Source organism: Streptomyces sp. NPDC059788 (assembly GCF_042732265.1).
Lineage (GTDB): Bacteria > Actinomycetota > Actinomycetes > Streptomycetales > Streptomycetaceae > Streptomyces.
The window spans coordinates 56,494-103,160 of record NZ_JBHWHY010000038.1; the positions used below are offsets into that span (position 1 = coordinate 56,494).

At 72.0% G+C, this 46,667-nt stretch carries 40 protein-coding genes; 22 read left to right on the forward strand and 18 right to left on the reverse strand.

Features of this window, described 5'->3' with window-relative positions; translation table 11 throughout:
- Positions 1 to 35 precede the first annotated feature (35 nt).
- Genes ACFV57_RS29600 through coxB form a run of 3 tightly spaced genes read right to left on the reverse strand, consistent with a single transcriptional unit; the run spans position 36 to position 3,120 of the window.
- On the reverse strand, positions 36 to 434 hold the full coding sequence (locus tag ACFV57_RS29600; protein ID WP_030593216.1) for a cytochrome c oxidase subunit 4: 399 nt from the start codon (positions 432 to 434) through the stop codon (positions 36 to 38).
- Positions 431 to 2,161, reverse strand: coding sequence for a cytochrome c oxidase subunit I (gene ctaD / locus ACFV57_RS29605; protein ID WP_385238469.1), 1,731 nt, complete (start codon positions 2,159 to 2,161; stop codon positions 431 to 433). Before ctaD ends, ACFV57_RS29600 begins: the two co-directional genes overlap by 4 nt.
- The gene (gene coxB, locus ACFV57_RS29610) at positions 2,158 to 3,120 is read right to left on the reverse strand and encodes a cytochrome c oxidase subunit II (protein WP_385238471.1); all 963 of its coding nucleotides are present in this window, start codon (positions 3,118 to 3,120) and stop codon (positions 2,158 to 2,160) included. Before coxB ends, ctaD begins: the two co-directional genes overlap by 4 nt.
- A gap of 280 nt (positions 3,121 to 3,400) precedes the next feature.
- On the opposite strand from coxB, the gene ACFV57_RS29615 reads away from it, so the two are divergent.
- The gene (locus ACFV57_RS29615) at positions 3,401 to 4,789 is read left to right on the forward strand and encodes a cysteine desulfurase/sulfurtransferase TusA family protein (RefSeq protein ID WP_385238473.1); all 1,389 of its coding nucleotides are present in this window, start codon (positions 3,401 to 3,403) and stop codon (positions 4,787 to 4,789) included.
- Positions 4,790 to 4,847: 58 nt separating this feature from the next.
- Here the strand turns inward: ACFV57_RS29615 and ACFV57_RS29620 are convergent, their stop codons facing one another.
- Positions 4,848 to 5,822 carry a carbohydrate kinase family protein gene (locus tag ACFV57_RS29620; RefSeq protein ID WP_385238475.1) on the reverse strand — a complete coding sequence of 325 codons (975 nt, stop codon included), beginning with the start codon at positions 5,820 to 5,822 and terminating at the stop codon, positions 4,848 to 4,850.
- A 141-nt stretch (positions 5,823 to 5,963) separates the two neighbouring features.
- On the opposite strand from ACFV57_RS29620, the gene ACFV57_RS29625 reads away from it, so the two are divergent.
- On the forward strand, positions 5,964 to 6,212 hold the full coding sequence (locus ACFV57_RS29625) for a hypothetical protein (protein ID WP_385238477.1): 249 nt from the start codon (positions 5,964 to 5,966) through the stop codon (positions 6,210 to 6,212).
- A 99-nt stretch (positions 6,213 to 6,311) separates the two neighbouring features.
- Positions 6,312 to 7,850, forward strand: coding sequence for a hypothetical protein (locus ACFV57_RS29630; RefSeq protein WP_385238478.1), 1,539 nt, complete (start codon positions 6,312 to 6,314; stop codon positions 7,848 to 7,850).
- A 157-nt stretch (positions 7,851 to 8,007) separates the two neighbouring features.
- Here ACFV57_RS29630 and ACFV57_RS29635 read toward each other — a convergent pair whose 3' ends face one another.
- Positions 8,008 to 8,361 carry a HesB/IscA family protein gene (locus tag ACFV57_RS29635; protein WP_385238480.1) on the reverse strand — a complete coding sequence of 118 codons (354 nt, stop codon included), beginning with the start codon at positions 8,359 to 8,361 and terminating at the stop codon, positions 8,008 to 8,010.
- A 289-nt stretch (positions 8,362 to 8,650) separates the two neighbouring features.
- On the opposite strand from ACFV57_RS29635, the gene nadA reads away from it, so the two are divergent.
- The 3 genes from nadA to ACFV57_RS29650 all read left to right on the forward strand — a co-directional run bounded on the left by nadA (position 8,651) and on the right by ACFV57_RS29650 (position 10,506).
- Entirely contained in the window at positions 8,651 to 9,838 is a 1,188-nt protein-coding gene (nadA, locus tag ACFV57_RS29640) for a quinolinate synthase NadA (protein ID WP_385238482.1), read from the forward strand.
- Positions 9,839 to 10,003: 165 nt separating this feature from the next.
- Positions 10,004 to 10,258 carry a type II toxin-antitoxin system Phd/YefM family antitoxin gene (locus ACFV57_RS29645; RefSeq protein WP_385238484.1) on the forward strand — a complete coding sequence of 85 codons (255 nt, stop codon included), beginning with the start codon at positions 10,004 to 10,006 and terminating at the stop codon, positions 10,256 to 10,258.
- Positions 10,255 to 10,506, forward strand: coding sequence for a type II toxin-antitoxin system RelE/ParE family toxin (locus ACFV57_RS29650; protein WP_385238486.1), 252 nt, complete (start codon positions 10,255 to 10,257; stop codon positions 10,504 to 10,506). Before ACFV57_RS29645 ends, ACFV57_RS29650 begins: the two co-directional genes overlap by 4 nt.
- A 125-nt stretch (positions 10,507 to 10,631) precedes the next feature.
- Here the strand turns inward: ACFV57_RS29650 and ACFV57_RS29655 are convergent, their stop codons facing one another.
- The gene (locus tag ACFV57_RS29655) at positions 10,632 to 11,042 is read right to left on the reverse strand and encodes a hypothetical protein (protein WP_385238488.1); all 411 of its coding nucleotides are present in this window, start codon (positions 11,040 to 11,042) and stop codon (positions 10,632 to 10,634) included.
- 72 nt (positions 11,043 to 11,114) lie between these two features.
- Here ACFV57_RS29655 and ACFV57_RS29660 point away from each other — a divergent pair, with 72 nt between their 5' ends.
- Together ACFV57_RS29660 and ACFV57_RS29665 are read left to right on the forward strand one after the other, a co-directional pair.
- A complete protein-coding gene (locus ACFV57_RS29660; protein WP_385238490.1) occupies positions 11,115 to 11,936 on the forward strand; it encodes a Scr1 family TA system antitoxin-like transcriptional regulator in 822 nt (273 codons plus the stop codon).
- Between the two features lies 1 nt (position 11,937).
- Positions 11,938 to 12,138 (forward strand): DUF397 domain-containing protein, encoded by a 201-nt coding sequence (locus ACFV57_RS29665; RefSeq protein ID WP_385238492.1) that lies wholly within the window; start codon positions 11,938 to 11,940, stop codon positions 12,136 to 12,138.
- A gap of 53 nt (positions 12,139 to 12,191) precedes the next feature.
- Here the strand turns inward: ACFV57_RS29665 and ACFV57_RS29670 are convergent, their stop codons facing one another.
- From ACFV57_RS29670 to ACFV57_RS29690, 5 genes are all read right to left on the reverse strand, one after another.
- Positions 12,192 to 15,353, reverse strand: coding sequence for an efflux RND transporter permease subunit (locus ACFV57_RS29670; protein ID WP_385238494.1), 3,162 nt, complete (start codon positions 15,351 to 15,353; stop codon positions 12,192 to 12,194).
- Between the two features lie 251 nt (positions 15,354 to 15,604).
- Positions 15,605 to 16,291 (reverse strand): response regulator, encoded by a 687-nt coding sequence (locus ACFV57_RS29675; protein ID WP_385238496.1) that lies wholly within the window; start codon positions 16,289 to 16,291, stop codon positions 15,605 to 15,607.
- The gene (locus tag ACFV57_RS29680; RefSeq protein ID WP_385238498.1) at positions 16,288 to 17,616 is read right to left on the reverse strand and encodes a sensor histidine kinase; all 1,329 of its coding nucleotides are present in this window, start codon (positions 17,614 to 17,616) and stop codon (positions 16,288 to 16,290) included. Before ACFV57_RS29680 ends, ACFV57_RS29675 begins: the two co-directional genes overlap by 4 nt.
- Positions 17,617 to 17,707: 91 nt before the next feature.
- Positions 17,708 to 17,986, reverse strand: a complete 279-nt coding sequence (locus ACFV57_RS29685; RefSeq protein WP_385238500.1) for a hypothetical protein — start codon at positions 17,984 to 17,986, stop codon at positions 17,708 to 17,710.
- A 75-nt stretch (positions 17,987 to 18,061) separates the two neighbouring features.
- Entirely contained in the window at positions 18,062 to 18,862 is an 801-nt protein-coding gene (locus tag ACFV57_RS29690; protein ID WP_078624462.1) for a PspA/IM30 family protein, read from the reverse strand.
- Between the two features lie 305 nt (positions 18,863 to 19,167).
- On the opposite strand from ACFV57_RS29690, the gene ACFV57_RS29695 reads away from it, so the two are divergent.
- From ACFV57_RS29695 to ACFV57_RS29705, 3 genes are all read left to right on the forward strand, one after another.
- On the forward strand, positions 19,168 to 19,764 hold the full coding sequence (locus tag ACFV57_RS29695) for a DUF3043 domain-containing protein (RefSeq protein WP_385238502.1): 597 nt from the start codon (positions 19,168 to 19,170) through the stop codon (positions 19,762 to 19,764).
- An 86-nt stretch (positions 19,765 to 19,850) separates the two neighbouring features.
- Positions 19,851 to 20,579, forward strand: coding sequence for a class I SAM-dependent methyltransferase (locus ACFV57_RS29700; RefSeq protein ID WP_385238503.1), 729 nt, complete (start codon positions 19,851 to 19,853; stop codon positions 20,577 to 20,579).
- Positions 20,580 to 20,735: 156 nt separating this feature from the next.
- Positions 20,736 to 21,830 (forward strand): S1C family serine protease, encoded by a 1,095-nt coding sequence (locus ACFV57_RS29705; RefSeq protein ID WP_385238505.1) that lies wholly within the window; start codon positions 20,736 to 20,738, stop codon positions 21,828 to 21,830.
- Between the two features lie 117 nt (positions 21,831 to 21,947).
- Here the strand turns inward: ACFV57_RS29705 and ACFV57_RS29710 are convergent, their stop codons facing one another.
- Complete coding sequence (locus tag ACFV57_RS29710) at positions 21,948 to 22,154, reverse strand: hypothetical protein (protein ID WP_385238507.1); 207 nt, start codon at positions 22,152 to 22,154, stop codon at positions 21,948 to 21,950.
- A gap of 230 nt (positions 22,155 to 22,384) precedes the next feature.
- Here ACFV57_RS29710 and ACFV57_RS29715 point away from each other — a divergent pair, with 230 nt between their 5' ends.
- The 5 genes from ACFV57_RS29715 to ACFV57_RS29735 all read left to right on the forward strand — a co-directional run bounded on the left by ACFV57_RS29715 (position 22,385) and on the right by ACFV57_RS29735 (position 28,185).
- Entirely contained in the window at positions 22,385 to 23,653 is a 1,269-nt protein-coding gene (locus tag ACFV57_RS29715) for a bifunctional adenosylcobinamide kinase/adenosylcobinamide-phosphate guanylyltransferase (protein ID WP_385238509.1), read from the forward strand.
- Positions 23,654 to 23,802: 149 nt separating this feature from the next.
- Entirely contained in the window at positions 23,803 to 24,579 is a 777-nt protein-coding gene (locus ACFV57_RS29720) for a class I SAM-dependent methyltransferase (protein ID WP_385238511.1), read from the forward strand.
- Between the two features lie 10 nt (positions 24,580 to 24,589).
- Positions 24,590 to 25,636 carry a nicotinate-nucleotide--dimethylbenzimidazole phosphoribosyltransferase gene (gene cobT, locus ACFV57_RS29725; protein ID WP_385238513.1) on the forward strand — a complete coding sequence of 349 codons (1,047 nt, stop codon included), beginning with the start codon at positions 24,590 to 24,592 and terminating at the stop codon, positions 25,634 to 25,636.
- Between the two features lie 90 nt (positions 25,637 to 25,726).
- Entirely contained in the window at positions 25,727 to 27,493 is a 1,767-nt protein-coding gene (locus ACFV57_RS29730; protein WP_385238515.1) for a phosphatidylglycerol lysyltransferase domain-containing protein, read from the forward strand.
- A complete protein-coding gene (locus ACFV57_RS29735) occupies positions 27,490 to 28,185 on the forward strand; it encodes a hypothetical protein (RefSeq protein ID WP_385238517.1) in 696 nt (231 codons plus the stop codon). The genes ACFV57_RS29730 and ACFV57_RS29735 overlap by 4 nt, the downstream gene beginning before the upstream one ends.
- Positions 28,186 to 28,222: 37 nt before the next feature.
- On the opposite strand, the gene ACFV57_RS29740 is transcribed toward ACFV57_RS29735, so the two are convergent.
- The gene (locus tag ACFV57_RS29740; protein WP_385238519.1) at positions 28,223 to 28,960 is read right to left on the reverse strand and encodes a hypothetical protein; all 738 of its coding nucleotides are present in this window, start codon (positions 28,958 to 28,960) and stop codon (positions 28,223 to 28,225) included.
- 78 nt (positions 28,961 to 29,038) lie between these two features.
- Between ACFV57_RS29740 and ACFV57_RS29745 the strand changes: the two genes are divergently transcribed.
- The gene (locus ACFV57_RS29745; RefSeq protein WP_385238521.1) at positions 29,039 to 29,851 is read left to right on the forward strand and encodes an adenosylcobinamide-GDP ribazoletransferase; all 813 of its coding nucleotides are present in this window, start codon (positions 29,039 to 29,041) and stop codon (positions 29,849 to 29,851) included.
- A gap of 49 nt (positions 29,852 to 29,900) precedes the next feature.
- Here the strand turns inward: ACFV57_RS29745 and ACFV57_RS29750 are convergent, their stop codons facing one another.
- The 5 genes from ACFV57_RS29750 to ACFV57_RS29770 all read right to left on the reverse strand — a co-directional run bounded on the left by ACFV57_RS29750 (position 29,901) and on the right by ACFV57_RS29770 (position 37,393).
- Entirely contained in the window at positions 29,901 to 30,806 is a 906-nt protein-coding gene (locus tag ACFV57_RS29750; RefSeq protein ID WP_385238523.1) for an endo alpha-1,4 polygalactosaminidase, read from the reverse strand.
- Positions 30,803 to 31,498 (reverse strand): spherulation-specific family 4 protein, encoded by a 696-nt coding sequence (locus tag ACFV57_RS29755; protein WP_385238525.1) that lies wholly within the window; start codon positions 31,496 to 31,498, stop codon positions 30,803 to 30,805. The genes ACFV57_RS29750 and ACFV57_RS29755 overlap by 4 nt, the downstream gene beginning before the upstream one ends.
- A 225-nt stretch (positions 31,499 to 31,723) precedes the next feature.
- On the reverse strand, positions 31,724 to 33,184 hold the full coding sequence (locus ACFV57_RS29760) for a hypothetical protein (protein ID WP_385238527.1): 1,461 nt from the start codon (positions 33,182 to 33,184) through the stop codon (positions 31,724 to 31,726).
- Positions 33,181 to 34,680 (reverse strand): GT4 family glycosyltransferase PelF, encoded by a 1,500-nt coding sequence (pelF, locus tag ACFV57_RS29765; RefSeq protein WP_385238554.1) that lies wholly within the window; start codon positions 34,678 to 34,680, stop codon positions 33,181 to 33,183. The genes ACFV57_RS29760 and pelF overlap by 4 nt, the downstream gene beginning before the upstream one ends.
- Before the next feature lie 634 nt (positions 34,681 to 35,314).
- Positions 35,315 to 37,393 carry a hypothetical protein gene (locus ACFV57_RS29770; protein ID WP_385238529.1) on the reverse strand — a complete coding sequence of 693 codons (2,079 nt, stop codon included), beginning with the start codon at positions 37,391 to 37,393 and terminating at the stop codon, positions 35,315 to 35,317.
- Positions 37,394 to 37,760: 367 nt separating this feature from the next.
- Between ACFV57_RS29770 and ACFV57_RS29775 the strand changes: the two genes are divergently transcribed.
- From ACFV57_RS29775 to aceE, 5 genes are all read left to right on the forward strand, one after another.
- Complete coding sequence (locus ACFV57_RS29775; protein WP_385238531.1) at positions 37,761 to 39,305, forward strand: leucyl aminopeptidase; 1,545 nt, start codon at positions 37,761 to 37,763, stop codon at positions 39,303 to 39,305.
- Positions 39,306 to 39,618: 313 nt separating this feature from the next.
- Positions 39,619 to 41,007 carry a dihydrolipoyl dehydrogenase gene (lpdA, locus tag ACFV57_RS29780; protein ID WP_385238533.1) on the forward strand — a complete coding sequence of 463 codons (1,389 nt, stop codon included), beginning with the start codon at positions 39,619 to 39,621 and terminating at the stop codon, positions 41,005 to 41,007.
- 52 nt (positions 41,008 to 41,059) lie between these two features.
- Positions 41,060 to 42,838, forward strand: a complete 1,779-nt coding sequence (gene sucB / locus ACFV57_RS29785) for a 2-oxoglutarate dehydrogenase, E2 component, dihydrolipoamide succinyltransferase (RefSeq protein WP_385238535.1) — start codon at positions 41,060 to 41,062, stop codon at positions 42,836 to 42,838.
- Positions 42,839 to 43,009: 171 nt separating this feature from the next.
- A complete protein-coding gene (locus ACFV57_RS29790; RefSeq protein ID WP_385238537.1) occupies positions 43,010 to 43,633 on the forward strand; it encodes a GntR family transcriptional regulator in 624 nt (207 codons plus the stop codon).
- Between the two features lie 218 nt (positions 43,634 to 43,851).
- Positions 43,852 to 46,512, forward strand: coding sequence for a pyruvate dehydrogenase (acetyl-transferring), homodimeric type (gene aceE / locus ACFV57_RS29795; RefSeq protein ID WP_385238539.1), 2,661 nt, complete (start codon positions 43,852 to 43,854; stop codon positions 46,510 to 46,512).
- Positions 46,513 to 46,667: the final 155 nt, after the last annotated feature.

Genomic DNA, 46,667 nt, shown 5'->3' on the forward strand with positions numbered 1-46,667 from the left:
AGGTGTCCGGGCCCGCCCGGTCGTACGGGGCCGCGTTACTGCGTGCGGTTCTCGCCGCGGTAGTACTCGAAGACCCAGCCGAACAGACCGATCAGGATGACCGGGGCCGAGAAGTAGAGCAGCCACCAGCCGAAGACGACGCCCAGGAAGGCGAGCGCGCCACCGACGCCCAGGGAGAGCGGCTGCCAGCTGTGCGGGCTGAAGAAGCCCAGCTCACCGGCGTCGTCGGAGACCTCGGCCTCGTCGTTGTCCTGCGCTCCGGCGTCCACCCGGCGAGCCGTGAAGGCCAGGTAGTAGCCGATCATGATGCACAGGCCGAAGGCCAGGAACAGCGCGGTGGTGCCCGCCGGCTCCTTCGACCAGACGCCATAGACGATCGCCATGGCGAGGACGAAGACGGAGAGCCAGATGAACATCTTGCCCTGGATCTTCACTTGCCGACCTCCTTGCCACCGGCCAGCGCGGTGTCCTTGTGGCCCTCGTTCTCCAGGGCCTCCAGCGCCGCGATCTCCGGGTGGTGCAGATCGAACGCCGGGGATTCGCTGCGGATGCGCGGCAGCGTGAGGAAGTTGTGCCGCGGCGGCGGGCAGGAGGTCGCCCACTCCAGCGAGCGGCCGTAACCCCACGGGTCGTCGACCTCGACCTTCTTGCCGTACTTGGCCGTCTTCCAGACGTTGTACATGAACGGCAGCATCGACAGGCCGAGCAGGAACGAGGCGATCGTCGAGATCGTGTTCAGCGTCGTGAAGCCGTCGGCGGCCAGGTAGTCGGCGTAGCGCCGCGGCATGCCCTCGGCGCCCAGCCAGTGCTGGACGAGGAAGGTGCCGTGGAAGCCGACGAACAGCGTCCAGAACGTGATCTTGCCGAGCCGCTCGTCCAGCATCTTGCCGGTGAACTTGGGCCACCAGAAGTGGAAGCCCGCGAACATCGCGAAGACGACCGTGCCGAAGATGACGTAGTGGAAGTGCGCCACGACGAAGTACGAGTCCGAGACGTGGAAGTCCATCGGCGGGGACGCCAGGATGACGCCGGTCAGACCACCGAAGGTGAAGGTGATCAGGAAGCCGACCGCCCACAGCATCGGCGTCTCGAAGGACAGACTGCCCTTCCACATCGTGCCGATCCAGTTGAAGAACTTCACACCGGTCGGTACCGCGATCAGGAACGTCATGAACGAGAAGAACGGTAGGAGTACCCCGCCCGTCACGTACATGTGGTGCGCCCAGACCGTGACCGAAAGGCCCGCGATCGAAATCGTCGCCGCGATCAGACCGATGTAACCGAACATCGGCTTCCGGGAGAAGACCGGAATGACCTCGGAAATGATGCCGAAGAACGGCAGCGCGATGATGTACACCTCGGGGTGGCCGAAGAACCAGAAGAGGTGCTGCCACAGCAATGCGCCGCCATTGGCCGCATCGAATACATGTGCCCCGAATTTACGGTCCGCCTCCAGGGCGAACAGCGCGGCGGCCAGGACCGGGAAGGCCAGCAGGACCAGCACACCGGTCAGCAGGACGTTCCAGGTGAAGATCGGCATCCGGAACATCGTCATGCCGGGGGCACGCATGCAGATGATCGTGGTGATGAAGTTGACCGAGCCGAGGATCGTACCGAAGCCGGAGAAGGCCAGGCCCATGATCCACATGTCGGCGCCGACGCCCGGCGAGCGGACCGCGTCCGACAGCGGCGAGTAGGCGAACCAGCCGAAGTCGGCCGCGCCCTGCGGGGTCAGGAAGCCGGCCACCGCGATCAGCGAGCCGAAGAGGTACAGCCAGTACGCGAACATGTTCAGCCGCGGGAACGCCACGTCGGGCGCGCCGATCTGCAGCGGCATGATCCAGTTCGCGAAACCGGAGAACAGCGGCGTCGCGAACATCAGCAGCATGATCGTGCCGTGCATCGTGAACGCCTGGTTGAACTGCTCGTTCGACATGATCTGCGTGCCGGGGCGAGCGAGCTCGGCGCGCATCAGCAGCGCCATCAGGCCGCCGATGCAGAAGAACGCGAACGAGGTGACCAGGTACAGCGTGCCGATGGTCTTGTGGTCAGTGGTCGTCAGCCAGCTCACCACGACGGAGCCGGGAGACTTCTTGCGTGCGGGCGGTGCTGCCGGAGCCGTTGCGGCGGCGGCACCCTGAGGTTCGTTGAGGATGCTCACTTGTTGTTGGTCTCCGCGTTCCTGGCGTGATCCGTCTGCTTGATGCCCGACGGCAGGTAACCGGTCTGGCCCTTCTTCGCCAGGTCCTTCAGGTGCTCCCGGTACTTCTCGGGGGAGACGACCTTGACGTTGAAGAGCATCCGGGAGTGGTCGACGCCGCAGAGCTCGGCGCACTTGCCCATGAAGGTGCCCTCCTTGTTGGGGGTCACCTCGAAGACGTTGGTGTGGCCGGGGATCACGTCCTGCTTCATCAGGAACGGCACCACCCAGAACGAGTGGATGACATCACGCGACGTCAGGACGAACTGAACCGTCTCGCCCTTGGGCAGCCACAGGGTCGGACCCGGGTTGCCGGTCTGCGGGTTCCGCGTGCCCGGAATGCCCTCGTCGTACACGCCGTCGGCGCCGGCGGGGACGTTCTTCTTCCACTTGTCCGGGATCGCGTCGAGTTCCTTGGAGTCGATGTTCGTGGTGTCGGCCTTGCCGTCCACGTTCTCCAGGTAGTTGAACGCCCAGCTCCACTGGTAGCCCACCACGTTGATGACGTGGTCGGGCTTCTTGGAAGTCTTCAGGAGTTCACTCTCATCGCGCGCGGTGAAGTAGAAGAGCACCGCGATGATGATGAACGGAACAATGGTGTACAACGCCTCGATGGGCATGTTGTACCGCGTCTGTGCGGGGACCTCCACCTTGGTCCGGCTGCGGCGGTGGAAGATCCAGCTCCAGATGATCAGGCCCCACACCAGCACGCCCACTGCGAGGGCGGCGGCCCAGGAGCCCTGCCAAAGGGAGAGGATCCGCGGCGCCTCTTCAGTAGCCGGATTGGGCATTCCGAGGTTGGGAAAGTCCTTGTATGTGCAACCGGTCGAGGTTGCCAGGACCAGTCCCGCAGCCAGCACCTGCGGCAGCTTCCGCCGCATCGGGCGCCGCGACGAGCGGTCGGAGCCGTTGGGACTCACGTAGCGCCTTCCCGAGAGTCTCGCCCGCGAGACCGGCTGCGGCCGTCTCGCTGGTCGGTCGCCGGCCCTGGCACGGGCAGGGGTTTGGATGTTTATGCGGACCAAACCCTACTGGACGCTATTTGGGGTCGCGCGGGGAGGGTGCCCAACGCGCCGCACCGCTCCCCGAAGGGGTGGCTGCGGCATCCGGAGGACGGCCCCCGAGCCCCGGAATGCCGGGCTCCGCCGGTCATCTGACGCCGCGCCCGGCGGCGGGACGCGACACGCTAGCGTCGGGGGCGTGTCCTACTTCGACGCCGCCTCGGCCGTACCCCTGCACCCGGTCGCCCGGGAGGCCCTGCTCGCCTCGCTCGACGAGGGCTGGGCCGACCCGGCCCGCCCCTACCGGGAGGGCCGCCGCGCCCGGCTGCTGCTGGACGCGGCCCGGGAGGCCGCGGCGGAGGCCGTCGGCTGTCGACCCGACGAGCTCGTTTTCACTCCATCGGGGACGCAGGCGGTGCATTCGGCCATGTCCGGCACGCTCGCCGCGCGTCGGCGTGTCGGCCGCCATCTGGTCCATTCCGCGGTGGAGCACTCCTGCGTACTGCACGCCGCCGCGGCCCACGAGGCGGCCGGCGGCTCGGTGTCCGAGGTCGGCGTGGACCGTACGGGCCGGGTCGCCGCCGGGGATCTGGCCGCCGCGCTGCGCCCGGACACCGCGCTGGCCGCCCTGCAGTCCGCCAACCACGAGGTGGGCACCGAGCAGCCCGTGGCGGAGGCCGCCGCGGCCTGCCGGGAGGCGGAGGTGCCGCTGCTGGTGGACGCCGCCCAGTCGCTCCCCTGGGGGCCGGTCGGCGGCGCCTGGTCGCTGCTGACGGGCAGCGCGCACAAATGGGGCGGCCCGCCGGGTGTGGGGCTGCTGGTGGTCCGCAAGGGCACCCGGTTCGCGCCGCAGGGTCCGCAGGACGAGCGCGAGTCGGGCCGGGTGCCGGGCTTCGGGAACCTGCCCGCCGTGGTCGCGGCGGCGGCGTCGCTGCGCGCCGTGCAGGCGGAGGCGGCGGCCGAGGCGGCCCGGCTGCGGGAGCTGGTGGACCGCGTCCGGGCGCGGGTGGCCGCGTCGGTGCCCGACACCGAGGTGGTCGGCGATCCCGTACGGCGGCTCCCCCACCTGGTCACCTTCTCGTGTCTCTATGTCGACGGGGAGGCCCTGCTGCACGCGCTGGACCGGGCCGGCTTCGCCGTCTCCTCCGGGTCGTCGTGCACCTCCGGCACCCTGACCCCGAGCCATGTGCTGCGGGCGATGGGCGTGCTCTCCGAGGGCAACGTCCGGGTGTCGCTGCCGGCGGGCACCGCCGAGGCGGACGTCGAACGCTTCCTGGACGTCCTGCCGGACGCGGTCCGCTCCGTACGGGAAGCGCTGGGCGCCCCGGCCGCCGCCACCCCGGAAGCCGTCCCCTCCCCCGCCGCGGAACGCGTCGTGGACGCGCTGGGCAAGCGGTGCCCGGTGCCGGTCATCGAGCTGGCGAAGGTGATCGGCGACGTGCCGGTGGGCGCCACCCTGACCGTCCTGGCGGACGACGAGGCGGCGCGGCTGGACATTCCCGCGTGGTGCGGGATGCGGGGCCAGGAGTACGTGGGCGAGCGGGCGGCGGAGCGGGGCGCCGCGTACGTGGTGCGGCGCCTCGTGTGACCGTACGGCTCCCGGGTGCGGCGCCCCTCGGCGGACCGCCGCACCCGAAGGGGCCGGATCAGGCCAGATGGGCCCGGATGTCGGCGGCGGCTTCGTGGCCGTACGCCTTGGTGAAGCGGTCCATGAAGTGGCTGCGGTGCAGCTCGTACTCCTGGGTGCCGACGGTCTCGATGACCAGGGTCGCCAGCATGCAGCCGATCTGCGCGGCGCGCTCCAGGCCGACGCCCCAGGCCAGGCCGGACAGGAAGCCGGCGCGGAAGGCGTCGCCGACGCCGGTCGGGTCGGCCTTGGCCTTCTCCTCGGCGGTGCCGACGACGATGTCCGGCTCGCCGGCCCGCTCGATCCGGACGCCGTCGGCGCCCAGCGTCGTGACCCGCGTGCCGACCTTGGCGAGGATCTCCTCGGAGGTCCAGCCGGTCTTGGACTCGATGAGGCCCTTCTCGTACTCGTTGCTGAACAGGTAGGCGGCGCCGTCCATCAGCGTGCGGATCGCCTCGCCGTCCATCCGGGCGATCTGCTGGGAGAAGTCGGCCGCGAAGGGGATGTTGCGGCTGCGGCACTCCTCGGTGTGGCGGACCATCGCCTCCGGGTCGTCCGCGCCGATCAGCACGAGGTCCAGGCCGCCGACGCGCTCGGCGACGGTGTGCAGCTCGATCAGCCGCGCCTCGCTCATCGCGCCGGTGTAGAAGGAGCCGATCTGGTTGTGGTCGGCGTCGGTGGTGCACACGAAGCGGGCGGTGTGCTTGACCTCGGAGATGCGGACCGAGCGGGTGTCCACACCGTGCCGGTCGAGCCAGGCGCGGTACTCCTCGAAGTCGTTTCCGGCGGCGCCGACGAGGATCGGCGCGGTGCCGAGCTGGCCCATGCCGAAGCAGATGTTGGCGCCCACGCCTCCGCGCCGGACGTCGAGTTCGTCGACCAGGAAGGAGAGGGAGACCGTGTGCAGCTGGTCGGCGACCAGCTGGTCGGCGAAGCGGCCGGGGAAGGTCATCAGGTGGTCGGTGGCGATGGAGCCGGTGACTGCGATACGCACGACGGGTCTGCTCCTGCGGGAGGCGGAAGGACGGGACGGACGTTGGTCAACGGTACCGGGTGTCCTGATCCCCTCCCACCAGCAGAAACTACCCGATAGTAGGGCTTTCTCCGCGAGGCGCGAGATGCGTACGGTGCCCGTATGACCAAGCATGTGAAGGGCGTCACACCCCGTTCGGCTGCCGTTCGTGCCGCCGCCCCCTGCCGCGCCCCCGGTTCCGTGGCCGAGCCGGAGTCCATGGCCCAGCTGCTGGGGGACTGCGCGCGGATGGCGCCGCACTGGCGCAGCGGCCCCCAGGCACCCCCGCCACCCGCCCGCGAGCTGCACGGGATCAGCGTCCCCGCCTCGTCCGCCGCGCTGGTCAGCGGGATGTCCGAGTACGGCGACTGAGGCCGCGGGGAACCGCGGACGCACCGGCTCCGTCCAACCGGCGTCCTCCCCACGGAGGAGGACATGTCAGTTGTTCAGCGGAGCCGAAGGAGCGAAGCGGTGAGCACCGAGGACACTCCCCCCGCGTCCGGCGGAGGCAATTCCAGCGACGACACCCAGGAGACCACCGCACGGCGCCGGCGCAGTCCGCTGATCGCGGCCTCGGTGGCCGCGGCCGTCCTGCTGGCCGGCGGCGGCGCGGCGTACTGGGCCTCGACCGCCTCCGGCGGCGGGAACAGTGACGCCGGCGCCCGCCCGGAAGGCGGCCCGCCGCCGCTGGCCCTGGACGGGTACGGACAGAACGCGGGCTCGCGCAGCGGCATCGCGCCCGGCGAGCCCAACCCGCAGGGCTCGGGCTACCGGGCGACGGGCAAGCTGCCCGAAGGCCCCGCCTCGGCGCCCGTCTACCAGCCGCGCGGCGAGGTCGGCCAGGAGGCGGTGGCCCGGTTGGCGAAGGCTTTGGGCCTGCCCGGCAAGGTCCGTTCGGACGGCAACTCCTGGAAGGTGGGCGGCCTGACGCGGGACGCGCGCAGCCCCGTCCTCCAGGTGGCCAAGGGCGGCTCCGGCTCGTGGACGTACTCAGAGTACGGCACGCCCGGCGGCACCGGCTGCGCGGAGCCCGCGCCGAAGGGCGGCGGCAGCGGTTCGCAGGCGAGCGGGCCCGGCTGTCCGTCGTACCGGGGCGGCGACGCCTCCACCCAGGACGACGGCAGCGGCAAGGACGCCGTCTCGCAGGAGAAGGCGAAGCAGGCGGCGCAGCCGGTGCTGGAGGCGCTCGGCCAGAAGGGCGCCAAGGTGGACGCGAGCGGCCTGTCCGGCGCGGTCCGGATCGTCAGCGCCAACCCGGTGGTGGGCGGCCTGCCCACATACGGCTGGCAGAGCGACATCCAGATCGGCTCGGACGGCCAGGTCGTCGGCGGCAGCGGCCAGTTGGCCCCGCCCGTCAAGGGCGACACGTATCCGGTGCAGAGCGCCGAGAAGACGCTGGAGCGCCTCAACGCCGCGCACAGCGGCGCCAACTCCGGCACCGGCGGCTGTGCGACGGCCGAGCCGCAGCAGAAGCAGGGCGCGGGCCGGGGCGTCGAGCCCTGCGCGGGGAACGCCGCCGCGCACAAGCCCGCCGACGTGACCGGCGCGGTCTTCGGCCTCTCGGTCCAGTACGTCAACGGCCGCCAGGCGCTCGTGCCCTCGTGGCTCTACAAGGTGCAGCAGACGGGCGCCGGTACGGTCACCCACCCCGCCGTGGACCCGAAGTACGTCAAGGGCGGCGACGGCTCCTCGGCCGGTCCCGCGCAGCCGCCCAACAGCGGCAGCCCGTCGGGCAAGGCCGGGGCGATGGGCCTGGAGTCGTACGAGGTCAGCGCGGACGGCAAGGCCCTGAAGCTGCACTTCTGGGGCGGCGTGTGCAGCACGTATTCGGCCACCGCCGAGCAGACCGGCAAGAGCGTGAAGGCCGAGGTCATCGGCAAGGAGAAGAAGCCGAACCAGATCTGCGTGAAGATGGCGAAGCAGTTCACGCAGACGGTGCCGCTGGACAAGCCGCTGGCCGGGCGGGATGTCGTGGACGCTTCGACGGGCAAGGAGGTGCCGGCGAAGTAGCGTCCGCCGAAGGCGGCGAATGACGTGATCCGGCCGCCCGGCGGCCGGCCACGGACACGACAACGGCGGCGCTCCCCGCGAAGGGGGGCGCCGCCGTCGTACGTCCCGCTGTCCTCGGCCGGCTCCGTCGATGCGGCGGACGGACCGGCCGGACGGATCAGCTGAAGGAGTCGCCGCAGGCGCAGGAGCCCGTGGCGTTCGGGTTGTCGATCGTGAAGCCCTGCTTCTCGATGGTGTCGACGAAGTCGATGGAGGCGCCGCCCAGGTACGGGGCGCTCATCCGGTCGGTGACGACCTTGACACCGTCGAAGTCCTTGACCACATCGCCGTCGAGCGACCGCTCGTCGAAGAAGAGCTGGTAGCGCAGTCCGGAGCAGCCGCCGGGCTGGACGGCGACCCGCAGCGCGAGGTCGTCGCGGCCTTCCTGCTCCAGCAGGGCCTTCACCTTCGACGCGGCCGCGTCGGACAGGATGATGCCGTCGCCGACGGTGGTCTCGTCCTGAACGCTCATCTAGATCTCTCCCGGGTTGTACGGACCGCTTGCCCTCGGCTGCAACCGACGGGGCCCGGAATTCATTCCGGCTGGGCGCGACGTTCTCGTTCTTTCGTCTTTCATGCTCGCACACCACGGGCGGAGCGCGGGCGGCCCGGGCACGGGGATGCGTCACATCGACGCGATGCCCATCGTCAAAGTGACGTGAAGCGGCTATGATAGATAGCGTCAAATCGACGAAAAGGGTCCCGGTGCCAGCGCCGGCCCCCCGGGTGCGGATCCGCCGCGCTCAAGACGACAAGAGAGGGTGCGTGCCGTGACCACCGCCCAGCCCCTGGACGTCCAGCCGACCCCGCTCGCGCTGCTGCTGCTCGGCCGCGAGGCCGACCCCAAGAGCGAGCGCGGCGTGGACTGCCCCGGCGACCTGCCGGCCCCGTCCGACCCCGGTCTCGTCGAGCGTGCCCGCGCCGCCAAGGCGAAGCTCGGCGACAAGGTCTTCGTCCTCGGGCACCACTACCAGCGCGACGAGGTCATCGAGTTCGCGGACGTGACCGGCGACTCCTTCAAGCTGGCGCGCGACGCCGCGGCCCGCCCGGACGCCGAGTACATCGTCTTCTGCGGCGTCCACTTCATGGCCGAGTCCGCCGACATCCTCACCTCCGACGATCAGCGGGTCGTCCTGCCCGACCTGGCCGCCGGCTGCTCCATGGCCGACATGGCGACGGCGGAGCAGGTCGCGGAGTGCTGGGACGTGCTCACCGAGGCCGGCGTGGCCGAGCAGGTCGTCCCGGTCTCGTACATGAACTCCTCCGCCGACATCAAAGCCTTCACCGGCAAGCACGGCGGCACGATCTGCACCTCCTCCAACGCCAAGCGGGCGCTGGACTGGGCCTTCGAGCAGGGCGAGAAGGTGCTGTTCCTGCCCGACCAGCACCTGGGCCGCAACACCGCCGTACGCGACATGGGCATGTCCCTGGACGACTGCGTCGTCTACAACCCCCACAAGCCGAACGGCGGTCTGACCGCCGAGCAGCTGCGCGCGGCGAAGATGATCCTGTGGCGGGGCCACTGCTCCGTGCACGGCCGGTTCTCGCTCGAATCCGTCGAGGACGTACGGGCCCGGATACCCGGCGTGAACGTCCTGGTCCACCCCGAGTGCAAGCACGAGGTCGTCGCCGCCGCCGACTACGTGGGCTCCACCGAATACATCATCAAGGCCCTGGAGGCCGCCCCGCCCGGCTCCAAGTGGGCCATCGGCACCGAACTGAACCTCGTCCGCCGCCTGGCCAACCGCTTCGCCGCGGAGGACAAGGAGATCGTCTTCCTCGACAAGACGGTCTGCTTCTGCTCCACCATGAACCGCATCGACCTCCCGCACCTGGTCTGGACCCTGGAATCCCTCGCCGAGGGCAAACTCGTCAACCGCATCCAGGTGGACCGCGAAACGGAGAGCTTCGCGAAGCTGGCGCTGGAGCGGATGCTGGCGTTGCCGTAGGCGGAGCGCCTTGGGCGCGCAGCGCCGCGGCCCGTGGGGCCGTGCCGGACGACAGGTCCGGCACGGCCCCACAGTCGTCTCGTCCCCTTGTTGCGAGGCACTCGATGGGGTAACCCTCGCCAGAAAGCGACCTACCGAAGGAGCGTGAAGTGTACAGTTCTGCACATGAGTGACACTCTGCCGATCACCGAAGCGCGCGCACGGTTCGGGTCACTGGTGCGCCGCACCTCCCACGCCCGTGAGCGGATCACGATCACTGATCACGGCCAGCCGGCGGCCGTGCTGATAAACCCCCGAGAGCTCGCCGATCTGGAGGACGCCCTGGCGCTGGCGCGCTACCGCGCGCGGCAGGCATCCGGCGAGCCCGCAGGCGTTCCGCACGACGAGGTACGCGCGCGGCTCGGACTGGAGCGCGGTTGACGTACGAGATCATCTGGGACCCGGCTGCCATCGATGCGGCGGCCCGGTTTCTCAAGGACGACGCCGACGGACTGCGCCTGCTGCTGGACGCCGTCGACCTGCTCAGCACCCAGCCACGCCCGACGGGCAGCGCCGAGTACGGCTCTCCTGACCTGCGACGGATGCACGTCGGTCGCTACCGGGTGCTGTACGAGGTCACCGAGGCCACTGTCACGATCGTGGTCATCCACATCGGCCGGCTCGGGTGACGCAGAGGACCGGACATGCGCCGGCCCGCCCCGGAGACTTCCCGGGACGGGCCGGACCGGACCGGGCGCGGCGGAAGTCGGACGCCCGCGGCCCGAGGCGGGCTCCGTTGCCGCTCCGGACCCGCTCACAGGTAGATCTGCCGCCGACAGCCGCAGCAGAACGTCTTGCCGCCGAACCGCTCGGTCGCCCCGTGTTCGCAGGGCCGCTCCCCCTCCCGCGCCAGGCGGGCACCCCGGCTGACGGCGACACGCAGTACGTCGCGCAGCGCACGGCGCAACTCCGGTAGCCCGGCGGCGTCAGCCGTCACCAGCTCCTCCGCCGCCTGCACCAGCCCTTCCTCCATCTCATCGGCGAGCAAGGACAGAAGGCTCTCCGCGTCATCCGTATTGAGGTAGCACGCTTTGCCTTCGGGCGTGGTCCACGGCAGCAGCCGTAGCGGCCCGCCCTGCCCCTCGACGCATTGGCACATTGCACATCTCACCTTCTCCAGCACACCCAGGCACCCGGTGACTACCGTGTGCAGCACCATCGTCACGGTGCGACGTGGATCTCAACAGGAGCGGCACTTCCCACTGTTGAGAATGGGACGGCAGAGAGGCGCACCCCCATGAAGTTCACCGCCCGGGCCCTGACCCCGTACGTGTCCGCCCGCCACTACTTCGGCTCCGAACAACGCCGCCATCGCGAGGTTGCGAGGCTGTCGCTGGTGCAGTTGGCGAGCGTGGTCAACTCCAGCAAGAGCACGTTGGCGCGAATCGAAACGGCGGAGCTACTGCCACCACCGGACCTGCCATCCAGGTTGGACGCAGCGTTCGGCACAGCCGAGCACTTCCACGGGCTCTACCAACTCGCGAAACGGGAAGCGCATCCGGATCAGTACCGGCGGTTCATGGATCTGGAGGCACAGGCCGAGACAATCGAGAACTATGAGCCGCAGGTCGTGCCCGGAGCGTTGCAGACCGAGGCGTACGCCCGGGTGCTGTTCGGCCGCCTGGACCACCTGACCGACGAGCAGGTCGAGGAACAAGTGGCGATCAGGATGTCCAGGCAGGCGGGGCGGCGCTCGGGCCCGGAGCCCTACCGGTGGTCGATCATCGACGAATCCGTGATTCGACGGCAGGCCGGCGACAAAGAATGCATGTACGAACAACTGGCCTCGCTACTGGAGCACGTGGATACTCCTAGCAGCAAGGTGCAGGTGATGCCGTTCAGCGCAGGGCTGCACACGCTCATGAGCGGCGCGCTGACCCTGCTGACGCTCTCCGGAGGCTCCTCGGTGGCCTATGAAGAAGGCATCGACACCGGTCATCTCTATGAGGTGGCGGACACGGTGAAGCTGTGGCGGCGACGGTACGAGGTACTGCGCGCCGACGCCCTCCCACTGGCGGAGTCGGCCGTCCTGATCCGAAAGGCGATGGAGGATTACTAGTATGCGAACGCCCCCCGAGCCGAGCGCCGTTCGCTGGCGCAAGAGCAGCTACAGCAACGCCGGCGGGGGCAACTGCGTCGAGGTCGCCGACGACATCCCCGGCACCATCCCCGTACGCGACAGCAAAAACCCCCACGGCCCCATACTCACCTTCCCGGCCACCTCCTGGACCGCCTTCATCACGGCCCTCAAGGCAGCCTGACGCGCGTCAGCCCGTCCCAGAGACCTCCTGGGACGGGCTGTCCTGTGTGCGGATCAGACTCCCGCCGTCTCCGGCGTGCGGGTTTCGTCGGCTGCTTCGGCCCTTCGGGCCATCCGCTTCGCCGCCCGCCGCTCCTTCCGCAGCTCGATCATCGCGTACAGCGTCGGTACGAGCAGCAGCGTCAGCAGCGTGGACGTGATCAGGCCGCCGATGACGACCACCGCCAGCGGCTGCGAGATGAAGCCGCCGTCGCCCGTGACGGACAGGGCCATCGGGAGGAGGGCCATGATCGTGGCGAGGGCGGTCATCAGGATGGGGCGCAGGCGGTGGCGGCCGCCCTCGATGACGGCTTCGACGACGCCGTAACCCTGCGCGCGGTACTGGTTGATCAGATCGATCAGCACGATCGCGTTGGTGACGACGATGCCGATGAGCATCAGCATGCCGATCATCGCCGGGACGCCCATCGGGGTGCCCGTGGCGACCAGCAGGCCGATCGCGCCGGTCGCCGCGAAGGGGATCGAGACGAGCAGGATCAGGGGCTGGATCAGGGACCGGAAGGTCGCCACGAGCAGCATGAAGACGATCGCGATGGCGGCCAGCATGGCCAGGCCGAGCGAGCCGAACGCGTCGGACTGGTCGGCGGAGACGCCGCCGATCTCGGCGGTGGCGCCCTCCGGCAGCTTCAGGTCCTTGATCTTGGTCTGGAGCTGGGCGGTGACCGCGCCGGTGTTGTCGCCGGTCGGCTTGGCGGTGACGGTGGCGGACCGGGCGCCGTCGATGCGGGTGCTGCGGACCGGGCCCGCGACCGTACGGATCGTGGCGAGGTCACCGAGCTTGGCGGGGCCCGCCGGGGTCGGTACGGCGAGGTCGCGCAGGGTGGCCTCGGAGGTGACCGGGTGGGCGGAGGTGACGACCACGTCCCGCTCGGTGTTGCCGATCATCGCCTTGCCGCTGGTGGTGCCGCGCACCGCCTGGGCGACGACCTGGCCGAGGGCGGCCTGGCTGTAACCGGCCGCGGCGGCCTTCTCGTTGGCCTGGACGGAGACCCGGGGCACGCTCTGCGCCAGGTCGCTCTGTACGTCGGTGACGTGGTTGAGTCCGGCGACGGTGGCCCGTACCTGTTCCGAGGCCTTCTTCAGCACGTCCGCGTCGGCGGCCTTGACCACCACGCTCAGGTCCTGGTTGCCGAAGCCGCCGCCTCCGGCGGAGACGGTGGTCTCGCCGATGTCCTTGCCGAGCTTGTCGAGTTCGGCGCGGAGCCTGTCGGTGACCTTCCCGGAGTCCGCCGCGTCCTTCAGCTTGAGCTGGTACGAGGCCTGGTTGGCGCCGCTGCCGCCGCCGAAGGCCGCCATGAAGCCGGACGAGCCGACGGTGACCTGGTAGTCCGCGACCTCGTCCATCCCGGCGAGGATCTTCTCCACCCGCTCGGCCTGCGCGTCGGAGGCGGCGAGGCTGGTCCCCGGCTTCAGCTCCTGCTTGACGCTGAGGGTGTCCTGGTCGCCCTGGTCGAAGAAGTTGGTCTTGAGGAGAGGGGCCATGCCGAAGGTCCCGAGGAGGACGACGACGGCGATGACGACGCTGGTCACGCGGCGGCGGGTGGCGAAGCGCAGTACGGGGACGTACAGCCGCTGGAGCGGGCTGCCGCTCTCCTTGGCCTCGGCGGCCCGGCGCAGTTCCTCGGGGTCGGTACCCTCGGGGATCTTCGGGGCGCGCAGGAACCAGTAGGACAGGACCGGGACGACGGTCAAGGAGACGAGGAGGGACGCGAGCAGGGCGACCGTCACGGTGATGGAGAAGGAGCCGAACAGGGCGCCCACCATGCCGCCGACCACGCCGATGGGCAGGAAGACCGCCACGGTGGTGAGGGTGGAGGAGGTGATCGCGCCGGCCACCTCGCGGACGGCGGTCAGGATGGCCTGCTGCCGCTCCTCGCCGTACCCGAGGTGCCGTTTGATGTTTTCCAGGACGACGATCGAGTCGTCCACGACGCGTCCGATGGCGATGGTCAGCGCGCCGAGGGTGAGCATGTTCAGCGACAGGTCGCCGGTCCACAGCACGATCAGCGTGATGACGACGGACAGCGGGATGGAGACCGCGGTGACCAGCGTCGAACGCAGGCTGAGCAGGAAGACCAGGATCACGATCACGGCCATGACCAGGCCGAGCAGGCCCTCGGTGGTCAGCGACTCGATGGACTTGGAGACCGCCGGGCCCTGGTCGGAGACGACCGTCACCTCGGCGCCCTTGCCGAGCGCCGTACGGATGCCGGGCAGCTTGTCCTTGACGGCGTCGGAGATGTCGACGGCGCTGCCGTCCTGGCCCATGGTCACCATGACGGCCAGGCTGGGCTTGCCGTTGGTGCGGGTGATGGAGGCCGGGGTGGCCTGCTCCTCCTTGACGGTGGCGACGTCACCGAGGCGTACCGGCTTGCCCGCCGAGGCGCCCCCGGTGCTGCCGCCGGGGCCGCCCGCCGGGGTCAGCGGCAGGTCGCGGATCTGCTGCACGGAGGTGAAGCCGGAGCCGACCTGGACGGTGTTGCTGCGGCCCTTCTCGGCGAACGAACCGGCGGGGACGGACGCGCCGCCCGCCTCCAGCGCCTGGCCGAGCGCCGTGGCCGTCATCCCGGCCCGCGCGAGCTTGGCGTCGTCGGGGGTGACAGCGACGATGCGGTCCCGGACGCCGTTCACGGTGACCTGGCCGACGCCGTCGATGTTCTTCAGGCCGGGTACCACGCTGCGGTCGAGCTGGTCGGCCAGCGTCTGCTGGTCCTTGCCGGTCGCGGAGACGGCGAGGACGACGGCCGGGATGTCGTCCGTCGAGCCGGCCACGACCTGCGGGTCCACGTCCTTCGGCAGCTTGGCCCTGGCCCGGTTGACGGCCTGCTGCACGTCCGCGACCAGCCGCTTGGAGTCGTTGCCGTAGTTGAACTGGGCCATGATGACGGCCGAGCCCTCGCTCGCCGTCGAGGTGACGCCCTTGATGCCGTCGACCGCCTGGACTCCGTCCTCCAGCGGTTCGATCACCTGCTTCTCGACGACGTCGGGCGAGGCGCCCTGGTAGGGCGCCAGCACGGACACCATGGGCAGTTCGATGGTGGGCAGGAGCTGCTGTTTGAGCTGGGGGATCGCGATGGCGCCGAAGGCGATCGCGACGATCGACACCAGCGCTGTCAGGCCCCGTTGTACGAGGCTGAGTCGGGACAGCCAGGACATGGGTGGGGTCTCTCTTCTGTTCTGTACGGCGTCCGGTACGGCGTTCGGGTACGGCACCCCGGCACGGCGCTCCGGCGCGTACGGCGTTCGGTACGGCGTTCGGGCGGGCGGGCACCACTGGCCCGACTAAACGATCCGCCATGCCCCACGCGCTTTTCCTCGCTCCCAGGTCGGTTTCCGCCCCACCCGCAGTACAGCGTTCGGAGTACGGCGGTCTCCACCCCCCGCTGCACCCGTGGGCGGACCGGCCCCTACCGCACCCGCGGGCGCACGAGCCCCGACTCGTACGCGATGACGACGAGCTGGGCCCGGTCGCGGGCGCCCAGCTTGGCCATCGCGCGGTTCACATGCGTCTTGACGGTGAGCGGGCTGACCGCGAGCTGCTCGGCGATCTCGTCGTTGGACAGTCCGCCCGCGACCAGGACCAGCACCTCGCGCTCGCGGCCGGTGAGGGTGGCCAGTTCGGCGGTGCCGCGGCGGCCGGGCCCGGCGTCGGCCGTGTCCTCCCCCTGGGCCAGGAACTTGGCGATCAGCCCTTTGGTGGCGGCCGGCGACAACAGCGCCTCACCGGCCGCCGCGATCCGGATGGCGCCCAGCAACTCGTCCGGCTCGGCCCCCTTGCCGAGGAAGCCGCTGGCACCGGCCCGCAGCGACTGCACCACGTAGTCGTCGACCTCGAAGGTGGTCAGGATGACCACGCGTACGGCGGTCAGGTCCGGGTCGGCGCTGATCATGCGGGTGGCGGCGAGGCCGTCCACGCCCGGCATCCGGATGTCCATGAGGACCACGTCCGCGCCCGTGGCCCGGGTCAGCTCGTACGCCTGCGCGCCGTCGGACGCCTCCCCCACCACCTCCATGTCGGGCTCGGAGTCGACGAGGATGCGAAAGGCGCTGCGGAGCAGTGCCTGGTCGTCGGCGAGCAGAACTTTGATGGTCATCCGGGCTCCCCCGTGCGGCAGATGCGGCCGGGCACGGTGGCCCGTGTGGTCTGGGTTGGCTGGAGTGGCAGGCGTACGTGCACCCGGAAGCCGCCGGAGGCGCGTGGCCCGGTCTCGACCGTGCCGCGCAGGGCGGCGACGCGCTCGCGCATACCGGTCAGGCCGTGTCCGCCGCCGGTGCCCGGCTCCCGTTCGTCCTCGTCGCGGTCGCCGCCGGTGCGGTCGGCGGCGGCCGGGTCGGCGCCGTCGTCCAGGACCGTGACGGTCAGGGCGTCGGCGGCGCGCACGATGCGGACCGTCGCGCGGGCGCCCGGACCGGCGTGCTTGTGCACGTTGGTCAGCGCTTCCTGGACGATGCGGTACGCGGTGAGGTCGATGGCGGCGGGCAGCGCGTCCGCCGGGCGCGGGACGTCGAGTCCGACGGGCAGTCCGGCGCGTACGAAGCCGTCGACGAGCTGGTCCAGTACGCCCAGGCCCGGCGCGGGTTCGGTGGGCGCGTGCGGGTCGTCGTCGGACTGGCGCAGCAGCCCGACGGTGGCGCGCAGTTCGTCGAGGGCGGAGCGGGATGCCTCGCGTACGTGCGCCAGCGCCTGTTTGGCCTGGTCGGGGCGGCTGTCCATGACGTGGGAGGCGACTCCGGCCTGCACGTTGACCAGGGCGATGTGGTGGGCGACCACGTCGTGCAGTTCGCGGGCGATGCGCATCCGCTCCTCGGCGACGCGGCGCCGGGCCTCCTCCTCGCGGGTGCGTTCGGCGCGTTCGGCCCGTTCCCGTATGGCGGCGACGAAGGCGCGCCGGCTGCGGACCGCGTCCCCGGCCGCGGCGGCCATGCCGGTCCACGCGAAGATCCCCAGGTTCTGCTGGGCGTACCAGGGGCGGGCCCCGAAGAGCATCGCGGCGGCGGTGAGCACGACGACGGTCAGTGCGCCGACGCGCCAGGTGGTGGAGCGGTCGGTGCGGGCGGCGAGGGTGCACAGCGCGATGACCACGGCGCAGGCGACCGGGGCGCGCGGCGCCTCGGTCTCCAGGACCAGTTCGAGGACGGTGCAGACGCCGGTGACGGCCAGCACGCTGCGCGGGAAGCGGCGGCGCAGTACGAGGGCGCCACTGGCGACGACGGCGAGGACCACGGTGGTGGTGGTCAGTTCGCGGTGGCCGAACCGGGGGCCGTGCGGCCCGTGCGGCTCGGCCACCGCGCCGACCAGGATCGCCACGAGCACGGCCGCCGCCAGCACGGCGTCGAACGCGCGGGGATGCGCGCGTATCCAGGCGAGCGGGCCGCCGCCCGGACGCGAACCGGGCTGACCGGGGGCGAGGGGAGTCACGGGAAAACGGTAGCGCCCCGGACCCGTGCGGGTTCCGGGGCGCTGCCTGCGCTGGAGGTGATGCGGGCCGCCCGGCGGGCCGGGCGGCCGGTCAGCCCGGGATCAGGCCGTCGTCGCTGAGCATCTGCCTGACCTCGTCGAGGCTCGCGTCCTCGGCGGGCAGGATCAGCTCGGACGGCTCCAGGGAGTCGTCCGGCAGTGGGGCGCCCAGGCGGCGCACCGCGTCCAGAAGGGCGCCCAGGGTGCGCCGGAAGCCGTCCTCGTCGCCGCTCTCCATCTCTTCGAGCAGCTCGTCGTCCAGCTTGTTCAGCTCGACGAAGTGCGCGTCGTCGAGCTTCACCTGCCCCTCCCCCATGATCCGTACGATCACGACGGTCTCCTTCTGGTCCGGTGCGGCGGCCTGGTCCGGTGCGGCGGTCCCGACGAGGCTAACCGCCGCCGGCCGTCACTGCTTGTCGAAACGCGGCTGCCCGGGCTGCGCCTGCGGGGCCTGCTGCCCCTGGCCGGCCTGGCCGCCCTCGATGGCCTGCTTGTCGGCACCCGGGCCGGCCAGCTCGGCCTTCATCCGCTGGAGCTCCAGCTCGACGTCGCTGCCGCCGGAGAGCCGGTCCAGCTCGGCGGTGATGTCGTCCTTGGCCATGCCGGTCGGGTCGTCGAGCGCGCCGGAGGCGAGCAGCTCGTCGATCGCGCCGGCCCTGGCCTGCATCTGCGCGGTCTTGTCCTCCGCGCGCTCGATGGCCATGCCGACGTCGCCCATCTCCTCGGAGATGCCGGAGAACGCCTCGCCGATCCGGGTCTGGGCCTGGGCGGCGGTGTACGTGGCCTTGATCGTCTCCTTCTTCGTACGGAAGGCGTCGACCTTGGCCTGCAGGCGCTGGGCGGCGAGGGTGAGCTTCTCCTCCTCACCCTGGAGGGTCTGGTGCTGCGTCTGCAGGTCCGTGACCTGCTGCTGGAGGGCGGCCCGGCGGGACAGCGCCTCGCGGGCCAGGTCCTCGCGGCCGAGCGAGAGGGCCTTGCGGCCCTGGTCCTCCAGCTTGGAGGACTGGTTCTGGAGCTGGTTGAGCTGCAGCTCCAGGCGCTTGCGGGAGGTCGCCACGTCGGCGACGCCGCGGCGGACCTTCTGCAGCAGCTCCAGCTGCTTCTGGTACGAGTAGTCAAGGGTCTCGCGCGGATCCTCGGCCCGGTCCAGGGCCTTGTTGGCCTTCGCGCGGAAGATCATCCCCATCCGCTTCATGACACCGCTCATGGGCCTCGCGCGCCCCCTTCTGACCGAGTTACATCGGGCTTAGGCTCCAGCACATCTACAGACCCCACAGTACGGGCCTCGGTTCCATTACCGCACTGTTCGGGCCCGGATGCGCTCCTCCTGCAGGACGATCAGGGTGCGGCCGGTATCCGGCGCAAGGAGTAGGGACTGCCCGGGGGCCCCGCACCGTGCCCCTTTCGCCCCGTTATGCCCCTCGCGCGGCGACGATCGCCGGGTCACGCCGTTGCCGGATCGTTCCCCATGCCGCTGTGGTCCATGCACCACCACCCCGTACTCTTGCGTGTGTGTTCCGAAGCCGTTCGAAGGATGAGCAGGCCGCGACCACCAAGGTGACCGCGTCCGAGCCCCAGCAGCCCCGCGACCCGCAGGCCCCGAAGGGCCGCCCGACGCCGAAGCGCAGCCAGGCGCAGTCGCAGCGCCGTACGCGCGCCCAGACGCCGGCCAACCGCAAGGAGGCGGCGAAGGCGTCGCGTGAGGCGCGCCGCGCCGACATGGCCCGGCAGCGCGAGGCGCTGGCCAACGGCGACGAGCGGTTCCTGCCGGTCCGCGACAAGGGCCCGGTGCGCCGCTTCGCGCGCGACTTCGTCGACTCGCGCTGGTGCGTGGCGGAGTTCTTCCTGCCGATGGCCGTGATCATTCTGGTGCTGACGATGCTGCGCCAGCCGGGCATCCAGAACATCGCGCTGCTGCTGTGGCTGTTCATCATCGTGCTGATCGTCGTCGACTCGTTCGTGCTGTGGTTCGCGCTGGGCAAGCGCCTCAAGGAGCGCTTCCCGAACGAGAACCACAAGGGCGTCAAGCCGTACGCCCTGATGCGCACCCTCCAGATGCGCCGTCTGCGCCTGCCGAAGCCGCAGGTCAAGCGCGGAGAACGACCCTGAACACGACCGCTTCGGGCTTCTCGCCCGGTGCTGGGCGATGGCTGGGCGGGCTGGGCGGACTGCGCAACACCGTCCGCCAGGAGCTGGTGGCCCGCCAGCTGGAGGAGCAGATCTCGGCGCGCTTCCCGGTGGGACAGCGGCTGCGGGTGCTCGACGTCGGCGTCGGCCAGGGCACTCAGGCGCTGCGCCTGGCCCGCGCCGGGCACCGGGTCACCGGCCTGGAGTCCGACCCGGCGATGCTGGCGGCGGCCCGTACGGCGCTGACGGCGGAACCGGCCGGCATCCAGGAGCGCGTGGAGCTGATCGAGGGCGACGGCCGGGACACCGGCGTGCACTTCCTCCCCGGCGCCTTCGACGTGGTGCTGTGCCACGGCGTGCTGATGTACGTGGCGGAACCGGACCCGATGCTGGCCGGACTGGCACGCGTCCTGGCACCCGGCGGCCTGCTGTCGCTGGTCGTACGCAACGCCGACGCGCTCGCGATGCGCCCCGGCCTGTCCGGCGACTGGGGCACCGCCCTCGACGCCTTCGACTCGTCCGAGTACGTCAACCGCCTCGGCCTGAAGGCCCGCGCCGACCGCCTGGCGACACTGACCGCCACGCTCGTCGGGATCGGCGCGCCGCTGGAGACCTGGTACGGCGTGCGCCTCTTCACGGACCTCGCGGCGGACGACGCCCCACTGCCGCCGGAAGGCGAACTGGAACACCTGCTGACCACCGAAGACCGCGCCGGCCGCACGGACCCGTACCGAGCGGTGGCCGCCCTGCTGCACCTGTGCGGCGTACGGGGCGGAGCGGGGGGCGAGGGGCGGTAGGCGGCCACACGGCGGCAGGAGCATGAGGGGCGCGGGAGCACGGGGCGGCGCGGGATCGCCGGGTGCGCGCCCCCGGCCCTGACGGCGGCGACGCAGTTTCTCGCCACGGTGGTGGATGGCCGGGCGAATCCGGAGTGCTAACGGGACACTTCAGACATGACGCCTTCACCGACTTCCCCTCAGCGGGCGGCGGTCGCCGCGGCGGCCGTCCTGTGTGCGATCGCGCCGGTGGCCGGCTGTTCCGGCTCCGAGTCCTCCTCCGGGCGCGGTGCGGGCACCTCCTCGCCGGCCGCGACCTCCCCCGCGAAGGCGGCGGCCCCCAGCGTGGGCAACGACCTCCAGGAGGCGTACCAGAAGGTGGTCAAGGACGTCCTGCCGTCGGTCGTGCAGATCACCACCGGGGAGGGGCTGGGGTCCGGGGTGGTGTACGACGCGCGGGGCCATGTCGTCACCAACGCGCACGTCGTCGGTGATGACAAGAAGTTCAAGGTCACCACGGCGCGGGGCAGCCGCTCCCTGAACGCGTCGCTGGTCGCCTCGTATCCGGAGCAGGACCTCGCCGTCATCAAGATCGACGGCGCGCCGAAGGACCTGAAACCCGCGACGTTCGGTGACTCCGCCAAGGTCGAGATCGGGCAGATCGTGCTCGCCATGGGCAGCCCGCTCGGGCTGTCCGGCAGCGTCACCCAGGGCATCGTCTCGGCGACCGGACGCACCGTCAGCGAACCCAGCAGCGGTGGCGGTACGGGCGCGACCATCGCCAACATGGTGCAGACCTCCGCCGCCATCAACCCCGGCAACAGCGGCGGCGCGCTGGTCAACCTCTCCGACCAGGTCATCGGCATTCCGACGCTGGCCGCCACGGACCCGCAGATGGGCGAGGGGGCGGCGCCCGGCATCGGCTTCGCCATCCCGGCCTCGACGGTGCGCGACATCGCCGACCAGATCATCAAGGACGGCAAGGTCACCAACTCGGGCCGGGCGGCGCTCGGCATCACGGGCCGCACGCTGGTGGGTGCGGACTTCGAGGGCGCCGGGGTGAGCGTCGAGAGCGTCAAGGAGGACGGTCCGGCGGACCGGGCGGGCATCGAGGCGGGCGACGTCATCGTGAAGTTCGACGGGACGGACGTGCGCACGATGCAGGCGCTGTCGGAGGCGCTGGCGGGCCACAAGCCCGGCGACAAGGTGGACGTCACGGTCGACCGGGACGGCTCTCGGAAGACGGTGAAGGTGACGCTCGGGACGATCTAGGGAAGTCGGGGTGGGTGGGGGCCGCCGCGGGCCGGGTGGCTGCCGTGCCGCGGCGAACAGGTCGTCACGGCACGGGCACCCACGGCCCGCCCGCCGGCGGCCGCCCCCGTCAGCGGCTCACCCCGCGTCGGCGTGCAGGCTCATCGCGTAGATCTCGGTGCCGTCCTCGAAGAGCGTCACCCGGTCGGCGCCGCCCTCCAGCAGGTCCTTCCACACCTCGCCGATCCAGGATTCCGCGTCCCCCTGGGTCGTGAAGTCCTCCGGCTGCACCGCGGGCTCCGTCTCCGTACCGTCGGCCTTCTCGAACCGCCACGTCCACGTCATGTCCGCCTCCTGGGTCCCACCGAGTGCCTGCTGGTGCGCGGGCCGCCGCCGCGGCGCGGCGCGGTCCTGTTCCTGTCCTGCGCGTGTGCTCCGTACGAGCGCCGTACGAGCGGCATATTCCCCGCGAACGCGTGGCGTACGTCCCGCGTACGTGCTGTTCCGCAGCCTAACGGCCGTGTCGAGACGGGCCCCCGCGCGCCCGGTCGGCGCGGTCGGGAGAAAATCGGCCCGTGGAACTGACTCTCCTCGGCACCGGAGCCCCCCAGGGGCTGCCGCGCCCCGGCTGCCCCTGTGCCGCCTGCGCCACCGCCGTCGGCGACGAGGCGCGGGCGGCCACCGCGCTGCTCGTCGACGGGGCGCTGCTCCTCGATCTGACGCCGGGCCCGGCCTTCGCCGCCGCCCGCGCCGGGCATTCACTGACCGCCGTACGGCAGGTGCTGCTCTCGCACCCGCACGACGGGCCCGCGATGGAAGTGCCCGCCGGGCTGCCGCAGCCGGGGCGGGTCGCGGACGGCAGGGAGCTGGCGCTGCTGGACGGGCACCGGGTGCGGGCCGTGGCGGTGGACGTGCCGGGCACCGGATACGAGGTCGGCGGCGCCGAGGGCGAGCGGCTGCTGTACCTGCCGCCGGGCGCGGCACCGGCCGGTCTGGGCGAGGGCGAGGGGCACGGCCGGGGCACCCGCCCGTACGACATGGTCCTGCTGGACGTCCTGGGGCGGCCGGACGCGCTGGCGCGGCTGCGGGCGAGCGGCGCCGTGGACGCGGCGACCGACGTGCTGGGCGTCCATCTGGACCACGGCGCGCCGCCCGGCCCCGAGCTGCACCGCCGGCTGGCCGCCGCGGGCGCGCGGACCGTGCCGGACGGCACGTCGCTGCTGGTCGGCGAGTACCACGCGGTGCCCGATCTGCCGCGGCGCACGCTGGTGCTGGGCGGCGCGCGCAGCGGCAAGTCGGCGGAGGCCGAGCGGCGGCTGGCCGCCTTCCCCGACGTCCTGTACGTGGCGACCGGCGGCACCCGGGACGGGGACGGCGAGTGGGCGGCGCGGGTCTCGGCGCACCGGGAGCGCCGTCCGGCGTCCTGGCGTACGGCGGAGACCTGCGACCTGGTGCCGCTCCTCGAAGGCGGCGCCCGTCCGGAGGACCGGCCGTCCGGCGCGGCCACGCCCTCGGCGCCGGACGACTCGCCGCTGCTCATCGACTGCCTCGCCCTGTGGCTGACGCACGCCATGGACGAGGTCGGCGCGTGGGACGACGGGAAGTGGGCGGCGGGCGGTGAGCGGGCGCTGCGCGCACGGGTGGACGAGCTGGTCGCGGCGGTGCGCGGTGCCCGGCGCCCGGTGGTCGCGGTGAGCAACGAGGTCGGTTCGGGGGTGGTGCCGGCGACCGCGTCCGGCCGCCGCTTCCGCGACGAACTGGGACGGCTGAACGCGATGTTCGGCGCCGAGTGCGAACACGTCCTGCTGGTCGTCGCCGGGCAGGCGCTTGCGCTGCGCGGATGACACGGGAAGAGCTGCGTGGATGACGCGGGAGGCGCCGCCCCCGTGTCCGCTTGCCCGTGCCCGCGGTGCCGGGTGGTCTTGCTCCTGTGACCGATATCGATGGCCCGGTGACCGGTGCGGGTGGTCCGGCGGCTGGTACTGACGGCCCGGTGACCGGTACGGACGCTTCGGCGGCCGGTACGGACAGCCGGGTGACCGGCACGTCCGCCCCGCCCACCAGTACCGCCCGCCGTCTCGACACCGCCGTCCGCGCGTACGTGCGGCGGCACCCGTGGGCGACGGTCGTCGCGCTCGGCGAGGGGCTGGGCAGTACCGCCTTCTGGCGGCTCGACAACGGGCGGCTGCACTGGCTGGCCGTGCAGTCGCCGGAGACCGCCGCGGTGCGCCGCATGCTGCTGCCGGACGGGCCCCGGCGGCGCACGCTCGCCTGCCCGGTGACCGACTTCGGCTGGCTGGACGCGGTCCGCTCGCCGGAGCGCGGAGTCGTCGTGACCGCGCGCGGGCTGCTGATGTTCCTCCGGCCGCCCGAAGTACGCGCCCTGTTCGCGGCCTGCGCGGAGCGCTTGCCCGGCGGGGCGCTGGTCTTCGACGCCGTACCCCGCTGGTGCGCGGGCCGGGACCGGCCGCGTACGGACGCCCGTACGGCCCTGGACCTGCCACCGTTGCGCTGGGGCATGGACGCCGCCGACCGGCCCGGGGTGGCGGGCGCGCACCCGAACATCGTCGCCGTGCGCGAGGTGCCGCCGCCCGGCCGCGGGCCGCTCGCCGGGCGCCTGGCGCGGTGGCGGCGGCACGTACCGCTGCTGCACACGCCCGCCCGTAGCGTCACCGAGATCCGCTTCGGCGGCCTCGGGACCGCCGCGGGACCCGGGCCCGGCGGCGCCCCGGCCGACCCGGATCGGGCCGCCGGCCGCCGTTCCCGGTAATCTGCGCCGAATGAGCGCCCTGAACCTCGATGACTTCGCCCACCTGATCGAGCGCCCCGACGGCGGCGCGCGCCGTGACGCCGAGGAGCGGCGGCAGCGGCTGGCGGTGCCGCCGGGGGCGCTGGGGCGGCTGGACGAGCTGGGCGAGTGGCTGGCCGCCGCGCAGCAGCAGGTGCCGGTACGGCCGGTCGAGCGGCCGCGTGCGGTGCTGTTCGCGGGCGACCACGGGGTGGCGTCGCTGGACGTGTCGGGCCGCCCGGCCGGGAGCACCAAGGACCTCGTACGGGCCGTACTGGACGGGGCGAGCCCGGCGGCGATCCTCGCCCGCCGGGCCGGGGTGCCGGTGCGGGTGGTGGACATAGCGGTGGACTGCGACCCGGCGGAGCTGCCGGAGGAGGTCACCCGGCACCGGGTGCGGCGCGGGTCGGGCCGGATCGACATCGAGGACGCGCTGACGCCCGAGGAGACCGAGCGGGCGTTCCGGGCGGGCATGGCGGTCGCCGACGAGGAGGCGGACGCCGGTACGGACCTGGTCGCGCTCGGCGATCTGAGCGTGGGCGGCACCACCGCGGCGAGCGCGCTGATCGCCGCGCTGTGCGGCACCGACGCGTCGGTGGTCACCGGGCGCGGCGGCGCGGGCCTCGACGACCTGGCCTGGATGCGCAAGTGCGCGGCGATCCGTGACGCGCTGCGCCGGGCCCGGCCGGTCCTCGGCGACCAGCTGGAGCTGCTGGCCGCCACCGGCGGCGCCGACCTGGCCGCGATCACCGGCTTCCTGCTGCAGAGCGCGGTCCGGCGCACCCCGGTGATCCTGGACGGGGTGGTCTCGGCGGCGTGCGCGCTGGTGGCGCAGCGGGTGGCGTTCCGGGCGCCGGACTGGTGGCTGGCCGGGCAGGTCAGCGGCGAGCCGGCGCAGTCCAAGGCACTCGACCGGATCGCGCTCAACCCTTTGCTCGATCACGGCGTCACTGCTGGTGAGGGGACGGGGTCGCTGCTCGCTCTGCCATTGGTGCAGGCGGCCGCGGCTCTGGCGGCAGACCTGCCCGTACGCGACTGAGCGGCGCCGGCCGGCAACGGCCCGCGCACCAGTAACTGGCCGGATTCCAGCGATCCGGGCATCGACGGCGCCCCCATATGATCAAACCTCATGGGAGAAGTCCGTTTGAGCCCGGATGAGGACCGCACCCGCGGTCGGTGGTCACAGCGCGGTGCCGCGTACGCCGTCTGGTATCTGCGTGCCGTCACCTTCATCAATTTCCTCAGCGCCGTGTGGGTGTCGTTCGGCAACGACATCCGCCGGCACAACATCGCGGAGTTCTTCACTCCCTACCTGCTCACCGCGGGCTTCGCGTCCGGCGTCTTCTCACTGTTCTTCGCGGTCACCATGCGGCGCCGCAAACGCGCCGCGTGGATACTGAACCTGGTTCTGGCCGGGCTGTTCCTGGTGGTGTTCGCGCTCGCCCTGGTGGTGGCGCCGGAGTTCCGCGGACACGGGCAGAACTGGTTCTCCTTCGCCGTGACGCTGCTGTTCGTCGTCGCGCTGCTCGTGGGCCGCAAGGAGTTCTACGCCAAGGGCGACCGCTCCAACCCCAGGCTGGCCGGGGCCGTCGCGCTCGGCGGCCTGCTGGTCACCTCGCTGCTCGCGGCGCTCCTGGTCACCGTCGCCAACACCGCGCACAACGGCCACTCCACCTTCCCGGAGCGCTGGCGCTACGGCGTCATGCGGCTGGTCTCCATCGCCGCCGACGAGTCCCGGATTCCCGGCATCGTCACGCCGAGCTGGGTCAATGTCGTCATCAACGTGATGAGCACGGTCCTGCTGGTGCTCGTGCTGTGGGCCGCCTTCCGTTCCGTACGCAGCACCGACCTGATCACCGCCGAGGACGAGGAGCGACTGCGCGCCCTGCTGGCGCGGCAGGGCGACCGGGACTCGCTCGGCTACTTCGCACTGCGCCGCGACAAGAGCGTCATCTGGTCCCCCAGCGGCAAGGCCGCCGTCACCTACCGCGTCGTCGGCGGGGTCTCGCTGGCCTCCGCCGACCCGATCGGCGACCCGGAGGCGTGGCCCGGTGCCATCGACCTGTGGCTCGCCGAGGCCCGCTCGCACGGCTGGGCGCCGGCCGTGATGGGCGCGAGCGAGGAGGGCGGCACGATCTACGCCCGGCACGGCCTGGACGCGCTGGAACTGGGCGACGAGGCGATCGTGGACACCGGGGAGTTCACGCTGGAGGGGCGTGCGATGCGCACCGTCCGGCAGGCGTACAACCGGGTCAAGCGGGCCGGCTACACAGTCCGCATCCGGCGCCACGAGGACATTCCCGAGGCCGAGATGGACCGGCTGCTGAAGCTGGCCGACGACTGGCGGGACGGCGAGACCGAGCGCGGCTTCTCGATGGCGCTGGGCCGGCTCGGCGACCCCGGCGACGGGCGCTGCGTGATGCTCGAATGCACCGACGCGGACGGTGAACTGCGCGCCCTGCTCAGCTTCGTGCCGTGGGGCACCAAGGGCCTGTCGCTGGACCTGATGCGCCGCGACCGGGACTCCGAGAACGGCCTGATGGAGTTCATGGTGCTGGAGATGATCCAGCGGGCGAAAGAGGTGGACGTCACTCAGGTCTCACTGAACTTCGCGATGTTCCGCTCCGTCTTCGAGCGCGGTGCGCGGCTCGGCGCGGGCCCGGTGCTGCGCCTGTGGCGCTCGCTGCTCAGCTTCTTCTCCCGGTGGTGGCAGATCGAATCGCTCTATCGCGCGAACGCGAAATACCGGCCCATCTGGGAGCCCCGGTACATGCTCTTCGAAAAGAGCACCGATCTGCTACGCATCGGCATCGCGAGCGCCCGCGCCGAAGGGTTCCTGGAGGCCCCCGGCCTGCCGAAGTGGCTCAACCGCAAACACCTGGAGACCAAGAGATGAGCGAGCCGGCCCTGCGCCGCGCCGTGCGTGCCGAGTGGGGCCTGCTGCTGCGGACCGTGTGGTCCGCGCTGCGCACGAAGAAGCTGCTGGCGATCCCGATGACGATCGCCGCCGTCCTGCTCACCTCCCTCTTCCAGATCGTGCAGAACCAGTCCTGGGGCTATCAGTTCATCCAGAACATCGGTTCGGTGCAGGCCGACGAACATCTGTGGCTGGCGCTGCTGCGCACCCCGCTGTCGCTGTTCGTGCCCGCCCTGGACCTGCCGGTGTGGGGCGCGCTGGCTCAGCTCCTGCTGGTCTTCGGCATCTGTGAGATCTGCCTGGGCCGGGGGCGGACGCTGCTGATCGCGTACGCGGCCACGCTGGCCGGGACGATGTACGCGCGGATCGGCATCTGGCTCGGCCCGGACAACCCGATCGGCCTGCCGCCGACGGACGCGTTCGTGCACGACACCGGTCCCTCGGCGGCCGTGGTCGGCCTGGGGATCTTCGTGTGCTGGGTCTACCGGGCGTGGTTCACCTGCGCGCTGGTGGTGCTGGCGATGGTCTACGAGGTGGTGTTCATCAAGAACAACCTGGCGGGCCGGGAGCACATCGCCGCGGTCGTCGCGGTGCTGGCGCTGTGCGGGGTGTGGGAGGTGCTGCACCGGCGCAAGCCGCGGGGCGAGCAGCGGGCCAGGACCGCTGCCTGACCCCGGCGGCGCCCGGCCGGGAGCCGGACACCGGCGCTCAGTGGCTCGGCGCCCCGCCGATGACGTGGTTCACCCGGCGGCGCAGTCCGCTCCAGCGCCGGTCGTGCCGGAAGGCGCGGACCTTCGCCTTGGCGCGGGCCTTGGGGCGCCGCCGGTAGAACCGTTTCGCCCAGGGTGAGTTCGGCCGGGCCAGCCGGATGGCCCCGAACAGGGCGACGAACGGCACGAACACGCCGATCACCGCCATCCGGCCCTTGCCCTTGAAGAGGGCGACCAGCGCGAACAGGAAGTTGATCCCGACGGTCCGCACCACCCGGAAGCGGTTGTGGAACTCGTCGGGACTCAGCTCGTTCACCCCGAACGGCAGCGAACCGCTCAGGATCAGCGCCACCAGCGCGGCCGTGACGATCACGATCTCCACGCTCTTGGTGCCCTGCTCGCTCCAGTACACGTCGTCCAGGTGCAGGATCAGCGCGAACTCGTCCAGCACCAGCCCGACGCCCATCCCGAAGAGCACCGCCGCTATCCCGGACCCGTACCCGTGTCGGCCGCCGGCCAGCGCGGTGAACCCGCCGACCACCATGAGCACCACGCCCGGCACGACGTGGTGGACGTGCAGGCCGCCCGGCGAGATGTTGCGGAAGGGGCCCTTCCCGGCACGGATCAGCCGGGTGATCACCCGGGTGACGACGAAGGTCAGCACGAAGGAGACGAGCGCGAGCAGCAGGGGCAGCTTCCCCGGCTCGACGATGTTGCGGAACCACCAGTGACCCATGCCACGTACTCCCCATTTGTCGCGTATAGGGGCAATTTAGCGCCGTACGGCCGGGGACAGCCGGGTTAGCCTGCCGCGATGAACGACGCCGCCGCCCCCTTTGGCCCCCCGCCTTCCCCCACCCTGGGGGACGCCATGCGTTTCGCCTTCGGAACGCTGACCGTGCTGCCCGTACGACTGCGCCGCTGGGACCGGGCGGCGGCGCGCGGCGGAATGCTGTGCGCGCCCGTGGCGGGCCTGGTCGTCGGCCTGGCGGCAGCGGCCCTCGGCACCCTGCTCCTCCTCCTGGACAGCGGCCCCCTGCTCGCCGCCGTCGCGACGGCCGCCGTGCCCGCCGTCCTGACCCGCGGCCTGCACCTGGACGGGCTCGCCGACACCGCCGACGGCCTGGGCAGCGGCAAACCCGCCGAGGACGCGCTGCGCATCATGAAGCAGTCCGACATCGGCCCGTTCGGCGTGATCACCCTGCTCTTCACCCTGCTGGCCCAGGTCGCCGCCCTGGCCCAGCTGTACGAACGCGGCTGGGCGCACGGCGCGGCGGCCGCCGTCGTCGCCGCCGTCACCGCGCGCTGCGCCCTCACCCTCGCCGCGCGCCCCGGTGTCCCCCCGGCCCGCCCCGAAGGGCTCGGCGCCGCCGTGGCCGGCACGGTACCGCTGCGCGCGGCGGCGGCCACGGCGCTCGCCGTCGTCGCCCTCTGCGCCGCTCTCGGCGCCCACTCGGGCCCGTACGGAGCCCTCCACACGGGCCTGGCCGCCCTCCTCGCCCTCGCCGCGGGCGAAGCGGCCCTCCGCCGCTGCCGCCACCGCTTCGGCGGCATCACCGGCGACGTCTTCGGCGCCATCGCGGAGACTGCGGGGCTGGCGGCGGTCGTCGTGGCGGCCCTGGGCTGACCCCGCCGCTCCGGCGTACGTCCTGCGTCAGCGGGCTCGGCGTCCTACGTCAGCAGGCCTGCCGCCACGCGTCCAGGTGCAGCCGCTTCTGCATCGAGCTGAGCCGGAGCCGCTTCGCGGAGGTGCAGAACCGGGACGCGGGGAGTTCGTACTCGACGTGGAAGACGGCCTTGTCCGCCTTGATGAACGGGGTCATGGTCGCGCACTCGTCGTACTGGGCGCACTGCTCGTTGACGGCGAAGTCGAAGTCGCCGACGAGCTGGGGGATCTGGTCGAGGTCGTTCTTGAGGCCGACGGACATGCCGCGGTCGTGGGCCAGCTTGGCGATCATGCGGTTGAAGGCGAGCTGGTGCTCGGCCGTCAGTTCGAAGCCGGTGTCGTTCTTGTAGCCGTCGACGTTGTCCGGCTCGACCGCGTCGAAGCCCTTGTCCCGGCACATGTCGAAGCGCTTGGCCATCAGCGGGCGCAGGACGTCCAGACGGCGGATGTCGAGCCAGCGCTCACCCTCCCAGCCGTTCTCCTCGCCGATGACGTCCTTGGGGAAGTGGCGCGCGTCCGGGCGGAAGTCCTCGTAGGCGCCGACGCTGATGTAGCAGATGGCCTTGCGGCCGCGCTGGTGGAGGTCGGCGACGGTGGCCGCCTTCTGGTTGAAGCCGTCGATGTCGTAGACGGGCGCGTCCACGGAGAGGTCGAGCTTCCCGGTGAGCTGCCACTGCCAGGCGACGCCGGGCTCGGGGTGCCAGATGGGGCGGGGCTTGCCGCCGGGACTGCCCGAACCGCTCGGGCTGCCGGAGCCGCTCGGACTCCCGGGGCTGCCCGGGCTGCCGGTACCCGGACTCGCGCTGTGGCTCGGCTTGCCGTCCGGGCCGGGCGGGAGCTGGGAACAGGCGGTGCTGACGAGCAGGAGCGAGCCGAGGAGGAGCAGGAGTCTCTTGCGGAGGTGCGGGGGGTTCATCGGGGGGTCTCCAGATAGGGCGGAAGCGCGTCCCAAGGGTGCGGCGCGGTGCCGGGGACGGCGCAGTGCACGGCGGCCCCGCGCTGCCGGGCCAGCTCGGCGGCGGCCTCGGCGCAGGTTTCGGGGAGGCCGTGGATCAGATGGCAGAAGCGCTCGGGCGGATGGTGGGCGGTCCACGGCGGGATCTCGGCGTTCGCGTACACCGCCCAGCTGTTCTCGAAGGTGACCAGGAGGTCGGCGAAGTCGAGGTAGCGGGGGTGCGGGTGGAGGCCGTGGTTGAGGACGACGGTGCGGGCGCCGGCGGCGCGCGCGGCGACCGTCAGGCGGCTGTAGTGCAGGAGGAGCCCGGCGTCGGCCGCGGCCTGGTCGAAGAACGCGCCGTCGGCCGCGTACCACTCGCGGTGCCGCAGCAGGTCCTGGACGACGGCCGCGTGCGGGCGGCGGCCGTAGTCGGTGTCGGTGTAGCCGAGGACCCGTACGCCCGCGGCCCGCAGCTGCCCGGCGACCTCCGCGAAGTCCGGGTCGGGGGCGGTGCCGGGGCCGTTGGCCGGGTTGAGCACCACGCCGTAGAGATCGGGGGCCGCCGCGACCAGTCGCCGCCAGGCGTCGGGGCGCTCGGCCGGGTGCTCGTAGAGCGGAACCAGCAACTGGCGGGAGGCCGGGCGGGGCTGCCCCGGGGACGGCCGGGTCATGGTTCGGGGGCTCCTGTCGGAAATGGGACGAGATGCTGAGGATACGAGTACGCCGGGAGATACGGGGACCCGGCACCGGTTACCGGCCAAGTGGCGGGTGCGCGGGTGGCCTTGGCGGCGGGCGTTCCGTACGGGCCGCGGGATGCGACCGTACGGAACGTGGGGTACGCGGGCGATGGGACCCGGCGCGGGGGCCCGGCGCCGGTTGCGCATGTGCCGCGGGCCTCAGCGGTGGGCCGTGGCGCGGCCCAGCAGGGCGGAGACGAGGGCGGCCAGGACGAGCGCGGCAACGCCGCAGACCACCAGCTGCCCGACGGCCGGGGACAGCGGCCCGGTCACCAGGACCGCGGTCTGGGCCGCCGCGGCCAGGCCGCACACCACCGCCGCGACCGGCACTGCCCCGAACGCCTGCAGCAGCAGCGCGGTCCACAGCACCGTGCCCAGACACAGCAGTCCCAGGGCGTGCGGCACGTCCATCGGCGGCCCCTGCCGCCACAGGAGGGTTCCGGCGCCGCCGAGCAGGGCGAGCACCGCGAGGTAGGAGACCAGGCACCGGGCCAGCGCGCCGGAGGTGGCGCGCCAGAACCCGGCGGGGGTGGTGCTGGCACGCAGCCCGGCCACGGCACGGCTGCGGTAGCGGTACAGCAGCCACTCGGCGGGCCCCATGCTGAGCGTGAGCGCCACCGCGGCGGGCGCCGCGACCTCGGCCCGCGCCCCGTACCGCAGGACGTCGCCGAGCGCCGTGAGCAGCACCAGCACCCCGATGGCCAGGCCGAAGAGCCCGTACGGCAGGGAGGCCGCCGCCCGCGGCCCCGGCCCGTCCTGGCGCGGCTCACGGCGGCACCGCAGCACGGTGACGGACGCCAGCGCGACGGCGGTGCCGAGCGAGAGGACGAGCAGGGCCACCCGTACGGCGTCCGGCGGCACGTACACCGCCATCAGCGCGGCACCGAGGCCGACCGGGGCCAGCGCGTACAGCAGCCACCGTTCCTGCCCGAAGACGAGCAGCGTGGTGGCCGCGCCGAGGTAGGCGGCCTGCCCGGCGGCGAAGGCCACCGCGCCGGGCGCGTCCGCGTCGGCGGCGCCGACGATCCAGGCGACCGCGGCGCCCACCAGCGCGCCGAGCGGGGCGCCGACGGCGAGGGCGCGGGCGGCGGGCCACCGCGCGCCCAGGCCGAGCCAGGAGTACGCCCGGTGGGCGAGTGCCTGGTTCCAGACCCAGCCGGTCAGGGCGCCGGCCAGCAGCGGCATCGTGCCCGCGGGCAGCCCGCGGGCGTCCGGCGGGCCGGACAGCAGGTGGGAGCCGAGGACGTAGGCGAGTCCGGGCAGCGCGAAGACCAGGGCGCGCAGCAGACAGCCGAGCAGGCTGACCCGCCAGGGGTCGGTGATCACTCGGTCCGGTTCGGGGTAGCTGCGCGGAATGCGTTCGTACAGTTCCTCGGCCAGCGCGAAGGAGTTCTCGCGCCCGTAGGTGAGCTTGATCTGGTCGTCGCTCATGCCGTCGGACTCGATGATGGCGGCGATCTCGTCGGGGTGGACGGCCGCGGCGATCAGGTCGCCCATGCGCCGGGCGAGTTCGTCGATCGGGTCGGGCGCCGCCCAGTGCGGTCGCCGGCGCGGTACGTCCGGCAGGGCGTCCGTACGGCCCTTGCCCTCGCCCGGCACCAGCCACAGCGATCCGCTCACCAGCCGGCCCCGTCCGCGGCGAGGGGGGTGGCCCACGGCCCGCGGAGCTGCAGCGTCCACTCCTCTCGCGGCTGGCCGGCGGTCTGCGCGGCGGCGCCGTCGAGTTCGCGGTAGATGGTGCGGAAGCCGTCGACGGAGCGGCGCAGGGTGAACTGGTCGATGACCCGCTGGCGGGCCCGGCTGCCGAGTTCGGCGCGCTTCTCCCAGCCGCCCTTCAGCAGTTCCAGGGTGGCCTTGGCCATCGCTTCCGGTTCCCGCGGCGGGACGACCAGCCCGGTGTCGCCGACCGCCTCGCGCACGCCGCCGACGTCGGTGGAGACGGTGGACCGGCCGCAGGACATGGCCTCTATCAGGCTGAACGGGAAGCCCTCGGAGATGCTGGAGAGCATGACGATGCTGCCGGCGGCGTAGGCGCGCGCCACGTCGTCGATGCGCCCCTCCCAGCTGAGCCCGTCGGTCACGCCGAGCGAGGCGGCCAGCTTCTCGCAGCGGGTCTTGTACGCCTCGCCGCCGGCCGGCACCCCGCCGAACAGGCGCAGCCGCAGGTCGGGGACCTCGGCGCGGCACAGCGCGTAGGCGCGGATGAGGGTTTCCAGGTCCTTGATGGGGTCGATCCGCCCGGCCCAGCTCAGCGTGGGAGCGTCCGGTTCCTGTTCGGCGTGCGGGAAGAGCTGGACGTCGACGCCGTTGTAGACGGTGCGGATCTTCTCGGGCGGGGTTCCGCCGCGCTCCTCCCACCGGGTGTTGTACTTGTTGCACGGGGTGATCAGGTCGGCGGCCCGGTAGCTCTCGATGGTCAGCTGCCGGTAGAAGCCGAGCATCAGGGCCTTGACGGGCCAGCGCTGCGCGTCGGAGCGGTAGCCGAGGTAGCGCTCGCGCAGGTAGATGCCGTGCTCGGTGAGCAGGAACGGTACGCCGTCGAACTCCTTGGCGGCGAGCGCCGGCAGGCAGGCCAGCCCGTTGCTCACCGCGTGCGCCACGCTGTCCCGCGGTACGCGTACGGACAGCGGCCGCAGGGCGTGCTCCAGCAGGTCGGTGGCGGTCAGCGCGTCGTGCACGGTGGGCTCGGCGGCCCGCGTGGCGACGTGCGGCAGGGTCCAGATCCACATCAGGGAGCGCAGCGCGGACTCGGTGCGCAGCGCGGCGCTGAGGCGTCCTTCGCGGGCGAGCGCGGCCAGTGCGTACAGCTCGGTGCCGAAGTCGGTGCAGGACTGCGGGTCCAGCATGGACAGCAGGAAGCGCTCGTAGGTGTCGACGAAGCGGCGGCGCTCGCGGCCCCGGAACAGCCCGGCGGTGCGCCGTCCCGGCGGCGGGCCCCACATGGGCACGGAGGAGCGCGCGTAGACGTTGTCGGGCAGGTCCCAGGTCACCGGCTCGCGGCCGCTGCCGGTGAGCGCGATGACGTTGAAGCGGACTTCGGGCATGCCCCGTACGAGCTGGTCGCACCAGGTGGAGACGCCGCCGTGGACGTGCGGGTAGGTCCCCTCGGTGAGCATGGTGACGTGCCTGCCGGGCTGCGGCGCGTCCTCGGGCTGCCGACTTCGGCTGCCGACCTCGTACAGGGTTGCGTTCATGGCGAATCCCCCCCGGGAAATGAGTGCTGGGTCGAGCGGTACGGAGCGCGCGGGCGCGGGTGCTGCGGGCACCGCGCGGGCGCGCTGCGCGGCCGGCGGCCGTGCCGGCCTGGTGCGGGCGCGTGCGAACTGCGGGGACGTGTGTGCGGGACTGCGGGGACGGGCGTGGGGGCGGTGCGGCGGCGCGCCGGGGACGGTGCGCGGGCACAGCCGCCGGACACCGGTGCGGACGCGTCCGTACCTGCGCGTCCGTACTGGCGTCCGGGTGCGCCGTCGCGCACCGGCGTGCCGGTGCGGGCGCGGTGGAGCTTTGCGGGTACATCGGTGCGGGTGCCGCGCCGTGACGTGCCGCGTTGCGGGTGCGGCCGGACACGTGCGGCGGTGCGGGAGCGCACGCGGGGTCGCGGTGCGCCGTCATCGGTGGTGGCGTGCTGGCGGGCGGGCAGCGGTCGGTGCGGGACTTCGGTTCCGGCGGTGGCGGGACGTGGCCGGACACCGGCCGCCCGGTCCCGGCGCGCCCGGCAGGTCGTGCGGGCCGGGCGGCGCCGGGGACGCGTCAGGCGGTCGTCGGAAGCTGGAGCGTGATGGCCGCTCCGGGCGACTGCGCTGTGGCCCACTCCGATACCCGTCCGGCATAACTCGTGCCGAATTCCGCGGTCCCGTTAGGGAGTTGTGTTCTGGTTCCGTCGGGCATCGTAGCCGCAGCGGCCACCCCGTCCGGCGACGTGATGGTGACAGTGTCGCCAATTCTGTATGCCGTCACCGAACCGGCGTCCAGCGCCCGCTGCCAGGCCGCACGCTGCTGCAACTCGCGTCCGATGTCCCGGTGCCGCTGGTTGACGACGGGCGTGCTGTCGGCGAAGAACCCGCGATAGTCGGCCAGAACTTTGTCCAGAACCGGATAGGCGATCCGGTCCTCGGCGAGGTTCGACTGGTGGATGTAGTGGGGACGCGGATCGTTGGCCAGAGCGTGTCCGAGGGCGGTCCGCACCTCCTGCGGGACGATGTAGGAGGCGTAGCCGGTGGAGGTCGGCAGCGGCCCGGACATGCAGGTGGAGTTGGGGTCGGTCTCGCAGATCCCGCTGCCGCCGTCGGCCTTGCTGGTGTAGATCCAGTTGTACTCGTCGACCTCTTCGGCCGCCTTGCCCACGTTGTAGTACACGTTCATCGGGTAGCGCGGCACGGTCAGCGCCGCACCGGCCGGGCGCTGTGCGGACTCCCGCGAGTTGTCGCTCGCGAGCCACTTGACGCCGGTGGCGGCGAGCGCCGGGGCGAGGTTGGGGTTGTCCTGCGGCTGCTGCGGCAGGGACTTCAGGCCGGAGTGCTCACCGGTGACCAGCTCCGAGGGGTCCAGGCTCAGGCCCCTGGACACGCCCCAGGCGTGGTTCTTCTCGATCTCGCCGGCGATCTCGGCGCGGCTGACCCACCGGGTGCTGCCGAACAGGTCCTTGGAGCAGCGCCAGGGCACGACCGAGGTGTCCTGGACGCAGCCGAGGAAGGGGTGCGTCCAGGTGTGGTTGACCCAGCGGTAGTCGTCCTTGTCGGCGAGCAGCCGGTCGGCCATCGCGTCCGTCCCGCCGTGCTCCGACTTCCACTCCTCGCCGGAGCCGGCGTTGTAGACCATGTCGAGCTGGTAGCCGCTGACGCGCTGCCACTCGGCGGCGTACGCGGCGTCCGCCTCGGTCATCCGGATCGGCGTGGTGTCCGGGACGCCGGAGGGGCAGTCGAAGTCGCCGGGGGTGCAGTTGTTCTGCACGTCCCAGCGGGCGTCCGGGGCGAAGATGTCGTCGACCTGGACGGAGAAGTAGTTGCGGCTCTGGCCGAGGTGGACGCCCTGGGTGAGCCAGTCCACGATGCCGCGGGCGAGCAGCCGGAACTGCTGCTGGTAGCGGTTCTGCGCGAAGGTGATGACCAGCTCGCGGCGGCCGTCGCGGGCGTACTCGCCGACCAGCGAGCCGCGGGCGGAGGTGCCGGGCACCGCCGCGTCCAGGTACGGCGTGAAGGTGGCCCCGGCGGGCGGGGCGGCGAGCGGCTGCGCGACGTAGCCGTAGGACTCGGAGACCTGCGGGTCGGCGTCCTCGAAGGGCACCGCGCCCTTCAGGTAGCCGAAGGGCCCCGCCTTGCCGGCGTCGGTGGTGCGGGTGGCGAAGCCGTCCAGCACCCCGGCGTAGCCGCCGTCGTCGGGCGTGCGCAGGCCGACGTCGGGCCGGGCGTAGGTGTAGGCGTCCACCTGCGGGATCTTGTACGTGGTCTCGTACGCCTTCAGGGCCGCCAGCTCGGTGGAGGCGGCCGTGCCGAAGGGATTGTCGTTCGGCAGGACGACGCCCTGGAACTTGGCGCGCGGCCGGCCGTCCACCGTGTCGCTGAGGAACGCCTCGTTGATCAGCGGGCGGCCGGCGGCGGTCAGGTCGACGGTGGTGTACGGGATGCCTTGGCTGCGGAGTTCGGCGACGATGGCGTCAGTGGACTCGCCGCCGTCGCTCACCACCAGTATCCGCAGGTCGATGCGTGGTACGGCGTCGGCCGCCGCGGGCGCGGCCTGCGCGGCGGGGGCACTCACCGCCAACGGCAGTGCCGTGACCAACGCCGCGGCGAGTGCGGTTAAGACTCTGGCCGGTCTGACCTTGCTGCCCATGGGCGCAACCCCTCTTCCCCCCGGAAGTCCCCCTGCTTCCGGAAGCGGCACCGGGCAGGCTCGTGGACATCATGCGAAGGTTCCATGCCGTCTATCCCACAGTCGCACCGACTGTGACGCACGTCTCATTCGGCGCAGGAGAATTGACGGCGCCCTCTGGTGTACGGACCGGCCGTGTCACCCGTGGGAATCGGCAACTCCCCCAACTCCAGGAGACGTTGGTGCCACAGGGGCGGGTGTTGCAGATGTGACGGGCCAGGCCGATCCGGTATCAAGCGGTTACGGGCGGCGGACCCGAGCGTAGGCTCGGCCGCAGCAGCGCCCTCGGCGCGAACGGACACCCGGACGGAACAGGACTCTCATCACCGTGACTGCACTGACCCTCAGCACATCCTCCGCCGCGACGTTGCGTGCGGACGCCGTCGTCGTCGGCGTGGCCAAGGGCGCCAAGGGCGTCGTCGTGGCCCCCGGCGCCGAGGCCGTGGACAAGGCGTTCGACGGCGGGCTCGCCGCCGTACTGGAGACCCTCGGCGCGAGCGGTGCCGAGGGCGAGACCACCAAGCTGCCCGCTCCCGCCGGCCTGAAGGCCGCGGTCGTGCTGGCGGTCGGCCTGGGCGAGGCCCCCGAGGGGGACGAGGAGTACGACACCGAGGCGCTGCGCCGCGCCGCCGGCTCCGCCGCCCGCGCCCTGGCCGGCACCAAGAAGGCCGGCTTCGCGCTGCCCACCGGGGACGCCGGCGACGCCGCCGCGGTCGCCGAGGGCGCGCTGCTCGGCGCGTACGTCTTCACCGCGTACCGCAGCGACAGCGGCGACGCGAAGGGCGCCCGCGGCGCCAGGAAGACCGACGGCAAGGCGCCGCTGGGCGAGATCGCGCTCCTCGGAGCCAAGCCGCGCGACAAGGCCTTCAAGGCCGCCGCCGAGCGCGCCGAGGCCCTGGCCGCCGAGGTCAACCGCGCCCGCGACCTGATCAACACCCCCTCCAACGACCTCACCCCGAAGTCCTTCGCCGCGCACGCCCAGGCCGCCGCGAAGGAGTTCGGCCTCAAGGCCGAGGTGCTGGACGAGAAGGCCCTGAAGAAGGGCGGCTACGGCGGCCTGATGGGCGTCGGCCAGGGTTCGGACAACCCGCCGCGCCTGGTACGGATCGCCTACACCCACCCGAAGGCCGAAAAGACCCTGGCGCTCGTCGGCAAGGGCATCACCTACGACTCGGGCGGCATCTCCCTGAAGCCGGCCGGCTTCAACGAGACCATGAAGTGCGACATGAGCGGCGCCGCCGCCGTGTTCGCCACGGTCGTGGCCGCCGCCCGCCTGGGCCTGCGGGTCAACGTCACCGGCTGGCTGGCGCTCGCCGAGAACATGCCGTCGGGCAACGCGATGCGCCCCGGCGACGTGCTGACCATGTACAACGGCAAGACCGTCGAGGTGCTGAACACCGACGCCGAGGGCCGGCTCGTACTGGCCGACGCGCTGACCCGCGCCTCGGAGGAGCAGCCCGACGCGATCGTGGACGTCGCGACGCTGACCGGCGCGATGGTGCTGGCGCTGGGCAACCGGACCTTCGGGATCATGGCCAACGACGACGCCTTCCGGACCAGCCTGCACGAGATCGCCGAGGCGGCCGGCGAGCCGTCCTGGCCGATGCCGATGCCGGGCGAGCTGCGCCGGACCATGGACTCCCCGGTGGCCGACCTGAAGAACATCGGCGAGCGGGCCGGCGGCGGCCTGCTGGCCGGCGTGTTCCTTCAGGAGTTCGTGGGCGAGGGCATCACCTGGGCCCACCTGGACATCGCCGGCCCGGCCTTCCACGAGAGCGCGCCCTTCGGCTACACCCCCAAGGGCGGCACCGGCTCCGCGGTCCGCACCCTGGTGCGGCTGGCCGAGCGCACCGCGGACGGTGACCTCGGCTGACGCCCTCCCGGTTACTCCCGCTTTGTCCGTACGGTCCCGGGCCCGGCGCCCGGGACCGTACGCGCGTGTTCGCCCTCGACGAAATCCGCACACCCGTACGCCGGAGTAACCGCACGCGCAACCCCCCGGAACGGCCATCGTGCCGCTCCACAGCCCGGCCCGCCGTCCCGCCCGCCTTCAACAAGTGCGAAGATGGGTTCTTGGCAGGACAGGGCCCCCCTTACCCAGGGCCGAACCAACCAGCGGCCGATCAACAGCCGCCGCCCGGTCACCGAAGACCGGCTCCGGCGTACCCATGCATGGAGGACGTGACGTGGCGAACGACGCCAGCACCGTTTTCGACCTAGTGATCCTCGGAGGCGGTAGCGGCGGTTACGCCGCTGCCCTGCGCGGGGCGCAGCTGGGCCTGGACGTCGCCCTGATCGAGAAGAACAAGCTCGGCGGCACCTGCCTGCACAACGGCTGCATTCCCACCAAGGCCCTGCTGCACGCCGGCGAGATCGCGGACCAGGCCCGCGAAGCCGCGCAGTTCGGCGTCAAGGCCACCCTCGACGGCATCGACATCGAGGGTGTGCACAAGTACAAGGACGAGGTCATCTCGGGCCTGTACAAGGGACTGCAGGGCCTGGTCGCCTCCCGCAAGGTGACCTACATCGAGGGTGAGGGCCGGCTGTCCTCCCCCACCTCCGTCGACGTGAACGGTCAGCGCGTCCAGGGCCGCCACGTCCTGCTGGCGACCGGCTCCGTGCCGAAGTCCCTGCCGGGCCTGGAGATCGACGGCGACCGCATCATCTCCTCGGACCACGCGCTGAAGCTGGACCGCGTGCCGAAGTCCGCGATCGTGCTGGGCGGCGGCGTCATCGGCGTCGAGTTCGCCTCCGCGTGGAAGTCCTTCGGCACCGACGTGACCATCGTCGAGGGCCTCAAGCACCTCGTCCCGGTCGAGGACGAGAACAGCTCCAAGCTGCTGGAGCGGGCCTTCCGCAAGCGCGGCATCAAGTTCAACCTCGGCACCTTCTTCGACAAGGCCGAGTACACCCAGGACGGCGTCAAGGTCACGCTGGCCGACGGCAAGACCTTCGAGGCCGAGGTGCTGCTGGTCGCCATCGGCCGCGGCCCGGTCTCCCAGGGCCTGGGCTACGAGGAGGCCGGGGTCGCCATGGACCGCGGCTACGTCCTGGTCGACGAGTACATGCAGACCAACGTGCCGACGATCTCGGCCGTCGGTGACCTCGTACCGACCCTCCAGCTCGCGCACGTCGGCTTCGCCGAGGGCATCCTGGTGGCGGAGCGGCTGGCCGGCATCAAGACCGTGCCGATCGACTACGACGGCGTGCCGCGCGTGACGTACTGCCACCCGGAGGTCGCCTCGGTGGGCATCACCGAGGCGAAGGCCAAGGAGCTGTACGGTGCCGACAAGGTCGTCGCTCTGAAGTACAACCTCGCGGGCAACGGCAAGAGCAAGATCCTCAAGACCGCGGGCGAGATCAAGCTCGTCCAGGTCAAGGACGGTGCCGTGGTCGGCGTCCACATGGTCGGTGACCGTATGGGCGAGCAGGTCGGCGAGGCCCAGCTGGTCTACAACTGGGAAGCCCTGCCGGCCGAGGTTGCGCAGCTCATCCACGCGCACCCGACGCAGAACGAGGCGCTCGGCGAGGCCCACCTGGCCCTGGCCGGCAAGCCTCTCCACTCCCACGACTGATCCCGGTCCGGGCGCGACCACATACCCGTTTTCGTAAGGAGCAAGAGAAACCATGGCGGTTTCCGTAACCCTTCCGGCGCTCGGCGAGAGCGTCACCGAGGGCACCGTCACCCGCTGGCTGAAGGCCGAGGGTGAGCGCGTAGAGGCCGACGAGCCTCTGCTGGAGGTGTCGACCGACAAGGTCGACACCGAGATCCCCGCCCCCGCCGCCGGCGTGCTGGCCTCCATCAAGGTGGCCGAGGACGAGACCGTCGAGGTCGGCGCCGAGCTGGCGATCATCGACGACGGCAGCGGCGCGCCCGCGGCCGAGTCCGCCCCGGCGCAGGCCGAGGCGCCCGCCGAGGAGGCCCCGGCGCAGCCGGAGCCCGCCGCGGCCCCCGCCCAGGAAGCCCCCCAGCAGGAGGCCCCCGCGGCCCCGGCCGGCGGCGCCCAGGGTACGGACGTCGTCCTCCCCGCGCTCGGCGAGAGCGTCACCGAGGGCACCGTCACCCGCTGGCTCAAGGAGGTCGGCGAGGAGGTGGCCGAGGACGAGCCGCTGCTGGAGGTCTCCACCGACAAGGTCGACACCGAGATCCCCGCCCCCGCCGCCGGCACCCTGCTGGAGATCGTGGTCGGCGAGGACGAGACCGCGGAGGTCGGCGCCAAGCTGGCCGTCATCGGTGCCAAGGGTGCTGCCCCGGCGCAGGCCGAGGCCCCCGCGGCTCCGGCTCCCGCCCCCGCCCAGGAGGCTCCGAAGCAGGAGGCTCCCAAGCAGGAAGCCCCCGCTCCGGCCCCCCAGGCCCCCTCGGCCCCCGCGCCGCAGCAGGTCACCACCCCCGCCCCGGACCCGGCCCCGGCCGCTCCGGCCCCGGCGCCGGCTCCGGCCGCCGCCCCCGTCACCCCGGCCCCGGCCGCGGGTGAGGCGGACGCCGCGTACGTCACCCCCCTGGTCCGCAAGCTGGCCCAGGAGAACGGCGTGGACCTGGGCTCGGTCAAGGGCACCGGCGTCGGCGGCCGTATCCGCAAGCAGGACGTCATCGCCGCCGCCGAGGCCGCCAAGCAGCAGGCCGCCCCGGCCGCTGCCGCCGCCCCGGCCGCCTCGAAGGCCCCCGCCATCGAGGCGTCGCCGCTGCGCGGCCAGACCGTCAAGATGCCGCGGATGCGCAAGGTCATCGGCGACAACATGATGAAGGCCCTGCACGGCCAGGCGCAGCTGACCTCCGTGGTCGAGGTGGACATCACCAAGATCATGCGGATGCGCAACAAGGCCAAGGACGCCTTCGCGCAGCGTGAGGGCGTCAAGCTCTCCCCGATGCCGTTCTTCGTCAAGGCCGCTGTCCAGGCGCTGAAGGCCCACCCGGTCGTCAACGCCCGGATCAACGAGGACGAGGGCACGATCACCTACTTCGACACCGAGAACGTCGGTATCGCGGTGGACGCGGAGAAGGGCCTGATGACCCCGGTCATCAAGGGCGCGGGCGACCTGAACATCGCCGGCGTCGCCCGTAAGACCGCGGAGCTGGCCGGCAAGGTCCGCTCCAACAAGATCACCCCGGACGACCTCGCCGGCGCGACCTTCACGATCAGCAACACCGGCTCGCGCGGTGCGCTGTTCGACACGGTCATCGTGCCGCCGAACCAGGTCGGCATCCTGGGCATCGGCGCCACCGTCAAGCGCCCGGTGGTCGTCGACCACCCGGAGCTGGGCGAGACCATCGCCGTGCGCCACATGACCTACCTGGCGCTCTCCTACGACCACCGCCTGGTGGACGGTGCCGACGCGGCCCGTTACCTGACGACGGTCAAGCAGATCCTGGAGGCCGGCGAGTTCGAGACCGAGATCGGTCTCTGAGCACGGTAGCCACCGCGTAGGTGTGCAGGGTCGGCCCCGGTTCGTACAAGTTCGTACGAGCCGGGGCCGACCCGTTTTCGTTGCACGGATAATGGCCGTCCTGTGTTTCCCGCGCCGCCCCGCGGCACGGGGCCCGGCCGCCGCCAGCCGCACGCTCTGAAGGAGCACCTCATGACCCCGCCCGTTGTCCATTCGCTCCGCGAGCAGATCCGCGAGCACATCCTCGAAGGGATCGTCAGCGGCCGCTGGCAGCCCGGTGAGCGGATCGTGGAACGGCGGATCGCGGTCGAGCTGGAGGTCAGCCAGACGCCCGTACGGGAGGCGCTGCGCGAGCTGGAGTCGCTCCAGCTGATCGAGTCGGCGCCGAACAAGGGCGTACGGGTGCGGAACCTGACCGCCGACGACCTCAAGGAGAGCTACCCGGTGCGGGCCGGCCTGGAGCAGGTGGCGGCCGAGCTGGCCGCCGGGCGGCTGGCCGAGGACACCGCGGCGCTGGACCGGGAGGTGGCGGCGCTGTGCGAGGCGGACCGGCACGGCGACGGCGAGGCGCAGGTCCGGCACACGGTCGCCTTCCACCGCGAGATCGTGCGCGCCGCCCGTAACGCCGTCCTGCTGCACACCTGGGAGTCGCTGGGCGTCGAGGTGTGGACGACGCTGTCCATCCGCTGGTTCAGTCCGGAGCCGCGTTCGCACGCGCGGGACCACCAGGAGATCGTGGACGCGTTCCGGCGGCGGGACCCGAGGATCGGCGAGCTGCTGAAGAGCCATGTGCTGAGCTGCGCGCCCCGGGTCTGAATCCGCAGGTCCGCGCCCCTTTCGCCGACGATTCCCAGCCGCAGCGAGCCTGGCACCCCGTGCCCAGAAGGCTGGCACCCCGTGCCGACCTGCGGTTTTTCCTTCAACTTGCGTTGATCGATCATCGATCAGAGGCGTATCGTCGTTCGTGGGGCGCGACACCCCTGCCTGCCAAGCACTCATCGCACCTCCCTCCTCCGTCCGGAAAGGGGCCACCCATGCCCGATCCCGTACGCATGCCGTACAGCCAGCTCGACCAGGTCCCGGACCGCGACCCGGAGGAGACGGCCGAGTGGCGCGAGTCCCTGGACGCCGTCACGAAGGCGGCAGGCGAGCACCGCGCCGCCTACCTGATGCGCCGTGCCGTGGAGCACACCGGTGCCCCGGGCCTCGCGCCGCTCGAAACCGACTACGTCAACACCATCCCGACCTCCGCCGAGCCCGAGTTCCCGGGCGACGAGGCGATGGAGGCCCGGATCACGGCGTGGAACCGCTGGAACGCGGCCGTCATGGTCACCCGCGGCTCCCGCCTCGGCCTCGGCGGCCACATCGCCACCTTCGCCTCGGCGGCCTGGCTCTACGAGACCGGCTTCCAGCACTTCTTCCGCGGCAAGGAGGCCGACGGGAGCGGTGACCAGCTCTACATCCAGGGCCACGCCTCCCCCGGCATCTACGCCCGCGCCTTCCTCGAAGGCCGCCTCACCGAGGACCAGCTCGACCGCTTCCGCCAGGAGGCGGCCGGTGACGGCCTGCCCTCCTACCCGCACCCGCGGCGCCTGCCCTGGCTGTGGGAGTTCCCCACCGTCTCCATGGGCCTGGGCCCGCTCTCCGCGATCTACCAGGCGCGCTTCAACCGCTACCTGGAGCACCGCGGCATCAAGGACACCTCGAACTCCCACGTGTGGGCGTTCCTCGGTGACGGCGAGATGGACGAGCCCGAGTCGACGGCCGCACTGGCACTGGCCGGCCGCGAGGGCCTGGACAACCTGACCTTCGTCATCAACTGCAACCTGCAGCGCCTGGACGGCCCGGTCCGCCCCAACTTCAAGATCGTGCAGGAGCTGGAGGCCCAGTTCCGCGCCGCGGGCTGGAACGTCATCAAGTCCCTGTGGGGCCAGGCGTGGGACGAGGTCTTCGCCCAGGACACCGACGGCGCCCTGCTCCGCCGCCTGCGCGAGACCCCGGACGCGCAGTTCCAGACGTACGCCACCCGCGACGCCGCCTACCTGCGCGAGCACTTCTTCGGCTCGGACCCGTCGCTCGGCCGCATCGCCCAGGGCCTGTCGGACGCCAAGCTGCTGGAGCTGTTCCAGACCTCCCGCGCCGGCCACGAACCGCGCAAGGTGTACGCCGCATACAAGGCCGCCGTCGAGCACAAGGGCGCGCCGACCGTCATCCTGGCGCAGACCGTCAAGGGCTACACCCTCGGCGAGGGCTTCGAGTCCCGTAACGCCAACCACCAGATGAAGAAGCTCACCGGCGAGCAGTTCCGCACCATGCGCGACCTCCTGGAGCTGCCGATCCCGGACAGCGCCCTGGACGCGGACGTGGTGCCGTACGCCCGCCCGGACGAGAACTCCCCCGAGATGGAGTACCTGCGCGGGCGCCGCGCGGCGCTCGGCGGCCCGGCCCCCGCGCGCAAGGTCGTCGCCAAGCCGCTGCCGATGCCCTCCGACAAGGCGTTCGACGCCCTGAAGAAGGGTTCGGGCGCGCAGGAGATCGCCACCACCATGGCGTTCGTCCGCCTGGTCAAGGACCTGATGCGGGACAAGGAGACCGGCAAGCGCTGGGTGCCGGTCGTGCCCGACGAGGCCCGTACCTTCGGCATGGAGTCGCTGTTCCCGTCCGCCGGGCTCTACTCCCCCGTCGGCCAGACCTACGACCCGGTCGACCGCGACCAGCTCCTGTACTACAAGGAAGCCAAGGACGGCCAGATCCTCAACGAGGGCATCACGGAGGCCGGTTCGCTGGCCGACTTCACCGCGGCGGCGACCTCGTACGCCACCCACGGCGAGCCGATGATCCCGTTCTACATCTTCTACTCGATGTTCGGCTGGCAGCGCACCGCCGACCAGTTCTGGGCGCTCGCCGACCAGCTGGGCCGCGGCTTCGTCATCGGCGCCACGGCCGGCCGTACGACGATGACCGGCGAGGGCCTCCAGCACGCGGACGGCCACTCGCACCTGATCGCCTCCACCAACCCGGCGGCGCTCTCCTACGACCCGGCGTTCGCGTACGAGGTCGCGGTGATCGTCAAGGAGGGCCTGCGCCGGATGTACGGCCCGGACGCGGAGGATGTCTTCTACTACCTGACGGTCTACAACGAGACCAAGGTGCAGCCCGCCATGCCGGAGGGCGTCGAGGAGGGCATCCTCAAGGGCCTCTACCGCTTCAAGGAGGCCGAGCCCGCCGCCGCCGACGCGCCGCGCCTCCAGCTGCTGGCCTCCGGCACCGCCATCCACTGGATCCTGGAGGCCCAGGAGATCCTGGCCCGCGACTGGGGCGTGGCGGCGGACATCTGGTCGGCGCCGTCCTGGACGGAGCTGCGCCGCGACGCGCTGGAGTGCGACGCCGCCCGCCTGGACGGCGAGGACCGCGTCCCGTACGTGACCCGTGCGCTGGCCGGCGCCCCCGGCCCGGTCGTGGCGGTCAGCGACTGGATGCGTGCCGTGCCCGACCAGATCGCGCCGTGGGTCGAGCAGGACTGGACCTCCGTCGGCACCGACGGCTTCGGCCTGTCCGACACCCGTGAGGCGGCCCGCCGCCACTTCGGCGTGGACGCGCAGTCGGTCGTGGTGCAGGCCCTGGCCGCGCTGTCCCGCCGCGGCGACGTGAAGGCGGAGACGGTCAAGGAGGCCAAGGAGCGCTACGGCCTGTAGGCCCGCGCCGGGCGCGGCGGCCCGCCCGCCGCGCCCGCGTCCCGCGCCGGATTCCGGTCCGGCGCCCCCGGCTCCCGTGCGGAGGCCACCTCAACCGCGCCCGGGGTCTCCGCACGGGTCTGCTCTTATGGGCGCGGCTTCCGGCGACTCCCTGC

Coding starts and splice junctions, on each gene's coding strand:
- ACFV57_RS29625 (WP_385238477.1), top strand. CDS start 5,964: ATGACCAAGCATGTGAAGGGCGTCACACCCCGTTCGGCTGCCGTTCGT.
- ACFV57_RS29635 (WP_385238480.1), bottom strand. CDS start 8,361: ATGAGCGTTCAGGACGAGACCACCGTCGGCGACGGCATCATCCTGTCC.
- ACFV57_RS29645 (WP_385238484.1), top strand. CDS start 10,004: ATGAGTGACACTCTGCCGATCACCGAAGCGCGCGCACGGTTCGGGTCA.
- ACFV57_RS29660 (WP_385238490.1), top strand. CDS start 11,115: ATGAAGTTCACCGCCCGGGCCCTGACCCCGTACGTGTCCGCCCGCCAC.
- ACFV57_RS29665 (WP_385238492.1), top strand. CDS start 11,938: ATGCGAACGCCCCCCGAGCCGAGCGCCGTTCGCTGGCGCAAGAGCAGC.
- ACFV57_RS29670 (WP_385238494.1), bottom strand. CDS start 15,353: ATGTCCTGGCTGTCCCGACTCAGCCTCGTACAACGGGGCCTGACAGCG.
- ACFV57_RS29675 (WP_385238496.1), bottom strand. CDS start 16,291: ATGACCATCAAAGTTCTGCTCGCCGACGACCAGGCACTGCTCCGCAGC.
- ACFV57_RS29690 (WP_078624462.1), bottom strand. CDS start 18,862: ATGAGCGGTGTCATGAAGCGGATGGGGATGATCTTCCGCGCGAAGGCC.
- ACFV57_RS29705 (WP_385238505.1), top strand. CDS start 20,736: ATGACGCCTTCACCGACTTCCCCTCAGCGGGCGGCGGTCGCCGCGGCG.
- ACFV57_RS29710 (WP_385238507.1), bottom strand. CDS start 22,154: ATGACGTGGACGTGGCGGTTCGAGAAGGCCGACGGTACGGAGACGGAG.
- cobT (WP_385238513.1), top strand. CDS start 24,590: ATGAGCGCCCTGAACCTCGATGACTTCGCCCACCTGATCGAGCGCCCC.
- ACFV57_RS29730 (WP_385238515.1), top strand. CDS start 25,727: ATGGGAGAAGTCCGTTTGAGCCCGGATGAGGACCGCACCCGCGGTCGG.
- ACFV57_RS29735 (WP_385238517.1), top strand. CDS start 27,490: ATGAGCGAGCCGGCCCTGCGCCGCGCCGTGCGTGCCGAGTGGGGCCTG.
- ACFV57_RS29740 (WP_385238519.1), bottom strand. CDS start 28,960: ATGGGTCACTGGTGGTTCCGCAACATCGTCGAGCCGGGGAAGCTGCCC.
- ACFV57_RS29745 (WP_385238521.1), top strand. CDS start 29,039: ATGAACGACGCCGCCGCCCCCTTTGGCCCCCCGCCTTCCCCCACCCTG.
- ACFV57_RS29750 (WP_385238523.1), bottom strand. CDS start 30,806: ATGAACCCCCCGCACCTCCGCAAGAGACTCCTGCTCCTCCTCGGCTCG.
- ACFV57_RS29755 (WP_385238525.1), bottom strand. CDS start 31,498: ATGACCCGGCCGTCCCCGGGGCAGCCCCGCCCGGCCTCCCGCCAGTTG.
- pelF (WP_385238554.1), bottom strand. CDS start 34,680: ATGCTCACCGAGGGGACCTACCCGCACGTCCACGGCGGCGTCTCCACC.
- ACFV57_RS29770 (WP_385238529.1), bottom strand. CDS start 37,393: ATGGGCAGCAAGGTCAGACCGGCCAGAGTCTTAACCGCACTCGCCGCG.
- sucB (WP_385238535.1), top strand. CDS start 41,060: ATGGCGGTTTCCGTAACCCTTCCGGCGCTCGGCGAGAGCGTCACCGAG.
- ACFV57_RS29790 (WP_385238537.1), top strand. CDS start 43,010: ATGACCCCGCCCGTTGTCCATTCGCTCCGCGAGCAGATCCGCGAGCAC.
- aceE (WP_385238539.1), top strand. CDS start 43,852: ATGCCCGATCCCGTACGCATGCCGTACAGCCAGCTCGACCAGGTCCCG.